Annotated in this window: 52 protein-coding genes and 4 tRNA genes (2 of these 56 cut by a window edge); 25 read left to right on the top strand and 31 right to left on the bottom strand. The window is 65.6% G+C overall.

All coding sequences use genetic code 11. From position 1 onward, the window contains the following. Positions 1–1,005 carry the 3' portion of a glycoside hydrolase family 76 protein gene (locus GOACH_RS02060; protein ID WP_005169742.1) on the top strand. Its footprint begins 195 nt before the window's first position, so only the last 1,005 of its 1,200 coding nucleotides appear in the window; its start codon lies off the left edge, out of view; the stop codon is at positions 1,003–1,005. A 245-nt stretch (positions 1,006–1,250) separates the two neighbouring features. After that, on the top strand, positions 1,251–3,317 hold the full coding sequence (locus GOACH_RS02055) for a CocE/NonD family hydrolase (RefSeq protein ID WP_005169739.1): 2,067 nt from the start codon (positions 1,251–1,253) through the stop codon (positions 3,315–3,317). A 4-nt stretch (positions 3,318–3,321) separates the two neighbouring features. On the opposite strand, the gene GOACH_RS02050 is transcribed toward GOACH_RS02055, so the two are convergent. Continuing rightward, complete coding sequence (locus tag GOACH_RS02050) at positions 3,322–3,822, bottom strand: TIGR04338 family metallohydrolase (protein ID WP_005169736.1); 501 nt, start codon at positions 3,820–3,822, stop codon at positions 3,322–3,324. A gap of 137 nt (positions 3,823–3,959) precedes the next feature. Between GOACH_RS02050 and GOACH_RS02045 the strand changes: the two genes are divergently transcribed. Continuing rightward, positions 3,960–4,409 (top strand): hypothetical protein, encoded by a 450-nt coding sequence (locus GOACH_RS02045; RefSeq protein ID WP_005169733.1) that lies wholly within the window; start codon positions 3,960–3,962, stop codon positions 4,407–4,409. An 11-nt stretch (positions 4,410–4,420) separates the two neighbouring features. Here GOACH_RS02045 and GOACH_RS02040 read toward each other — a convergent pair whose 3' ends face one another. Further along, complete coding sequence (locus GOACH_RS02040; protein WP_005169731.1) at positions 4,421–5,257, bottom strand: DUF2786 domain-containing protein; 837 nt, start codon at positions 5,255–5,257, stop codon at positions 4,421–4,423. 127 nt (positions 5,258–5,384) lie between these two features. Continuing rightward, entirely contained in the window at positions 5,385–6,341 is a 957-nt protein-coding gene (locus tag GOACH_RS02035; RefSeq protein ID WP_005169728.1) for an L-lactate dehydrogenase, read from the bottom strand. A gap of 265 nt (positions 6,342–6,606) precedes the next feature. Between GOACH_RS02035 and GOACH_RS02030 the strand changes: the two genes are divergently transcribed. Together GOACH_RS02030 and GOACH_RS02025 are read left to right on the top strand one after the other, a co-directional pair. Continuing rightward, the gene (locus tag GOACH_RS02030) at positions 6,607–8,178 is read left to right on the top strand and encodes an amino acid permease (RefSeq protein ID WP_005169725.1); all 1,572 of its coding nucleotides are present in this window, start codon (positions 6,607–6,609) and stop codon (positions 8,176–8,178) included. A gap of 96 nt (positions 8,179–8,274) precedes the next feature. Next, entirely contained in the window at positions 8,275–10,875 is a 2,601-nt protein-coding gene (locus tag GOACH_RS02025) for a sigma factor-like helix-turn-helix DNA-binding protein (protein ID WP_005169720.1), read from the top strand. Positions 10,876–10,964: 89 nt separating this feature from the next. Here the strand turns inward: GOACH_RS02025 and GOACH_RS02020 are convergent, their stop codons facing one another. Further along, on the bottom strand, positions 10,965–11,336 hold the full coding sequence (locus GOACH_RS02020; protein WP_005169716.1) for a PLDc N-terminal domain-containing protein: 372 nt from the start codon (positions 11,334–11,336) through the stop codon (positions 10,965–10,967). 159 nt (positions 11,337–11,495) lie between these two features. Here GOACH_RS02020 and GOACH_RS02015 point away from each other — a divergent pair, with 159 nt between their 5' ends. After that, positions 11,496–12,428, top strand: coding sequence for an alpha/beta fold hydrolase (locus GOACH_RS02015; RefSeq protein ID WP_005169713.1), 933 nt, complete (start codon positions 11,496–11,498; stop codon positions 12,426–12,428). 98 nt (positions 12,429–12,526) lie between these two features. Here the strand turns inward: GOACH_RS02015 and rplA are convergent, their stop codons facing one another. The 5 genes from rplA to GOACH_RS01990 form a co-directional block, all read right to left on the bottom strand. Next, positions 12,527–13,243, bottom strand: coding sequence for a 50S ribosomal protein L1 (rplA, locus tag GOACH_RS02010; RefSeq protein WP_005169710.1), 717 nt, complete (start codon positions 13,241–13,243; stop codon positions 12,527–12,529). 133 nt (positions 13,244–13,376) lie between these two features. Then, positions 13,377–13,811 carry a 50S ribosomal protein L11 gene (rplK, locus tag GOACH_RS02005; RefSeq protein WP_005169707.1) on the bottom strand — a complete coding sequence of 145 codons (435 nt, stop codon included), beginning with the start codon at positions 13,809–13,811 and terminating at the stop codon, positions 13,377–13,379. A 104-nt stretch (positions 13,812–13,915) separates the two neighbouring features. After that, complete coding sequence (nusG, locus tag GOACH_RS02000) at positions 13,916–14,788, bottom strand: transcription termination/antitermination protein NusG (protein WP_005169704.1); 873 nt, start codon at positions 14,786–14,788, stop codon at positions 13,916–13,918. 82 nt (positions 14,789–14,870) lie between these two features. Beyond that, positions 14,871–15,329 carry a preprotein translocase subunit SecE gene (gene secE, locus GOACH_RS01995; RefSeq protein WP_005169703.1) on the bottom strand — a complete coding sequence of 153 codons (459 nt, stop codon included), beginning with the start codon at positions 15,327–15,329 and terminating at the stop codon, positions 14,871–14,873. 38 nt (positions 15,330–15,367) lie between these two features. Continuing rightward, positions 15,368–15,440, bottom strand: a tRNA-Trp gene (locus GOACH_RS01990). 323 nt (positions 15,441–15,763) lie between these two features. On the opposite strand from GOACH_RS01990, the gene GOACH_RS01985 reads away from it, so the two are divergent. Further along, positions 15,764–16,636, top strand: coding sequence for a DUF559 domain-containing protein (locus GOACH_RS01985; protein WP_005169701.1), 873 nt, complete (start codon positions 15,764–15,766; stop codon positions 16,634–16,636). 116 nt (positions 16,637–16,752) lie between these two features. After that, positions 16,753–18,069, top strand: coding sequence for a diacylglycerol/lipid kinase family protein (locus GOACH_RS01980; protein ID WP_005169699.1), 1,317 nt, complete (start codon positions 16,753–16,755; stop codon positions 18,067–18,069). Positions 18,070–18,133: 64 nt separating this feature from the next. On the opposite strand, the gene GOACH_RS01975 is transcribed toward GOACH_RS01980, so the two are convergent. The 5 genes from GOACH_RS01975 to GOACH_RS01955 form a co-directional block, all read right to left on the bottom strand. Next, on the bottom strand, positions 18,134–19,219 hold the full coding sequence (locus GOACH_RS01975) for a fused (3R)-hydroxyacyl-ACP dehydratase subunits HadA/HadB (protein ID WP_005169696.1): 1,086 nt from the start codon (positions 19,217–19,219) through the stop codon (positions 18,134–18,136). A 291-nt stretch (positions 19,220–19,510) separates the two neighbouring features. Then, complete coding sequence (rpmG, locus tag GOACH_RS01970; protein ID WP_003929651.1) at positions 19,511–19,678, bottom strand: 50S ribosomal protein L33; 168 nt, start codon at positions 19,676–19,678, stop codon at positions 19,511–19,513. Positions 19,679–19,766: 88 nt separating this feature from the next. Beyond that, positions 19,767–19,840, bottom strand: a tRNA-Met gene (locus GOACH_RS01965). Between the two features lie 77 nt (positions 19,841–19,917). After that, positions 19,918–19,990, bottom strand: a tRNA-Thr gene (locus tag GOACH_RS01960). A gap of 124 nt (positions 19,991–20,114) precedes the next feature. Continuing rightward, positions 20,115–20,195: transfer RNA gene (locus tag GOACH_RS01955), tRNA-Tyr, on the bottom strand. Positions 20,196–20,433: 238 nt separating this feature from the next. Here GOACH_RS01955 and GOACH_RS01950 point away from each other — a divergent pair. Continuing rightward, positions 20,434–20,925, top strand: a complete 492-nt coding sequence (locus GOACH_RS01950; protein ID WP_005169630.1) for a YajQ family cyclic di-GMP-binding protein — start codon at positions 20,434–20,436, stop codon at positions 20,923–20,925. Between the two features lie 15 nt (positions 20,926–20,940). Here the strand turns inward: GOACH_RS01950 and htpX are convergent, their stop codons facing one another. After that, a complete protein-coding gene (gene htpX / locus GOACH_RS01945) occupies positions 20,941–21,795 on the bottom strand; it encodes a zinc metalloprotease HtpX (protein WP_005169627.1) in 855 nt (284 codons plus the stop codon). A gap of 97 nt (positions 21,796–21,892) precedes the next feature. Beyond that, positions 21,893–22,906 (bottom strand): polyprenyl synthetase family protein, encoded by a 1,014-nt coding sequence (locus GOACH_RS01940; protein WP_005169624.1) that lies wholly within the window; start codon positions 22,904–22,906, stop codon positions 21,893–21,895. A gap of 62 nt (positions 22,907–22,968) precedes the next feature. Between GOACH_RS01940 and GOACH_RS01935 the strand changes: the two genes are divergently transcribed. Both GOACH_RS01935 and GOACH_RS01930 read left to right on the top strand, forming a co-directional pair. Continuing rightward, positions 22,969–24,324, top strand: a complete 1,356-nt coding sequence (locus GOACH_RS01935) for an FAD-dependent monooxygenase (protein ID WP_005169622.1) — start codon at positions 22,969–22,971, stop codon at positions 24,322–24,324. 109 nt (positions 24,325–24,433) lie between these two features. Further along, positions 24,434–25,375 (top strand): oxygenase MpaB family protein, encoded by a 942-nt coding sequence (locus tag GOACH_RS01930; protein ID WP_005169620.1) that lies wholly within the window; start codon positions 24,434–24,436, stop codon positions 25,373–25,375. 137 nt (positions 25,376–25,512) lie between these two features. Here the strand turns inward: GOACH_RS01930 and GOACH_RS01925 are convergent, their stop codons facing one another. The 4 genes from GOACH_RS01925 to menD are packed head-to-tail and all read right to left on the bottom strand — an operon-like array spanning position 25,513 to position 29,761. Beyond that, on the bottom strand, positions 25,513–26,208 hold the full coding sequence (locus GOACH_RS01925) for a demethylmenaquinone methyltransferase (RefSeq protein ID WP_040517626.1): 696 nt from the start codon (positions 26,206–26,208) through the stop codon (positions 25,513–25,515). A gap of 13 nt (positions 26,209–26,221) precedes the next feature. Further along, positions 26,222–27,379, bottom strand: a complete 1,158-nt coding sequence (locus tag GOACH_RS01920) for a glycosyltransferase family 4 protein (RefSeq protein WP_005169616.1) — start codon at positions 27,377–27,379, stop codon at positions 26,222–26,224. 10 nt (positions 27,380–27,389) lie between these two features. Then, positions 27,390–28,022: a DUF3592 domain-containing protein gene (locus GOACH_RS01915; protein ID WP_005169614.1), complete on the bottom strand. Its 633-nt coding sequence runs from the start codon at positions 28,020–28,022 to the stop codon at positions 27,390–27,392. A gap of 32 nt (positions 28,023–28,054) precedes the next feature. Further along, complete coding sequence (gene menD / locus GOACH_RS01910; protein WP_040517463.1) at positions 28,055–29,761, bottom strand: 2-succinyl-5-enolpyruvyl-6-hydroxy-3-cyclohexene-1-carboxylic-acid synthase; 1,707 nt, start codon at positions 29,759–29,761, stop codon at positions 28,055–28,057. Positions 29,762–29,866: 105 nt separating this feature from the next. Here menD and GOACH_RS01905 point away from each other — a divergent pair, with 105 nt between their 5' ends. Both GOACH_RS01905 and GOACH_RS01900 read left to right on the top strand, forming a co-directional pair. After that, complete coding sequence (locus tag GOACH_RS01905; protein WP_040517623.1) at positions 29,867–30,949, top strand: AbrB family transcriptional regulator; 1,083 nt, start codon at positions 29,867–29,869, stop codon at positions 30,947–30,949. 60 nt (positions 30,950–31,009) lie between these two features. Next, positions 31,010–32,341, top strand: coding sequence for a saccharopine dehydrogenase family protein (locus GOACH_RS01900; RefSeq protein WP_005169611.1), 1,332 nt, complete (start codon positions 31,010–31,012; stop codon positions 32,339–32,341). Between the two features lie 25 nt (positions 32,342–32,366). Here GOACH_RS01900 and GOACH_RS01895 read toward each other — a convergent pair whose 3' ends face one another. The 3 genes from GOACH_RS01895 to GOACH_RS23930 are packed head-to-tail and all read right to left on the bottom strand — an operon-like array spanning position 32,367 to position 34,255. Continuing rightward, positions 32,367–33,356, bottom strand: coding sequence for a GGDEF domain-containing protein (locus GOACH_RS01895; RefSeq protein ID WP_005169610.1), 990 nt, complete (start codon positions 33,354–33,356; stop codon positions 32,367–32,369). A 59-nt stretch (positions 33,357–33,415) separates the two neighbouring features. Continuing rightward, the gene (locus GOACH_RS01890) at positions 33,416–34,072 is read right to left on the bottom strand and encodes a PaaI family thioesterase (RefSeq protein ID WP_005169609.1); all 657 of its coding nucleotides are present in this window, start codon (positions 34,070–34,072) and stop codon (positions 33,416–33,418) included. A 21-nt stretch (positions 34,073–34,093) separates the two neighbouring features. Further along, positions 34,094–34,255 carry a hypothetical protein gene (locus tag GOACH_RS23930; protein ID WP_169330846.1) on the bottom strand — a complete coding sequence of 54 codons (162 nt, stop codon included), beginning with the start codon at positions 34,253–34,255 and terminating at the stop codon, positions 34,094–34,096. A gap of 62 nt (positions 34,256–34,317) precedes the next feature. On the opposite strand from GOACH_RS23930, the gene GOACH_RS01885 reads away from it, so the two are divergent. Then, positions 34,318–35,289, top strand: a complete 972-nt coding sequence (locus GOACH_RS01885) for a 1,4-dihydroxy-2-naphthoyl-CoA synthase (protein ID WP_040517462.1) — start codon at positions 34,318–34,320, stop codon at positions 35,287–35,289. Between the two features lie 31 nt (positions 35,290–35,320). Here the strand turns inward: GOACH_RS01885 and GOACH_RS01880 are convergent, their stop codons facing one another. Beyond that, on the bottom strand, positions 35,321–36,526 hold the full coding sequence (locus GOACH_RS01880) for an EAL domain-containing protein (RefSeq protein WP_005169604.1): 1,206 nt from the start codon (positions 36,524–36,526) through the stop codon (positions 35,321–35,323). A 356-nt stretch (positions 36,527–36,882) separates the two neighbouring features. Here GOACH_RS01880 and GOACH_RS01875 point away from each other — a divergent pair, with 356 nt between their 5' ends. Then, positions 36,883–37,440, top strand: a complete 558-nt coding sequence (locus tag GOACH_RS01875) for a YdcF family protein (protein ID WP_005169601.1) — start codon at positions 36,883–36,885, stop codon at positions 37,438–37,440. 59 nt (positions 37,441–37,499) lie between these two features. Here GOACH_RS01875 and GOACH_RS01870 read toward each other — a convergent pair whose 3' ends face one another. Continuing rightward, on the bottom strand, positions 37,500–38,570 hold the full coding sequence (locus GOACH_RS01870) for an LLM class F420-dependent oxidoreductase (RefSeq protein ID WP_040517620.1): 1,071 nt from the start codon (positions 38,568–38,570) through the stop codon (positions 37,500–37,502). Between the two features lie 272 nt (positions 38,571–38,842). On the opposite strand from GOACH_RS01870, the gene GOACH_RS01865 reads away from it, so the two are divergent. The 5 genes from GOACH_RS01865 to menE all read left to right on the top strand — a co-directional run bounded on the left by GOACH_RS01865 (position 38,843) and on the right by menE (position 42,433). Next, complete coding sequence (locus tag GOACH_RS01865; protein WP_040517618.1) at positions 38,843–40,075, top strand: inorganic phosphate transporter; 1,233 nt, start codon at positions 38,843–38,845, stop codon at positions 40,073–40,075. A gap of 41 nt (positions 40,076–40,116) precedes the next feature. Next, positions 40,117–40,401, top strand: coding sequence for a hypothetical protein (locus tag GOACH_RS01860; RefSeq protein ID WP_005169592.1), 285 nt, complete (start codon positions 40,117–40,119; stop codon positions 40,399–40,401). Between the two features lie 43 nt (positions 40,402–40,444). Continuing rightward, complete coding sequence (locus GOACH_RS01855) at positions 40,445–40,774, top strand: DUF3349 domain-containing protein (protein ID WP_005169589.1); 330 nt, start codon at positions 40,445–40,447, stop codon at positions 40,772–40,774. 116 nt (positions 40,775–40,890) lie between these two features. Continuing rightward, positions 40,891–41,235 carry a DUF3349 domain-containing protein gene (locus GOACH_RS01850; protein ID WP_005169585.1) on the top strand — a complete coding sequence of 115 codons (345 nt, stop codon included), beginning with the start codon at positions 40,891–40,893 and terminating at the stop codon, positions 41,233–41,235. A 10-nt stretch (positions 41,236–41,245) separates the two neighbouring features. After that, positions 41,246–42,433 (top strand): o-succinylbenzoate--CoA ligase, encoded by a 1,188-nt coding sequence (gene menE / locus GOACH_RS01845; protein WP_005169582.1) that lies wholly within the window; start codon positions 41,246–41,248, stop codon positions 42,431–42,433. 1 nt (position 42,434) lies between these two features. Here menE and GOACH_RS01840 read toward each other — a convergent pair whose 3' ends face one another. Beyond that, positions 42,435–43,889: a sugar transferase gene (locus GOACH_RS01840; RefSeq protein WP_005169579.1), complete on the bottom strand. Its 1,455-nt coding sequence runs from the start codon at positions 43,887–43,889 to the stop codon at positions 42,435–42,437. A gap of 614 nt (positions 43,890–44,503) precedes the next feature. Here GOACH_RS01840 and GOACH_RS01835 point away from each other — a divergent pair. The 3 genes from GOACH_RS01835 to GOACH_RS01825 are packed head-to-tail and all read left to right on the top strand — an operon-like array spanning position 44,504 to position 48,297. After that, a complete protein-coding gene (locus tag GOACH_RS01835) occupies positions 44,504–44,749 on the top strand; it encodes an acyl carrier protein (protein WP_005169577.1) in 246 nt (81 codons plus the stop codon). After that, positions 44,746–45,735, top strand: a complete 990-nt coding sequence (locus GOACH_RS01830) for a DUF1839 family protein (RefSeq protein WP_005169574.1) — start codon at positions 44,746–44,748, stop codon at positions 45,733–45,735. The genes GOACH_RS01835 and GOACH_RS01830 overlap by 4 nt, the downstream gene beginning before the upstream one ends. Beyond that, positions 45,736–48,297 (top strand): glycoside hydrolase family 2 protein, encoded by a 2,562-nt coding sequence (locus GOACH_RS01825; protein WP_005169572.1) that lies wholly within the window; start codon positions 45,736–45,738, stop codon positions 48,295–48,297. A gap of 52 nt (positions 48,298–48,349) precedes the next feature. Here GOACH_RS01825 and GOACH_RS01820 read toward each other — a convergent pair whose 3' ends face one another. The 4 genes from GOACH_RS01820 to GOACH_RS01805 are packed head-to-tail and all read right to left on the bottom strand — an operon-like array spanning position 48,350 to position 54,160. Beyond that, entirely contained in the window at positions 48,350–49,369 is a 1,020-nt protein-coding gene (locus GOACH_RS01820; RefSeq protein ID WP_052003879.1) for a glycoside hydrolase family 6 protein, read from the bottom strand. Between the two features lie 2 nt (positions 49,370–49,371). After that, on the bottom strand, positions 49,372–50,391 hold the full coding sequence (locus GOACH_RS01815) for a glycosyltransferase (protein ID WP_005169567.1): 1,020 nt from the start codon (positions 50,389–50,391) through the stop codon (positions 49,372–49,374). A gap of 23 nt (positions 50,392–50,414) precedes the next feature. Next, the gene (locus GOACH_RS01810) at positions 50,415–52,397 is read right to left on the bottom strand and encodes a glycosyltransferase (RefSeq protein WP_005169564.1); all 1,983 of its coding nucleotides are present in this window, start codon (positions 52,395–52,397) and stop codon (positions 50,415–50,417) included. Next, positions 52,394–54,160, bottom strand: a complete 1,767-nt coding sequence (locus tag GOACH_RS01805; RefSeq protein WP_005169562.1) for a flippase — start codon at positions 54,158–54,160, stop codon at positions 52,394–52,396. Before GOACH_RS01805 ends, GOACH_RS01810 begins: the two co-directional genes overlap by 4 nt. Positions 54,161–54,629: 469 nt before the next feature. On the opposite strand from GOACH_RS01805, the gene GOACH_RS01800 reads away from it, so the two are divergent. Both GOACH_RS01800 and GOACH_RS01795 read left to right on the top strand, forming a co-directional pair. Next, positions 54,630–55,712 (top strand): YveK family protein, encoded by a 1,083-nt coding sequence (locus tag GOACH_RS01800; protein ID WP_005169560.1) that lies wholly within the window; start codon positions 54,630–54,632, stop codon positions 55,710–55,712. Further along, positions 55,709–57,130 (top strand): O-antigen ligase family protein, encoded by a 1,422-nt coding sequence (locus GOACH_RS01795; protein ID WP_005169558.1) that lies wholly within the window; start codon positions 55,709–55,711, stop codon positions 57,128–57,130. The genes GOACH_RS01800 and GOACH_RS01795 overlap by 4 nt, the downstream gene beginning before the upstream one ends. 50 nt (positions 57,131–57,180) lie before the next feature. On the opposite strand, the gene GOACH_RS01790 is transcribed toward GOACH_RS01795, so the two are convergent. After that, positions 57,181–57,671, bottom strand: the end of a protein-coding gene (locus GOACH_RS01790; protein WP_040517459.1) for an alpha/beta hydrolase. The gene runs 1,399 nt beyond the window's last position; only the last 491 of its 1,890 coding nucleotides appear in the window; its start codon lies off the right edge, out of view; it ends in the stop codon at positions 57,181–57,183.

Genomic DNA, 57,671 nt, shown 5'->3' with positions numbered 1-57,671 from the left:
TACTGGTGGCACGCACATCTCCTCGACCTCGTCGTCGACGCCGCGATCCATCGCCCCACCGACGACATGGCCTATGACCCGGCCCTCGCCGATGTCGCCAACCGACTGCTGCGCGGCATCCGACTGCGCAATCTCGGCCGCTGGACCAACAACTACTACGACGACATGGCCTGGCTGGGGCTGGCCATCGAACGCGCCGACCGTCATCTCGAACTCCAGCACCGACGGGCGCTGCACACCCTGAGCAAGCGCATGTACGACGCCTGGGAGCCCGACCGTGGCGGTGGAATCCCGTGGCGAACCATCGACACCTTCTTCAATGCGCCCGCCAACGGCCCGGCGACCATCCTGCTCGCGCGGACCGGACAGTCCGACCGCGCGCTGGCCATGTGCGACTGGATGGACGCAACCCTCGTCGACCCCGACTCCCATCTCGTCATCGACGGCATCAAGCCCCAGGGAGACGGCTTCGAACGCGTCACCGCCATCTACACCTACTGTCAGGGCGTCGTACTCGGGTCGGAGGTCGAGGCCGCTCGGCTCACCCGCGAACCCATCCACCTCGAACGCATCGATCGTCTACTCACCGCTGTCGAAGCCCACGAATGCCCCGATGGCATCATCCGCGGAGCCGGTGGTGGCGACGGTGGCCTCTTCATGGGCGTTCTCGCGCGTTATCTGGCCCTCGTCGCGACCGATCTGCCTGCAGATCTCCCCAACGCCGACGAGTTGCGTCGACGCAGCGCCGCGCTCGTACGGTCCAGCGCCGAGGCCGCGTGGGACACACGTGCAGAAGTCGACGACACCGTGGTGTTCAGCGCCGATTGGCACCGTCCGGCAGCACGCCCGACCCGAGGCGGCACCGACGCCGCGTTCGTCGCGGGAGCGGTCAACTCGTCGTCGGTTCCCGAGCGCGATCTGTCGGTTCAACTGTCGGGCTGGATGGTTCTCGAGGCCGCTGCCGCAATAGATCTCGGACTATCCGAACAAAATGTTCGCCCGTGACCTGCAGTTATGGCACTGAGGGTCAGATTGACGCCCCCCAGTTAGCGTTCTGAGACACATCATGCACTAGGGTCGAAAGTCGGAAGTGATGTGGACCACACCTGGGTGGGGTTGCGGGTATACCGCAGCGCGGTTCGCGTCTCTTTTACCGACACGATGAAGTGACGGCATCCGCGGCAGCACGCCCACCGGATCGACAACCGGCTGACGCAGGTGCAGTGACCTCAAAGGCAGGCTGATGCACCATGGCGTTTCAGTTGGGACCGACGGAACTCGAAGACACTCCGACCGACCGCGCTGCGCACAACACGGCTCGGGTTGAGCCGTTCCCCCGTGACCCCGAGACGCTGCGTCGATCCGAGACCCCCGTATTCGGCACGCTTCCCCTCGGGGACCCCACCGGCGGCGCCAGTGCGATGCGCTGGAGAGAACAGGTCGACGGCCCGCAGGTCTACCCCCGTGTCTCGATCGATCGAGACGTCACGCTGACCATGAGTGACGGGGTCGAACTGCGCGCAACGGTGGTTCGACCAGCGACGCGGTTCGGCGAGGTCGTCACGACGCCCTACCCGGCGATCATCAACATCAATCCCTACAACCGCGCTGCCATCGACTTCATCGACACCACGATGCACGCACCGGTCCTCGGAAGCGCCGTGCGCGCGGCGGCCCGTTCGGTCGACGCGTCGGGCACTGCCCTCGAAGGACTCACCACCCTGACGCAGACCCTGGCGGGTGGCGTCATCGATGTCTTCGGCATCAATCGCAACCTGGTGCGCAGCGGCTACGCGCAGGTGATCGTCGACGTTCGCGGAACCGGGGCCAGCCACGGCAAGTGGGAGATCCTCGGTCCGCGTGAGCAACAGGACTCCGTCGAAATCATCGACTGGGTCTGTGAGCAGTCCTGGTGCAACGGCCGCGTCGGGCTCGCGGGGTGGTCGTACTCTGCGATCAACTCGCTGCAGGCCGCCGACAAACGGCCCCCTCAACTCGGTGCGGTGTTCGCGGTCGAGGGCTGCGACGACATCGTGCGCGACATCTACATCACCGGCGGAATGCCGTCGGCTTTCATCCCGGCATGGCTGTCGGTGGTGAATATCCTCAAGTGGGTGCCGAATCCCTCGACGATGCTGCGAGATATAGTGCGCGGCAACCACTTCCGGTGGCTGCGCGACCGTGTCGCATCACCTGCCACCGAGATCCCCTCGCTGCTCTGGGGCTTCCTGACCGCCCGCGACGACCGAATCTTCGACGACCCGTACTTCGACGCCCGCGACCCCAGGATCGACCAGATCGAGGCGCCGACGCTGACCGTCGGGGCATGGCATGACCTCTTCGGACGCAGCGCCACCGGGATCTACGAGCGCCTCAACCTCGACCCCGGCCGCAAGCAGTTGATCGTCGGCGATGGCTACCACTTCGACGTCGGGTCGGGTTACGGAGGAAAGTTCGCGCCACCGCGTCTCGACGTCCTCGAGCGCGCGTGGTTCGACCGTTGGCTCAAGGGGCACGCGAACGGCGTCGAGCACTATGGGCCCGTGACGCTGCGTCAGCAGGGTGGTACCTGGACCGCGGGGCACTCGTTCCCGCGTTCCGGGGTGACACCGCGTCGGCTCTACCTGTCGAGTGAATGTTCTTCGAGCGCAACGCATTGCGTCCACGATGGCAGTCTGCAGCCGTCCCCGTGCACCGAGTACTCGTCGCTGCACGTCCGCGCGGATGTTCGCGGGATCGTCTCGCGCGACATGACACAGGTGACCGCGGGCGCGACGATGGCGCTGGGTAAGCACTTCACCGCCGATGCCCGGTTCCAGGAACGCGGCGCGCTCTCGTTCACCAGCGCTCCGGTCACACAGCCGACGCCGATCAGCGGATCGATGAACCTCCGGTTGAACGTCGCGACCACCGCCCACGAGGCCATCTGGGCGATCACCGTGAACGATGTCGCACCTGACGGAACGTCGAAGGTGCTCACGAACGGCGCGCTGTCGGCGTCGAATCGGGCTCTCGATCCGAGTCAGTCGACGTACGCGTCCGACGGCAGCCTGCTCGGCGCGCACCATTTCCTGTCGCGCAAACGTAAGCTGCCGGTGCCGCCCGACGCACCGGTGCGCATCGACGTCGATCTCGTCCCCACCGACGCCGTCCTCGAACCCGGCCACCGCCTGCGGGTCGACGTGTATGCGGCCAGCTTCCCCCGCTACCTCACCGTCGTGCCGGATCTGGTGAAGGCACGGGGCCGCAAGCAGCGTCTGGTCCTCGACCCCGACCACCCGAGCTACCTGACCTTCCTTGCGGGTGAAGGGATCTGACGGCTCATACCCCCGAGTCCGCGAGAACCACCCGGTACACGAACTCTGCCTCGGGACCCATCACCAGGCCGACGAGTTCGGTCAGTGTCTGCGTGAATCCCCGACCGTGCGCCGGACCGCCGGACTCGTCGAGGTGATGCGAGATCTCGTGCAGGACGACGAGCTCGCGCAGTGCCCAGCGACCGTCCGCGCTGTCGGGGATGGCGATCTCGCGCGCATCGGAATCCAGGCTGCGTGAGTAGTGCGCTGACCTGTGGCCGCGTCGTGCCCGCACTGCCACCGGGGTTGATGCGGCGTCGAACCGCGCGGTGACAGACGGCATCGTCAGCACGCGTCCGACGTATTCGCGGACCGAGTCGATCGAGCCGAACTGCGCCTCGACCGGGAGCGTCAGCTCAGTGCCCGCGAGGTGGACCGACCGGTGGTCGCCTGAGCGCTCGAACAGCTTTCGGATCAGTCGTTCCGCTTCATAGAACCGCTCGCGTCCGGTGTCACGTGGCGTCATGACACGTCTTCGACGCCGCGCGGACCGCAACCGTGCTCGCGACCCCGCAGGCAGGGACCGGACTCAGGCCCCCGCCGGCCGGGACTAGGCTCGAAACTGCCACGATCTCGACCAACGACGGACAGGGAGTTCACGCGATGCCGCTGCGACCGCACACCACAGGACGACGACTCGCTGTCGGACTCGTCGGAGTAGCTGCGGTCCTCGTCATCGGTCTCAGCGGATGCAGTTCGTCTGCCGGCGAGGTCACCACCGTGACACCGGCGTCGTCGACGTCGTATGTCGACAATCCCGTCGATCCCGCCGAGCTCGACCAGTTGCTCGACCGCATCGCGGGCACCGGCCTGCCGGTGACCAACCGGCACGACGCAACGCAAACTCTGTGCCCATCTGCCGGATGCACCGTGGCGGTCGAAGCAGACCAGGTGATCCTCATGAAGTTCCCCACCACCGGCCGCGCCGAACTCTACAACGGGGCACATCCCGGCAACTACCAGGTGGTCGACATCGTGATGTCGTTCCCCAGCGGAACCGACCCCGCGCAGAATCAGCGCTACACCACCGCCTTGCAGGGCATGATCCGCTGAGATTCGATGCACTAGGCCTCCAATGCCCCACGCGGAGCACCGAATTCGCGGTCGGCACCGATCTTCGCGCGACGGCCCGCGCGGTCGCCCGCCTGACGGGCACCCTCCGAATAGCCCGACGACGCGCTCGTCGGCCGCCAGGTCCCGCGCGCCGTCGACTCACTCTTGTAGAAGTTGCTGACCTCGATTTCCTTGTCACGCAAGGCAATTGCGGTAGACGTCGAGCCGGACGGAAGCTCCCTCGACTCGTCACGCTCCATCGCCTCCCGACGTGCCGCATCGCGGGCCTCGGTCAGCCGCAGACCGATTCGCTCGGCGAATGCTGACTGGAAGTTCAACCGGGCGGTGATCGGCGCCACCGGTTTACGTTCGACGACCCTGCGCGACCGCCAGCCCGATCCTCTGCGCACCACCCGCGCCGACATCTCACCCTTGTAGTCCCCCGACCTCAGATACGCGTCACTCGCTGCGACCATCTGGATCAGCAGCGAGGTGTACAGGGCCACGCACGTATCGATGTCGGCGGAGTAGCCGTAGGCCAGCACGAACGTGGAGTTGCCCGCGACGTCGACCGTCACGTCATTGGCTCGTGCGATGGCGACGAAGAGCTGCACGTAGGTCTTCAATCCGCGTTTGCCGGTCTCGCCGATCGCGATCTGCCTGGTGATGGGCGTGGTGCTGCGCCGTGCTGCGGGATCATGGGCCCGCGCGACCGCCAGGTCGATCGACGCCGACGTAGCCAACCGCTGCGCGGCCTGCATGAACGTCTCGGCCTCGTGTTCGTTATCGGTGTTCTCGGCTTGGCGCAGCAGCGCCGCGATACGAGTCAGGAGCTTGTCGTCGCGCATACAGATCAGACTAGATCGACGCCCGAAAGGTTCCATCCGGCGTCGAAGTGGTGTCCGGGCGTCGAAGTGGACCTGGGCGTCGAAGTGGACCTGGGCGCCGACGTGAAGCCTGAACGCCAGCGAATGATTACAGCCCGAACTTGGCCTGCATCTCCCGCAGTGTCTCGGCCGACTTCATCAGGCCGTCGCGCTCGGCGTCGGACATCTTGATCTCGAGGCGGCTCCCCGCGCCGTTGCGATCGACCAGCGTGGGTAGTGACAGGCACACGTCGTCGAGCCCCTCGTATCCGCCGGTGAGCGTCGAGATCGGCAGAACGCGGTGTTCGTCGTTCAGCACCGCCTCGACGATGCGCGTGGTCGCGAGTCCGATGGCGTAGTTCGTCGCACCCTTACCCTCGATGATCTTGTATGCCGCGTGCACCACCTCGTGCTGAATGCGCTCGCGCGCCGGGGCGTCGATGGCCTGTCCGCCGGGGAGCGGCTTCCACTCCAGCAGCGGCACACCGCCGATCGACGCCGAACTCCACAACGGGATCTCGGAGTCGCCGTGCTCGCCGACGATGTAGCCGTGCACGTTCTGCACCGCTACGCCACAGTGCTGCGCGATGAGGAATCGCAGTCGTGACGAGTCGAGCACCGTCCCCGAACCGAACAGTTGATTGCCAGGCAGTCCGCTGTACCTCAGCGCCGCGTACGTGACGATGTCGACGGGATTGGTGACCATGATGTAGATCGCGTTCGGCGCGACCTCGATCACTCCGGGCAGGATGTTCTTGGTCAGATTGATTGTGGCTTCGGCCAATTCGAGCCTGGACTGTCCCGGTTTCTGTTTGGCTCCCGCGGTGAACACCACGACGTCGGCGTCGGCGCAGACCGCGACATCGTCGTCGCCGATGATGTCGGCGCGGGGTACGAACTCGAGACCGTGCGACAGGTCGAGAACTTCTGCGGTCACCTTCGACGTGTTGATGTCCATCAGCGCAATGGTGCGCGCCACGCCGCGGATCAGCGATGCGTATGCGATCGCGGTACCCACAGCACCTGCGCCGATGATGGCCAGTTTGCTCGGTCGGGCTTGTCTCACGTTCACCGCCTGTGTCTCGTGCTGCCCCGGAATCCTCCCCGTACAGGTGATTATCGTCGGCTCGCGGCACGTCCGCAGCATGATGGCCGATCCGTTCACCCATCGGCCATTCATCCATTTCGCGATGAGAACAACCTTCGCGCTCACGAATTCGTCGTGATGTCCGTTTCTGGCATGCGGAATCGTCGCGAAGAGCTTATGTTCTCCCAAGTCTTGCGCATCGCAACGCCGCGTCGCACCACTCACTCACCGCGGGAGCACACCCATGCCCGAAGGCCATGACACCCTTGCCGAGGACCTCTCCGACGACGAGGCCCACCTCGCGCGACTCGGTTACACACAGGAACTGCACCGCTCCTGGTCGGGATTCTCCAATTTCGCCATCTCGTTCTCGATCATCTCGATCCTCTCCGGCTGCTTCACATCGTTCGGCCTCGGCTGGAACAACGGCGGTCCGGCGGCGATCGCATGGGGCTGGCCGATCGTCTCGATCTTCATCCTGCTGATCGGCTTCTGCATGGCAGAGCTCGTCTCCGCCTATCCGACATCCGGTGGAATCTATTGGTGGGCGGCAAAACTCGGCGGCGCCAAGGCCGGCTTCTACACCGGGTGGCTCAATCTCATCGGCCTCATCGCGATCCTGGCCTCGGTGGCGTACGGCGCGGCGACCTTCCTCGACCTGACCATCGGCACCTTCAGCCAGTCATGGCTCGACGGCTACAGCCTCACACGTGTCTTCGTCATCTTCCTGATCATCCTGGCGTGCGCCGCGCTGATCAACATCTTCTCCGGGCACCTGCTGTCGATGATCAACAACATCTCCGTCTGGTGGCATGTATTCGGCGCTGCCGCAGTCATTCTCATACTGTTCCTCCTTCCCGACCAGCACGCGTCGTTCTCCGATGTCTTCGCCAAGACCATCAACAACAGCGGCATCTTCGACGGCAAGACGTCGGGCTTCGGCTTCGTCCTCTTCGTCCTGCCCATCTCGGCGATCCTCACGCAGTACACGATCACCGGATACGACGCGTCTGCCCATCTCTCCGAGGAGACCAAGGGGGCAGCGAACGCTGCGGCACAGGGCATTTGGCGTTCCATCGCGTACTCCGCGGTCGGCGGGTGGGTGTTGCTGCTCAGCTTCTTGTTCGCCGTGCAGGACGCCGACGGCGTCTCGAAGAGCGGCGGCGCCGTGGCGACCATCTTCACGCAGGCGCTCACCTCCAAGTGGGCAGGCGTCGTACTGATCATCTCGACTGCGGGCCAGCTCTTCTGCACGGCCGCGTGCCAGACGAGTGCGTCGCGCATGATGTTCGCGTTCAGCCGCGACGGTGCCGTCCCCGGCCACAAGCTGTGGTCGCGGGTCCGCTCCAACGGCATGCCCGCCAATGCCGTTGTCGCGACGGCCACCATCGCCGCGATCATCACCCTGCCCGCCCTCGTCTCGGTCGACATCAACGGCGCCCCCGTTCCGGTCGCGTTCTACGCGGTCGTCTCCATCGGCGTCGTCGGCCTCTACCTGTGTTTCGCCGTGCCGATCTATTACCGCTGGAAGGCCGGCGACTCGTTCGAGGCGGGTTCGTGGACCCTCGGCGCGAAGTACAAGTGGATCGCACCGCTCGCACTCATCGAGATCGCACTGACCTCGCTGGTCGCCATGTTTCCGACGTCGCTCGGCGGCATGCCGTGGGACCCGAGCTTCGAGTGGAAGTACGTCAACTACACGCCGCTGCTCGTCGGCGGCGCACTGATCCTGCTCTACGCCTACTGGCACGCGTCGGTGAAGAAGTGGTTCACCGGACCGATCAAGCAGGTCGACGCCGCGGCCGTCGACGCCTGACGGCCCGCGGAGCCGGTGTGGCCCATGTGTGCCGCCCACATCGGACAATCCCCGTACGGACTCACATCGGCGGTGGCTCTGCCTTAAGGTCTCCGCATGAGCGACCGCTGGCCGTGGTCGGCACGAGCCGCTGAGGTAGCACGGATCAGAACCGAACTGGCAACCCCGTCCGGCGGCTTTCTGCTGCTCCGCGGTCCGGCAGGGTGTGGCAAGACCCGACTGGTACGCGAGTCCGTGGCTGGCCTGCCCGACCGGGTGCAGTGGATCTCCGGCACCACTGCGAGTCGACAGGTGCCGTTGAGTGCGTTCGCCGCATGGATCGACTACGAGGTGACCGACCCACTGCGGCGGATCTCCGATCTGGTCGCCAAGCTCTCCGCCGACCCCGGCGTTGGCGCGCCACACTCTGGGCAGATCATCGTCATCGACGACATCGACCGCCTCGATGAGCAGTCGATGCTCGTGGTCAACCGACTGCGCAGCAGGCCGTCGGTGAAGATTGTCGCCGTGCTGCGCGACGACGCGCCACCGACCACGGCCGTCACCGACCTGCTGCGCGACCGCACCATCCCGGTGATGACGGTGCCGCCGCTGACCGCCGAGGAGACCGCGGAGTTCCTTCGGGGCGGATTGCGGGGACGGGTATCCGCGCCGTTGGCCGCACGTCTGTGGGCACTCACCCGCGGAAATCCGCTCTATCTCATCGCGCTGTGCGAAGCCAATGTCGAGCAGGGCGCCATCGCACGGCGTGGCGACGTCTGGGTCATCGATTCCGAACTGCGCGTACCTGATTCGTTGTCGACCACCATCGAGGCCGAGTTGGCGGGCGCGTCGGATTCGGTCCTCGAGGTGGTCGACTCCGTCGCCCTCGCCGAACCACTCGCTCTATCGGTACTCGAGCAACTGTGCGCGCTCGACCACATCGAGGACGCCGAGACGGCGGGCTACATCGTCATCGACGACACGGACCCGTTCGACGGCGACCCGCACGTCCGAATCGGGCATCCCCTGTATGCGGAGGTGAGGTTGGCGCGAGCCGGTGTTGCGCGACTCCGACGACTGCGGGCGCGCGTGGTCGAGCGGATCACCGCCGACAACACCACCGACAGCACCGCTTCGATTCGTCGAGCACTACTCGCAGTCGACGCCGACATCGACCGCGCGAGGAGGGATTCACTCATCCTCGACGGCGCTAGCGCAGCCCTGCACCAGCTGCAACTGACACTCGCGCGCGAACTCAGCGCGAAGGCGCTCGACGGTCCGTCCGCAATCCCCGCAGCAATACTGCACGGATATTCGCTCTCGGTGTCGGGGATGGGTGATGCGGCCGAGGCGACACTGGCGCCCCTCGCAACCACCGACGACGCCGAAACCCGCGACACCGTCGCGTTTCTGCGTGCGGCCAACCGCTTCTGGGTCTTCGACGATGCCGCGGGCGCCCGGTCGATCGTCGTCGACGACAGCGTGGGCGTCGCGACACGCTCCATGATCGACTTCCTCTGCGCCGCGGTCTCGGGTGAGCCCGGTCGTGCGCTGCGGCTCGCTTCCTCCTTCCCGAGCATCGATGCCCTGCCGCCTCTGTTCGGCACATTCGTGGGATGGGGCGCAATCGCCGCGCTCGGCAGCCTCGGGCGGGTACAGGAGATGAACGACACCGCCAAGGCGGCCTATCGGATTGCCGATTCCAATCGCGCCGCCGCATACCACCGCGCCGAACTCGGGTACATGCACGCATACTTCTGCGCTCTCACCGGCGATCTCGGCACCGTCAACATGATCGCCTCCGACGTCGCCACGATCACCGAGGACGTGGGAGGCATCGCCGTGTACTGGGCATGGGGCATTCGTGGTCTCGCCGCGGTTGCGCACGGCGACGCCCGCGACGCCGCGCTCAGTCTCGACGCGACTCTCCGAGACATGCTGGCCTGTGGCGGCCCTGACTTCATGCAGTTGCCCTTCTACATCGAGCGCGCATACGCCGCCGCGCTGGCGGGCGATCGTGCGGCGCTCGACGAATGCATCGAGCGTCTACCGGATCCACCGTCCGGCGCGCTCGGCTACGGTCGCGACCGGATTGATCTCCTCGGCTGCTGGCGCTCGGCTCTCGACGGCGTGATCTCCGAGGCAATCGCAGGTGCGGTCGGGATTGCGCAGCGCGCACGTGAGGCGGGACAGCTCGCATCAGAACTGTTCGCCCTCCACACCGCTCTTCGCTGGGGCGACTGCGATCATGCGCGACGGCTCGTCGACCTTGCAGAGGAACTCTCCGACGTTCCGCGCGCCCGGCCCGCCGCCGACCACGCCGTCGCCCTCGCGGCGGCCGACGGCGATGCACTGTGCCGCGCCGCGGCGTCGTATCGCAGTATCGGAATGCTCGACGCCGCCGCCGACGCCTACGGCCACGCAGCCACGGCATATGTCGCAGCCAACCGTCACGGCGCACGTCTGTCGGCCCTGGAACAACTCGGGGAGCTCCGCGTACGTCTGGGGCTGGACACCCCGGCGATCATCGCCGCGACATCCGACGCCCCCATGCCGACCCGACAGCAGGAAATCGTCACCCTCGCACGCCGCGGGTTGTCCAACAAGGCCATCGCAGAACGACTTTCGCTGTCGGTCCGCACTGTCGAAGGCCACATCTATCGGGCGGGCCTGCGTCTGGGTGAACCAATTCGACGACGCGACGACACCGACTGACACCTTGCCATGCGGCGTCGGCCACGAGACCGGACCGGTCACGCAGGCGCCGAGGCATCCGCACAACCGGGTCCCGGGTTCGGACGGCGCTAGGACGCGGAGTCGTCGTCCTGGCGGCGTCGCGCCTGTTCGCGCGCGATGCGCCGCTGTTCCTCGGCCCGCGCACGCACCGCGGCGAGAAACTCGCGATCAGCCTCGGGGTCCTCGGGAATGTAGCGCCCTGGACGGTCGTATTCCGGGAACTCCGCGGCGACCGACCCCGGCGCGGGGCGGCGCGGACGATCATCGGCCGTCGGACGTCCGAGTGCCAGCCACAGCAGCGCGCCGATGAGCGGCAGCAGGACGACGAGAAGAATCCAGACGATCTTCGGCATCCCGCGCACGAGAGCGTCGTCGGTGTTGATGATGTCGATCAGGGCTATCACCAAGATCGCGACGTAGATCAGTCCGAGATACGGCATGTATCGGCTCCCGAGTTCGTACGAGTGGATTCTTCGCAACAGAAAACAACCGATTGATTCTGGCATATCTGACACGCGCCCGCCAGGAGAAATCGGGTCTAACCTCGGTAACCGACCCCACCCATGCCGCGCTTGCGGCCCGTCGAAAGAGGGACAACGTTGTCACTGCACGAGATCGAGTTCACGTCGGCCAACGGTCGCGACACCATCTTCGGCTGGGTCTACGAACCGGCAAGCGAGACGCGCGGCATCATCCACGTGATCCACGGACTCGGTGAACACTCGCGGCGCTACCTCAGGTTGATCAACCGGCTACTCGACGCCGGCTTCGTCGTCGTTGCCGACGATCACGCCGGGCACGGCAAGACAGCCATGACGTCGGGAATCTGGGGAGATGCAGGCGACGACTCCGACCGCGTCGTCGTGGACGACGAACGCACACTGCGCGACAAGGTGCGCGACCTGCACCCCAACCTCCCCTACGTCGTCTTCGGACACTCGTGGGGATCGATGATCGCGCGCGGGCTGGCGGCCGGTGACAGCGAGTGGCTCGACGGCCTCGTCCTGTGCGGGATCGCGGCCCAGATCCACGGCATCGACGAGGTCCTCGACCGCGACGCACTCGCCGCCGAAGCCGACCCGACGTCGACAGCAACGGAGGCCTACGCGGCCCAGATGTTCGACGGCTTCACCTCGCGCTACGGAACGGATGCCTTCCCCACCGCATGGGTCGCACGCGATCCCGGTGTGGTCCGCGACCACGCCCGCGATCCGTTCAACAACTTCGGGGCACCGATGTCGGTTCGGTTCATCCGCGGGTTCGTCGACCTCTACGACGCCGTCAACGCCGACGGCTGGTATCCGACTGTGCGTACCGATCTCCCGGTCCTCATCCTCGCGGGCGACGCCGACCCGGTCGGCAACTACGGCGAGGGCGCCTACCACGTCGGCAACAGCCTTGCCGCGAGCGGACATCACGACGTGCGCACCCGCATCTACACCGGCTTCCGCCACGAGGTGCACAACGAGCCCGAGATCCGCGACGAGGTGGCCGACGAGATCATCACCTTCGCTCAACGCTGCGTCGGATAGTCGCTCGCAGCCACCACCGAGCGCAATAGCAGAAGCCCCCGAGCACCAATGGCGCTCGGGGGCTTCGAAGCTGTTGGGTTACAACAGATTACGCTCTATCAGGCCTGCGGGGCCTCGGCGAAGTTGCGGGTGACCTGGGGGTCGACCGGGATACCAGGGCCCGACGTCGTCGACACGGTCACCTTCTTGATGTAGCGACCCTTCGCTGCCGACGGCTTCGCGCGCATGATCTCGTCGTACGCCGCGCCGTAGTTCTCCGCGAGCGCGCTCGGATCGAACGACGCCTTGCCGATGACGAAGTGCAGGTTGGCTGCCTTGTCGACGCGGAAGTTGATCTTGCCGCCCTTGATGTCGTTGACGGCCTTGGTCACGTCGGTGGTGACGGTGCCCGTCTTCGGGTTCGGCATCAGGCCACGCGGTCCGAGAACACGCGCGATACGACCGACCTTGGCCATCTGATCGGGGGTGGCGATCGCGGCGTCGAAGTCGAGCCAGCCGCCCTGGATCTTCTCGATCAGGTCCTCGGCGCCGACCTCGTCGGCACCGGCTGCGACGGCCTCGGCGGCCTTGTCGCCCGCGGCGAACACGATCACGCGGGCGGTCTTACCCGTTCCGTGAGGCAGGTTGACGGTGCCTCGAACCATCTGGTCTGCCTTACGCGGGTCGACGCCCAGCCGGATCGCGACCTCGACGGTCGAATCGGTGTTCTTCGACGACGTCTCCTTGGCCAGCTCGACAGCCTCCAGCGGACTGTAGAGCTTGCTCTTGTCGACCTTTTCGGCCGCGGCCTTGTAGGCCTTGCTGCTCTTGCTCATTGCTCTGTTCTTTCTCCGTGTTGATGATTCGGGTTGGTGGTGTCCGGGCCGAGCCGGCCCTCCCACTCACTTGTCGCTGGTCGCACCGGGCGCGCGCGAAGCGAACACCCATCGTGTGACCACGCCGGGGGAATCAGCCCTCGACGGTGATACCCATCGACCGAGCGGTGCCGGCGATGATCTTCGCGGCCTGGTCGACGTCGGTGGCGTTGAGATCTTCAGCCTTGGTCTTGGCGATCTCGCGGACCTGGTCCATCGACACCTTGCCGACCTTCTTGCTGTGCGGCTCACCCGACCCCTTCTGCAGACCGGCAGCCTTGAGCAGCAGCTTCGCTGCGGGCGGGGTCTTCAGCTTGAAGTCGAACGAGCGATCTTCGTACACGAAGATCTCGACGGGCACGACGTTGCCACGCTGCGACTCGGTCGCCGCGTTGTACGCCTTGCAGAATTCCATGATGTTCACGCCGTGCTGACCGAGCGCCGGACCCACGGGCGGGGCCGGGTTCGCCTGGCCTGCCTGGATCTGGAGCTTGATGATCCCGGCGAGCTTCTTCTTCTTGGGAGGCATCCTTGTTCCTTGTTTGTTTCTTGCTGATCCACGTCCGCTGGAGGCGTGGAAGTTCGTGTCCCGCTCTGGTGGGAGCGAGCGTGCGAGCGACCTTGACGGCCGCCCTAGATCTTCTCGACCTGGTTGAAGCCGAGTTCGACCGGCGTCTCACGACCGAAGATCGAGACGAGCACCTTGACCTTGCGCTGCTCTGCGTTGACCTCACTGATCGACGCGGGCAGCGTCGCGAACGGGCCGTCCATGACGGTGACCGACTCGCCGACCTCGAAGTCGACCTCGACAACCGACGTCGCTGCGGCGGCGGCCTGCTCGACGGTCTCGGCGCCCTTGGCGGCGGCCTTCTTGGCCGGAGTGCGCGGCAGCAGGAACTGCAGCACCTCGTTGAGGCTCAACGGCGACGGCTTGCTGGTCATTCCGACGAAGCCGGTGACACCGGGGGTGTTGCGCACCGCGCCCCACGACTCGTCGTTGAGGTCCATGCGCACCAGGATGTAACCGGGCAGCACCTTGCGGTTGACCTTCTTCTGCTGACCGTTCTTGATCTCGGTGACCTCTTCGGTCGGAACCTCGACCTGGAAGATGTAGTCGCCGACGTCGAGGTTCTGCACGCGGGTCTCGAGGTTGGTCTTCACCTTGTTCTCGTACCCGGCATAGCTGTGGATCACGTACCACTCACCGGGCGCGCGGCGCAGTTGCTTGCGCAGTTCCTCGGCCGGGTCGACCTCTTCCTCCGCGTCGGATCCTTCTGCGTCGGATCCTTCTGCGTCGGATCCTTCTGCGCCGGACTCTGCGGCAGCGTCCTCGGCGGCTTCAGCCTGCTCGACGGCGTCCTCGCCACCATCGACGGCCGCAGCGTCGTCCTGGGCAGCCTCGACCTGCGCTTCAGTGCCCGGATCGTCGGTCTCGTCGACGGTCGCGTCAGCGTCGACCGTGTCGGCGACGTCGGTCGGTTCGAACTCGTTATCCGGGGTGCTCACTGCAGCCCACGCTCCTCTTTCATGAAGTTGGTCGTCCGTCGGATGACCCGGTCGGGAGTGGGCTCACCTGAGTGAACCCGAATCAGCCGAGTATCCAGAGAACTAGCTTGGCGAAGCCGAGGTCGATCCCGAAGATGAACGCGGTCATCACCACCACGAACACGAGCACGATGATCGTGTACAAGATCGTCTCGCGCCGCGTCGGCCAGATGACCTTCTTCATCTCCGAGACGACCTGCTGCATGAACACCCAGATCCGCACAAACGGATTGCTGCTCTGCTCGGACGCCTTCTTTACCTTGCGTTCCTTGACCGCGACCGCGGATCCGCCGTCGGATTCCGAGTCGCCGTCTTTCGTGTCGACGGCACTCGCCGACGAACGACGACCACGGCCCGAACGCTTGCCCGTCGGACGCAATTCGTCCGACGCATCCGCGGCTTCGACGGTGTCGTCGCGGCTCTCGAGCTCCTCCGCTGCCGAATCGGCGGCGGTGGACTGCCCGTCGTTTTTGGCGCGGGCCGCTCGATCTCGCTTGCTCACCTTCGAGGTCCTCTCGTCAACGTGTGCCCTCTCCAGGGCAGGGGCGACAGGACTTGAACCTGCAACCTGCGGTTTTGGAGACCGCTGCTCTGCCAGTTGAGCTACGCCCCTTTGCGACTGCGTCAGCCCTCGCGAGCTCGGCAGTTGCCGGTCATGGTCGACCTGCCGGAACCAGCCTACCGATCCGGGGATCAGCAAACCGTCGCCGACAAAACCAACGCGCCACCCTATGGGCGGCGCGCAAGTCAAGGGTAAACCTGACACTTCAGTGTAGAACACCCGGGCCACTTAACCCAAAACACTCCAGGTCGACGCCCCTCCCGACGGCCGCCGGAGTTCCGGTTGCCCAGACGCTCGGATTCCGCACGTCTGCGCAACCGCAAGATTCTCATCTCGAGTGGAACCGCCTCACGACTCCTTGCGTCCTACAACACATGACCACGCTCGCACACCACCTGTCGAGTCACGACGGCGTCATCACCCTCGCACAGGCGCGCGCCCTCGGCCTCAGCAGGCATTCCGTGCAGCGTCGGCTCTCCGCCGGCACGTGGGTGCGCGAGGCGGAGGGCACCTTCCGCGCCGTCGACCATCCGCGCACCCCGCGTGTACGAGTCCGGATCGCGGTCGCATCGGTCGGCAAATCCGCAGTGCTCGTCGTGTCGTCTGCCGCATGGTGGCACGGCATCACCAGTGCTTTTCCGCCCAAGATCACGGTCGCCACACAGGCCAAGGGTCGCCACGCAGGTGCATCGGCAGGCGTACTCGTCACGCATCGGCGCTTGCTCGATGCAGACGTCGTCGTGATCGACGGGCTCCGCGTCGCCTCCATCGCGGCGACCCTCCTCGACGTCGCGGCTGACGGCGACACCTCGACCGTCGACACTGCGTTGCTCACCCAACGTGTCACGATCACCGAACTCGACGACGCCGTGCGTCGCTATCCGCGTCGTCGTGGCGCGCCCACGGCCCGACGCCTCTTCGCTGCGCTTGAGTCGGGCGCACGATCCGAGGCCGAGCGGTTGACCGTCGCCCTGTTCGACGCACACGGCATCACCGGCTGGACCGCGAACACCGAGGTGCTCGGATACCTCCTCGACTTCGTCTTCGACGGTGCGCGACTCGTCGTCGAGATCGACGGATTCGCCTTTCACCGAGACGCCGCCACCTTCCAGCGCGACCGCGCCAAGCGCAACGCCCTACTCGCGGACGGTTGGCGGGTCCTCAACTTCACCTGGGACGACATCACCCGACGCGCAGACGCCACCGCGCGTCAGGTCATTGCAGCCCTTGGTGCGTCGGCAGCCTAGGTGCAACCCGCCCCGGAGGTTCCGGTTGCCCACGCGCGCGGATTCCGCACCTCCGGGCAACCGTAAGCCGCGCGGATGTCCCACGTCACGGCAGGTCGCATGCGTATCGTGGGCGAATGACCAGATCTGCGGGACAACGACGCGGTGCTGCCATCCTCTCCCTTCTCGCCGGCGCTCTCGGGGTGGTGCTCGCCGTGATTTCGGCCGCAGCCCAGTTCCCGGTCGGGCTCATCTCGCTGGTGCTCCTGCTCGTCGCGGCGGGGCTGGCCGTCGACGGACTGTTCAACATCGGGACCCGACGCCTCGCCGAGCTGATCGTCGCGGTGATCCTGGCGGTCGTCGCAATCGTGGTGGTGGTGATGCGCAGCTGGTGGCTGCTCGTCGGCACGCTCGTGGTGATCGCTCTCTTCGCGCTCGCGATCGCAGCGGCGACACGCGCGTTCCGAATCTCGGTACCGCTCCCGGTCGTCACTCCCCCGGCCAACCCTGTTCTCATTTACAACCGACGCTCCGGCGACGGCAAGGCCGACCGGCTCCACCTCGCCGACGAAGCGGAACGTCGAGGCTATCGGACCGTCGAACTGGTCAAGGGCGACGATCTGCGAGCCCTCGCCGAGGGTGCTGTCGCCGACGGCGCCGACGGACTCGCGATGGCCGGGGGCGACGGCTCGCAGGCCGTGGTCGCCGACGTCGCGGCGTCGCACGATCTGCCGTACGCGTGCATCCCGTCGGGCACGCGCAACCACTTCGCCCTCGACCTCGGCGTCGACCGCGACGACGCCGTCGGAGCGCTCGACTCCTTCGTCGAGGGTGGTGAACGCCGCGTCGATTTCGGCGTCGTCAACGGACAGGTTTTCGTCAACAACGTGTCACTCGGCGTCTACGGCGAGGCGGTCCAGCGCGAGAGCTACCGCAACGCGAAAGCCAAAACCCTGCTCGACGTCGCGTCGCAGGTGCTTGGCCCCAACTCCGATCAGCCCTCGGTCTCCTGGCACGACCCGCACGGCACAGCGCACGAGTCCGTCGCGGCGATCATGGTGTCCAACAACCAGTACCGTCTCGGACACATCATCGGGTCGGGCACCAGACCCAGCATCGAAGACGGGCTGCTCGGCGTCGCCGTCATCGCTGATCCGACGTCGCGGCCGGGTTCCGAACGCCTCCAACACCTATGGAGTGAGTGGGTCGCCCCGACGTTCGAGATCGAGTCGGACACCGACCTCAACGCCGGCATCGACGGCGAGGCCGCAACGCTCACGGCGCCGGTGCGTTTCGAGATCCGTCATCGGGTACTGCGAGCCCGAATCGCTCGGCAGCATCCCGGTGCATCACCGTCGGCAGACGTTCCTGACGGCGCCGTCGACTCGGTCCGCGCACTCTTCCGTATCGCACTCGGGCGACCGGTGCACACAGCGCCGCACTCCGCCGTCTGACCCCGCTGCCGCCTGTGCCCCGCTGGCCGACTGACCCCGCTGGCCGCCTGACCCACGGCCCCCGTCAGCCGAACTGAACGTGAGCCTGGGCGCGTCCGAAGATCTTGCGGTCACCCTGCTTGGCGACGATGCTGATCACGCCGCGTCGGGTCTCCGGGTCGAGTGACTTGATCTTGCCGGTGAAGTCCACGTTCGCGTAGGTGTCCGGGTACACGTACACCGGGCTCGTGAACCGCACGTTGTACTCGAAGATCGCAGCCGGGTCGCCGACGAACTCGGTGATGAAACTCGCGCCGAGCCCCATCGTCTGCATCCCGTGCGCGACAACGGTCTCGAGACCGATGACCTTTGCCATCTCGTCGGAGAAGTGGATCGGGTTCGGATCGCCCGCGACGCCGGCATAGTTCACCAGATTGCCGCGCGTGAGGGTCTTCGTCATCGGCGGCAACTCCTGGCCGACTTCGAGGCCGTCAAAACTGATGGCCGAGTACGGCTTCGGCGCGACCACCGGATCCGGGTCGTTGTAGCGGTCGAACGGTCCGTGCACGCTGTGCGGGAGCGTCGGCTCCTTGTCGACCTTCATCATGACGTGCTCGAGCTCGTCGAGAACCTCGGGATCAGCGTCGACAGCCGCCCGCGCGACGAGGCTGGTGAACGTGGTCATGACCGGCTCGTCGTGCTGGTTCCAGATGATGTTCTTGGTGACCATCACGTCCGCGCCGCCCATCTGCCGGAAGGACTCGAGCGAGACGTCGCAGATCAGCCGGTCGCCGACCTTGATGGGCTGGTGGAAGATCAGACGCTGGTCGGTCTGCATGATCTGCCACAGGTCGTAACCGGTGACGATGTCCTCGAACAGCCTGCGCTGGGCGATGATCCCGAGCACCGAGACGAACGTCGGCGCAGCGATCAGGGTGTCGTGCCCCATCTCCTTGGCCGCATCCTCGTCCCAGTGGACGGGATGTGCGTCCTGCACCGCGCGGGCGTGCTTCCGGATCTCTTCGCGTCCGACCTCGTAGTAGTCGTCGACGGTGTAGTTGAATCCGACCATCGATGTGGTGTGTGCAGCAATCTCTTCCGGGGTCAGCTTCACACCGCTCTTCAACGCTTCGATCCGATCCTGGATCTCATTGTCGGTGATCTGTGACATCGGCTGTACTCCTCACACTGCATTCGCCTGCGGTCGCGACGGGCTGGGGCTGACCGCTCATCGTCGCGACATACTCGCTGGCAACTGTACTGAATTACTTCATCTGAACGACAACTGCGGGCTGCCTCATGTGAGACAGCCCGCAGTCGTACAACGTGTTAGATGCGCATCTCGCGACGACGCACTGTGCCGAGTTCAGCGGACCGCCCTCGACGGTTCGGACCCGGCCGAGACCACCTCCCGAACGCGGTCGTTCGACGACGGCCCGGGGCCACCGGCCTCAGAAAGAGATCAGCGCGATTCCTTGTGCGCCTGGTGCTTGCCGCAGTTCGGGCAGAACTTCTTGATCTCGAGACGATCGGGATCGTTGCGACGGTTCTTCTTGGTGATGTAGTTGCGGTGCTTGCACACCTCGCAGGCCAAGGTGATCTTGGGCCGCACGTCAGTTGAGGAAGCCACTGGGTTCGCCTTCTTTCGGGTGGGTCTGTGTCGTCGGAGCACTAGGCGCCGCCTCGCCCGACCCGGGCCGCGCGACAAGCCTTACGTGTAGCGGTGGAGGGACTCGATCCCTCGACCTCACGATTATGAGTCGTGCGCTCTAACCAGCTGAGCTACACCGCCATGGTGACTCTGAACTCCGTCAGCGTGGACGCAGTCCTTGCGGTGGCGCTGCGGCGTCGGGCGTTCAAGTCCTACCGAGCCCCCTGACGGAATCGAACCGTCGACCTTTTCCTTACCATGGAAACGCTCTGCCGACTGAGCTAAGGGGGCGTTTCCGGCAGCCCGTGCGGGCGTCCGGAGAGCCTTAACGAGGTTACACACCGAGGCGACGGCTCACCAAATCGCTGCTCTACCAGCGCTTCGATGGACCGCCGACCACACGTTCACCTCGTCGTGGCAGGTATAGGATTCGAACCTATGTAGCTTGCGCGACGGATTTACAGTCCGCTCCCTTTGGCCGCTCGGGCAACCTGCCGTGCTGCTCTACAGCGAACCCCGCGAGGCCGCACGAACAACGCCGAGAAGAATACAACGAACCCCGGCATCCGACGCAAACGCCCTGGTCAGCCCGACGCTGTGCCAGGACTGTCGAGGCCTGCGGAACCTGGACGACCGCATCTGACCCGTCACCGGATCGCTCTGAGACAAGCCAGCCCATCGGGACCACCCCCACCACCCCGGAACCAGACACGCGCCGGGCTACGCTGTGATCCATGGCTGATTCATCGTTCGACGTGGTGAGCAAGATCGACCGCCAGGAGGTCGACAACGCCCTCAACCAAGCCGCGAAGGAACTCTCGCAGCGCTACGACTTCCGCGGCACCAACACCGGCATCGACTGGTCCGGCGAGGAGACGATCGTCATCACCTCCGACGCCGAGGAACGCGCCCAGGCAGGCCTCGAGGTGTTCAAGGAAAAGCTGATCCGCCGCGACATCTCACTGAAGGCGTTCGACGCCGGCGAGGTGCAGGCGTCGGGCAAGACCTACAAGATCTCCGGCAACCTCGTGCAGGGCATCGACTCCGAGCACGCCAAGAAGATCTCCAAGAAGATCCGCGACGAGGGCCCGAAGGGCGTCAAGGCGCAGATCCAGGGCGACGAACTGCGCGTCTCGAGCAAGAAGCGCGACGACCTGCAGGCCGTGATCGCGCTCCTCAAGGGCGAGGACTTCGGCATCGCCCTGCAGTTCGTCAACTACCGCTGAGTTACCGCGCGGGCCCTACACCCCCCGCCGCGCCATCTCCTGCAGCCGCCTGATGCGCTCCTCGGTCGGCGGGTGCGTCGAGAACAGCTTGGCCATGCGGTCGGTGGCACGGAACGGGCTCTCGATCATCGCGTGACTCTGTGCGGCGATGTCGGGCTGAGGCGGCAGCGGCGCCACCTGGATGCCGCCGGAGATCTTCGCCAGCGCCGACGCGAGGGCGAGCGGATCGTTGGTCAGCGCCGCACCGGACTTGTCGGCCTGGTACTCCCGCGACCGCGACACCGCGAGCTTGATGAGCGTCGCCGCGAACGGTCCGAGCAGTGAGATGAGGATCAGCGCTATCGGGTTGGGCCCGTTGTTCCGATTCCCCGACATCCCGAAGAACATCGCGAAATTCGCCAGCCCACTGATGATCGCGGCCATCGCGCCCGCGACCGAACTGATCAGGATGTCTCGGTTGTAGACGTGCGACAGCTCATGCCCGAGCACGGCGCGTAGTTCACGTTCGTCGAGCAGCCGCAAAATGCCCGCGGTGCAGCACACGGCAGCGTTCTTCGGATTGCGGCCGGTGGCGAACGCATTGGGCGACTCCGTCGGACTGATGTACAGCGCGGGCATCGGCTGGCGCGCTTGCGTCGCGAGTTCACGAACGATCCGGTACAGCACCGGAGCCTCGACTTCAGTCACGGGCTGCGCGTGCATCGCCTTCAGCGACATCTTCGCGCTGTTGAAGTACACATACGCATTCACGGCGACCGCGACGATCACCGACCCCCACAGGATCACCGGACTCCGAAAACAGGCGCCGATGGCGACGATCAACGCCGACATCGTGCCGAGTAGAAGTGCGGTCTTCACACCGTTGCGCATCAGGTCCTCGTTCGGTCTCGCCTCCGACGCCATGCCGGGGCTCTCAGTCTCCCAAACGATCCAGGGTCCGGTTCGGTTTCCGTGCGGCGTGGGCGCGTTAACCCGTGCGCGCGATCGTGTAGTCCACGAGCGATGTGAGCGCCGCATGAGCCGGCCCGTCGGGTAGGGCGCCGAGAACCTGGCTCGCCTCGTCGGCGTAGCCGCGCAGCGTCGCGTTCGCCTGCGCCATCCCCCGCGACTCGACGAGCAGGGCGAGCGCCTCCGCGACCTCGGCGTCGTCGGTCAGTGCCCGGGCCGCGCCATCGTCGCCGACGAGAAGCTGCCGCAGTCTGCTCGACGACGCGTCGTCGTCTGCGAGTGCGTAGAGGACCGGCAGGGTGTGTACGCCCTCACGTAGATCGGTTCCGGGTGTTTTGCCCGAATCTCCTGTGGCGGAACTGATGTCGATGATGTCGTCGGAGAGCTGGAACGCCGTGCCGACGATGTCGCCGAGACGCGAGAGCCGCTCGACGTCGTCGGGCGTCGCGCCGGAGGTCATCGCGCCGAATCGACCGGCAGCGGCGATCAGCGAACCGGTCTTCTCCCACACCACCTTCAGGTAGTGCTCGATGGGGTCGACGTCACCGGCGCCGATGGTCTCACGCATCTGGCCCGTGACCAGTTCGGCGAACGTCTCGGCGATGATGCGCACCGATTCGGGTCCAAGCGTCGACACCAGTCGTGAGGCGCGGGCGAACAAGAAGTCTCCGGAGAGGATCGCGATGCTGTTGGACCACCGCGCGTTGGCGCTCTGAGCGCCGCGTCGCATCGGGGCCTCGTCCATCACGTCGTCGTGGTAGAGCGTCGCCAGGTGGATCATCTCGACGACGGTCGCCGCCGTGATCACCTCCCGAGCGTCCGGCCGTGGACCGAACTGGGCGGCGAGGATCGCGAACATCGGCCGAAACCGCTTGCCACCAGCCTTCGCCAGATGGCTGGCGGCTTCGGTCATCACGTCGTCGCCCGACGCCAGCTCGGCCAGCAACAACTCTTCTACCTGGGCCAACGACGTCCGCACCGTGCCCGCGAACTCTTCGGACCCCAGATCCAGACCCGCGAAAGTCGACTTCACTCCGCCGAGCCTAGTCGGTGGGCGCGTGCGGTGAGCGTGCCGGGAGGCCACATACTGGTCGGGTGACGAGCCAGATTCCCGACAGCGCCGACGTCCTCGTCGTCGGCGCGGGACCGGGCGGCTCTGCTGCCGCCGCCCACGCCGCCGCTGCCGGACACGACGTCGTACTCCTCGACGCCGCGGTCTTCCCCCGCGACAAGACGTGCGGCGACGGCCTGACGCCCCGCGCGACCGCCGAACTGATCGACCTCGGATTCGCCGACCGCCTCGCCGCCAGCCCGCGCGTCGACGGACTCGAGTTGCACGGCTGGGGCGCTTGCCAGCGAGTGCCGTGGCCCGCCGGGCGCTTCCCCACGTACGGCAGCGCCATCACGCGGATGGAGCTCGACGACGAGCTGCGTGCACTCGCCGTGACACGCGGTGCCCGTATGTGTCAGGGCGCCAAGGCCGTCGACGTCGAGATGACGGATGACCGGATCAGCGCGGTCACGGTCAACGGCCCCGACGGACCGCACGTGATCCGCGTGCGCGAGGTGATCGTCGCCGACGGCGTGCGCTCGACGCTCGGTAAGCGCCTCGGCCGAGAATGGCACCGCGACACCGCTTTCGGGGTCGCTGCGCGCGCATACGTACCGTCGACCCGCGGCAACGACAACTGGATGGGCTCACATCTGGAACTGCGCGGCCCCGACGGCGGGTTGCTGCCGGGCTACGGATGGCTCTTCCCGCTCGGCGGCGCCGGGAGCGCAGCGAGCGGGCCGAACACCAACAGCGCAGCGAGCGGGCCGAATGGTCACGGCGCCGGGAGCGCAGCGAACGGGCCGAACACCAACAGCGCCGGGAGCGCAGCGAGCGGGTTGCTGAATGTCGGGGTCGGGGCGCTGGCGACGTCGAAGCGTCCGGCGCACATGGCTTTACGGCCGATACTCGACCACTACGTGCGCATGGTCGGCGATGAGTGGCAGATCGCTGGTGACCCTGTCCGCGTGACGTCGGCGCTCCTACCGATGGGTGGTGCGGTCTCGGGTGTAGCCGGACCGAACTGGATGCTCATCGGTGACGCCGCCGCGTGTGTCAATCCGCTCAATGGCGAGGGCATCGACTACGCCCTCGAGACCGGCCGCCTGGCCGCGGAGCGTCTCGGTGCCGCCGACCACACCGTCGAATGGCAGCAGACCCTCGTCGAGCATTACGGTCTGGCATTCTCCGCTGCTCGACGCCTCGCCGGAGTGCTCACGGTACCCAGAGCGGTACCGCTGCTCGGCCGTCCGGGTATCCGATCGGCAACGTTGATGTCGCTGGTCGTGCGGGTGATGGGAAACCTCATCACCGAGGACGACGCCGATCTCATCGCCCGTGCCTGGCGCGCCGCCGGGCATGTCTCGACGCGCATCGACAAGCGTCCGCCCTTCGTCTGAGCGCAACGCGCTGCTCCTCCGACCTCTCCGACCTTTGTTGTGAGACGTTCTGCGTGATACGTTTCATCACACACTGTGTCCGAGGACACATGTCGGTTAGGAGCCACTCATGCCTGTGCGGACACTGCCGTCGCGGCTTCTCGACACGATCTCCGCGCGTCGACGCGAACGCTTCCGCCGCCGCGACGAACTCGCCGCCGTCGACCCTGCCGAGGAACCGCGTACATACGCGCTCGAACTGTCGACCAAGGAGTTCGTCTGGGGCACCACCCAGGCACTGAGCTTTGCGCTGTTCCGCACCTACGCGGTCGCGTCGATCGGCGAATTGCTCTATGAGACCTCGCAATTCACCGACGAGGTACAGCAGCGCTACGACGACACCGCTCTGCTGCTGTCCGCGCCCGTCGAACACGGCTTCGAGCCGGGTGGGCAGGGACACGCAGCCATTCGTCGAATCAATCAGATGCACGGCCGCTACGACATCTCCAACGACGACATGCTGTACGTGCTCGCCACCTTCGTCGTCTGCCCACCGCGCTGGATCAACGCCTACGAGTGGCGTTCGCTCACCCAGCGTGAGATCGACGGCCTCACCAACTACTACCGCACGCTCGGAAAGTACATGGGAATCAAGGACATTCCCGAGACCTTCGCCGAGTTCGAAACCCTGATGGACACCTACGAACGCGAGAACTTCGCCTTTCGCGAAGGCTCACGCGCAGTGGCGGATTCGACCCTCGAGCTGCTCACCACCTTCATGCCGTACAAGCTCCTCCCTGCGTCGCTGGTCAAGCGTCTCGCCCGCGCGCTCATGGACGAGCCGCTTCTCGATGCCTTCGGCTACCCGCATCCCACCCGCGCCGAGCGCGTCCTCGTAGCCGCGGGTCTCAAAGCACGCGGCCTGGCGATCCGCTACTTCGCCACCCCGCGCACCGAATCGGTCTTCGCCATCGACACCGCCGAGGTCCGCGGGTACCCGAACGGGTACCGCGTCGAGGATCTCGGCACCTTCCCCACCGGATGCCCTGTGGCGCACAAGTCGTCGGCGTAGCGGCATCCTCCGGACACCGCCCGCCTGCGTACACAATCCGGTCCACAGCGGACCGCCACGACAATAATCTCCGCCGCGCTCCGCTCACGTCACGATCGTGTACGCACCCTGGCCCGTAGCTCAGCCCCGGGCTCGCCCTACGCCTTGCGGCCGGTGTGCACGGCGGCGATCCCGCCGGTCAGGTTCTGCCAGCGCACGTCGGTGAAGCCCGCGTCGCGGATCAGGTCGCCCAGGCCGAACTGATCAGGCCACGCCCGAATCGACTCCGCCAGGTACACATACGCCGCGGGATTGCTCGACACCTTGGTCGCCACCGCGGGCAGCGCCTTCATCAGGTACTCCATGTACACGGTGCGGAACGGACCGAAGGTCGGCGTCGAGAACTCGCAGATCGCCAGTCGCCCACCGGGTCTGAGCACACGGTTGAGCTCACCCAGCGCGACCGCCACGTCGTTGACGTTGCGTAGTCCGAACGAGATGGTCGCGGCGTCGAACGATCCGTCGGCAAACGGCAGCGCAAGCGCGTCGGCAGCGACCTTCGGCACCGCACGATCGGCACCGGCCTTCAGCATCCCCAGCGAGAAGTCGGCGGCGATGCACGTCGCCCCCGACGCCGACAGTTCGACGGTCGACACCGCGGTACCGGCCGCGAGATCCAACACCACGTCCGACGGCCCGAGCGCCAACGCCTTGCGAGTGGCCTTGCGCCACCGACGGTCCTGCGCGAAGGAGAGCACCGTGTTCGTGATGTCGTAGCGCTTCGCGACGCCGTCGAACATGGCGGCGACCTCGGCAGGCGCCTTGTCGAGACCTGCGCGGTCGGTGATGGCCATGCCGACCACGCTACTACCCGGCCAGCAGCACCGATTCGCTCAGTCCGCCCTGCCCGTCGATGACCGCTCGGTAGTGCCCGACCAACTGCTCGCAGATCGCAGGCCAGCTCCGATCACGCACCGCGGCCAGCCCTGCCCGACCCATCGCGGCGCGATGCGCGTCGTCGCGCAGCACGTCGATCACCTCGGGCAGCTTCGTCGAATACGACGCCGGATCGAGCAGATATCCCGTCCGCCACGCCGACACCAGATCGCGCGGGCCACCGGCGTCGGGTCCGACGACCGGCAGGCCCGACGCCATCGCCTCCTGGATGGCTTGGCAGAAGGTCTCGTGCTCGCCGGCGTGCGCGAAGACGTCCAGACTGGCGTACGCGCGGGCCAGTTCCGCACCCCGGAGCTCCCCGGTGAACACCGCGTTCGGCAACAGTCGTGTCAATCGTGCCCGTTCGGGGCCGTCGCCGACGATCACCACCCGCACCGAGTCGTCGTGCGCCAACGATGCCAACCGCTCCACGTGCTTCTCCGGCGCCAACCGTCCGACGAATCCGACGACCAGCCGCTCCCGCTCCCCCATCCACTCACGACGCAGGGTCTCGTCGCGTCGGGTCGGATTGAACAACTGCGTGTCGACGCCCCTGCCCCACCGGTACAGTCGCGGAACCCCGTTCGCTGCAAGGGATTCCAAAGTTGCACTGGAGGGCACGAGGGTTCGGTCGCACATCTCGTGCAGGCGCCTGGTGTATCGCCACGCTGCCCGCGAGGCCACCCCGAGACGATACGCGTCGGCGAAGCCCGCGACGTCGGTCTGGAACACCGCGACCGAGGGAATCTCGAGGCATCGAGCGACCATCGCCGCCGCCCCACCCACCACGAACGGTGACGCGAGATGCACGACATCGGGTTCGAAATCGCGCAGTGTCCGGTACAGCACGGGCGCGGGGACGCCCACCGGCAACGACGACACCCGCGGCACCTTCACCGACGGCAGCAGGTGCACCGGGGTGCGTCGACCCACCATCCGCGGACCGCGCTCGACGCCGCGCGCCGAGTCGGGAGCGATCACCACGGCCTCGTGGCCGGTGCGTTCGAGGTGGTCGATGACCCGGAGAACGGAGTTCACGACCCCGTTGACCTGCGGAAGAAAACTCTCGGCGGCGATTGCGACGCGCATGCCGCAAGAATCAGCGAGTGAGGTTTCCGGCAACCTCGGCCGACGTGTCAGGTCTCGGAACTCCGGGTGAAGTCTGGGCAGCAGTGCCCTCGTCCCCGGAGTGGTCGGTGGCGCTCTCGCCCGACGAGACGTCGGATCCTGCGGTTCGCGGACCACTACCGGTGCGCCCGCCGACTCCCGAATCGTCCAGGTCGTCTCTGGCTGCCCTCATCGCCTCGCGGCGTCGACCCCAGCGCCGGGACAACTCGGCAAGGCCCAGCATCAACGCAGCCACGACGATCCACCCCAGTACGGCCACCGAGACCGCGGGCACGATCGAGAGCACAGCACTGCGGCCTGTCGGCTTGGCGAGGTCGGGGTTGGCGGTGCTGTAGTCGACACGAATCCGCTGGCCCGCGGTCAACTCCGTCGGATACAGCAGGCCGAGTCGTGGACTGTGCACCGAGCCGTCGGGCGTCTGGAAGTACACGTTGGCGTGCAGCCGATCGGCGTAGACGACGTCGGCGGTCACGGTGGCCTTGTGTGCCTCGATCTGTGCGTCGTTGCGGAAACACGCCACGATCAGCACCAGGCACATCACCGTCACGACCAGCCCGAGCGTGAGCAGTACCTTCTGCACACGTCGCAGGATGGTCGGATTCATGGCTGCCAGGATAACCGTCGACGCCGACAGCCCTACTTCTGTGCGACCCGAGCCGAGATCTCCGCGTGCACCTCCCGCAGGCGCGAGCGGTCGGTGACCACCTCGACCACCTCGATGCCCCCGGCCTCAGCGGCCAGTTCCTCACCGAGCACCCCCGACAACTCACCCAGCGACACCCGCCGATGCGCCACCCGCATCCCGGCGCACAACGCGCCCAGATCCGTCCGGTGCGGCGTCCCGAAGACCCGCTCGTACGCCCCCGACAGTGCGCCGGAGTCCAGCCCCGGATCGCCCTGCTCGAGCAGCCCGAAGATTCCTCCACCATCGTCATTCGCGACGACGATCCGCAGCGACGACGGTCGCGGCTCCCCCGGCCCGATGATCAGCCCGGTCGAGTCATGGATGAACGTCAGGTCGCCCATCAGGGCAACGGTCCGCGCCGACCCACCGGCCAGCGCGGCACCTATCGCCGTCGAATTCGTGCCGTCGATTCCCGCGACACCACGATTCGACAGCACCCGCACCCCCTCCGACACCCGACCCGCCAGCGCGACGTCGCGGATCGGGTTACTTGCCCCGACAACGAATTGGTCCCCGTCGGACAGCGCAGCGCTCACCACCCGCGCCACGTGCAGCCCGGTCGGCGGCCCCGACTCGTCGAGCACCGCGTCGACAGCCCCCAGCACGCGCTGCTCCAACGCCGCGCACTCCTTCAGCCAGTCCTCGCGTGGCTCGCCGATCACCTCAGCGCGCGTCCCGGTGGCATACACGTTGCCCGACACGTCCGGCCAGCGCGGCCCGGTGGTCAGCGCGTAGACCCGCACGTCGGGATCGGCCAGCAACCTCGACACCCCGCGATGCAGCGTCGGACGCCCACAGATGATGGCCTGCTGCGGCTTGATCGAGCCGAGCGCGAGCGGGTGCAGCGGGGTCGCGGCATGCGGCGCTGTCGGCTCGGCGACTGTCGGCACCCCCGACAGCTCGGGGTGCACACCCGACCCGTGTCCGGAGACCACCACCGTGTCCAGCGAGAGGTCGATCGGCAGCGGGACATCGAGTTTCGCGACCGGCGCCTGCGTCCACGGCACCCCGCCCGGCCTACCCGCGAAGGCACCGAGATCGTCCTCCGACGACGCGACGTCGGGCACCAGTGGTTCGCGCAGCGGTATGTCGAACTGCACCGGGCCAGGGTTGCCGGTCCGCGCACCGCGCGCCGACGCCAGCACACGCCCGACGGCCGACCGCCACTGGCTGTTGGTATCGAGTCCCTCCTCGGCCAGTCCGATGCTGATCGCGGCCCGCACCTGCGTGCCGAAGATCCCGAATTGCTCGACGGTCTGATTCGCTCCCGACCCCAGGAGCTCATAGGGCCGGTTGGCGCTGACAACCACCAGCGGCACCCGCGCATAGTTCGCCTCGAATACCGCGGGTCCCATGTTCGCGACGGCCGTACCGCTCGTCATCACGATCGGCACCGGCTGGCCCGACGACACCGCCAGCCCCAACGCCAGAAAACCCGCCGAACGCTCGTCGATACGCACGTGTAACCGCAGCCGACCTTCCCGATCCGCCAGGTACAGCGCATACGCCAGCGGCGCATTGCGCGATCCCGGACACAGCACGGCCTCCCGCACGCCACCGCGGATCATCTCGTCGACGATCACCCGCGCCTGCAGCGTCGAGGGATTGGGCCCCTGCGCACCTCGCCCACCGGGACGTGACGTTGTCGAGGAATTCATGAGCTCCAGCCTATGTCCGACGCCGAGGGCACCGAGATCCGCGCCGACGGCGCCGCGCCTTCCACCGACGGCGCCCGGCCCCGACCCCTCGCTAGGCTCGACCGGGTGTCCCGCTGGTTCCTGCTCGCCGCACTCACCGTCGGCGTCAGCATCCTGCTGGACCTGATCGACGTCGACGCCGCGCCCCTCTTCGCGGGACTCCTGGTGGCTGCGCTCCTCGCGATCGCCGGCCTCGCCCCGCGCCCGCGGCCGAACACCAGCACCGCTCCCAGCAGCCCCGACCCGCCCATGGTCCCCCGCGCGGCGATGCTCGCGGCCCAGGGCACGGTCGGCGTCTACATCGGCACCATGGCCGACCCGACGACGGTCTCGGGCCTCGGTTCGGCGTGGCTGCCCGTCCTCGTCGTCGGACTCTGCACGCTCGCGCTGTCGGTGGCGGGCGGTGCACTCCTCGGTCTCCACAGAGACGTCGATACCATGACCGGTTCGCTTGCCCTGGTCGCAGGCGGGGCGTCTGGGCTCGTGGCACTGACCCGCGATCTCGGTGGCGATGAGCGCGTCGTCGCGGTCGTCCAGTACGTCCGGGTCGCGCTCGTGACCAGCACCATCCCGCTGGTGGCGTCGCTGGTCTTCCACGCCTCGTCGTCGAAGGTCGAGGTCGCGGGCCCGAGCTGGACAGCCCAGGCGGCCGGAGTCCTGCTCCTCGCGGTCTGCATCGGCGTGGGCTACCCGCTCGGCCGACTCATCCATCTGCCCGCAGCGGGGCTTCTCGCACCGATGGCCCTGGCCACCGCAGCCGAGCTCACCGGGATCGCAGGCGACGCCGCCGTCCCGTCGGTACTGCTCGCGATCGCATACGCGGCAATCGGCTGGCAGGCGGGACTCGGGTTCACGCTTCCGCGACTGCGGGCTATCGGCCGCATCCTTCCAGCGGCGATCGTCCTGATCCTCGCGATCGGCGTCGGCTGCGCGCTACTCGGAGTGCTGCTGTCGTGGTGGACCGGGGAGTCGATGTTCGATTGCTATCTGGCCACCACTCCCGGCGGGATCTACGCGGTGCTCGCCGCCGCGACCGCCGCGGGGTCGAATGTCGCGTTCGTGGTCGCCGCGCAGATCCTGCGTGTGCTGCTGATGCTGTTCGTCGCACCATTCGCCGCACGTGCCGCGGCCCGCCGACGCCCATCCTGACCAGCGCGAGCACCCGACACCCATTGTTACTGTGACCCGAGTCGCATATACATTGAACCCATGACCGGTGAGAGCCAACCCGAAACACCCACACCGCAGAGCACCCCGACGGCGCCGAAATCCGCCCCGACGGCACCCGACGATTCGCCGCGCGAGTTCGACGTCGTCGTCTTCGGCGCCACCGGATTCGTCGGCGAACTCACGGCGCGCTACCTCGCGGAGCACGCACCCGCCGGAACCCGTGTCGCGCTCGCCGGTCGGTCGGAGACCAAACTCGCCGACACCCGACGACGCCTTCCCGCTGCGGCTCACGAATGGCCGCTCATCGTCGCCGACTCATCCTCACCCGCATCGCTCGATGCCATGGTGGCCCGCACCCGCGTCGTCTGCACCACCGTCGGGCCGTACCTCCGTTACGGCGAAGCACTCGTGGTCGCGGCAGCCACCGCGGGCACCGACTACGTCGACCTCACCGGCGAGGTCCCCTTCGTCCACTACTCCATCCAGAAGGCTCACGAGGTGGCCGAGTCGACCGGTGCACGCATCGTCCACTCGTGCGGATTCGATTCCGTCCCTTCCGATCTCGCCACCTACGAGCTCTACCGCGGTGTCACCGACGCCGACGCGGGCGAGATGACCGACACCACGATGGTCGTCGCGGCGATGCGCGGCGGGGTCTCGGGCGGCACCATCGATTCGATGCGCGTCATCGCCGAGCAGGCAAAGGACTCAAGCGTTCGACGCCTCCTCCTCAACCCGCAGGCGCTGTCCGGCACACCCTCGCAGACCCCGCGCGCAGAGCTCTCCTCGGAACCCAGCGACATCGGAATCATCAACGCACGCAAGGTCGATCCGTCGCTGCGGGGAACCCTCGCCCCGTTCTTCATGGCGTCGCACAACACACGCATTGTTCGACGCTCCAACGCACTGCTCGACGGCGCGTACGGCTCCGACTTCCACTACGCGGAGACGATGGCCGTCGGCGGGGTCCCGGCAGTGTCGACGGTTGTCGCGGGCGCGGTCGGCATCGGCTACGGCGCGTTCCTCGGTGCGATGTCGTTCGCACCCACGCGCGCCGTCCTCGACCGCGTGCTCCCCAAGCCGGGTTCTGGCCCCAGCGAGAAATCGCAGGAGAAGGGCTACTTCGCCGTCCGCACCTACACCCGCACCACGACAGGTCGCCGATTCCGCTCGACGTTCTCGATGAAGGGCGACCCCGGGTACAAGGCGACGGCGGTCATGCTCGGCGAGAGCGCACTGACACTGGCCGTCAACCGCAGCCAACTACCCTCCCGCGCAGGCGTTCTCACTCCCGCGGTGGCCATGGGCGACGCCCTCATCGACCGCCTGCGCACGGCGGGCGCGACCATCGAGGTCACCGAGTTGTACTGAACGGCCCACCACACCCTGCGTGTCTCTACCCCGAACGACGGATCCGCATCATCGCGCGATCGCTCTCGTCGAGCAGAGACTCCAGACTCGCCGGTGAATTCGGCTCGCGCACTGCCCAACCCACAGTCGCCGACTGCGCCGACATCGCGCCGTCCATCCGTGCGCGCACGCCGGGAACCGACTCGTGGCCGTCGACGCGGATCAGTACTGCGAACTCGTCTCCGCCCACGCGCGCGGCGATGTCCCCGGCATCGAGTAGTGGCCGCAAAGTGCGGCCGATCCCGGCCAGCAGATCATCACCCGCGGCGTGGCCCGACGAGTCGTTGGTCTTCTTGAGGCCCTCGACATCGATGAACCCGAAAAGCACCAGACGTCCGTTCGCGTCGGCCGACCGCAACAACTGGGGCGCCCGTTCGGCCAGGCCGCGCCGGTTGAGCAGTCCGGTCAACTCGTCCGAGATCGAGATCTCGACTATGGTCTGATTCGCGCGACGCAGCCTGGCCTCGGTCCGACGCCACGTCAGCGCGATGATCAACGCCACCGCGTCGGCCTTCAACAGTTGCAGCACAACAGATCCCACCGTCGCCGACTGCGGATACGCGATCGCGAAGACGACAGCGATGACGTTCAGCGTGAGGATCAACCCGATCGCGAGTGCCGGGTAGGGAACAAGCGCTCCGATCGCCACGATGACGAGCAGAGTTCCGATCGCCGGGTAGGCGATCTGGGTCGCGACGATGTACGCGATCGGATTCGCTGCCACCACGATCGCGAGTGAGGCGACGGCGATCGGCGCGACGCGGTCGGTGATGACGTCAGGACGCCGTCGCAGTATCACCGCTGTCGCCGCCAGGACAGCCGCAGTCGCGAGCGCGACCCCCGAGGCGACGGACGAACCCGGTGTCGGGTCGGCGACCAACTGCCCGACACCCACGACCACGAACAGCGCGGCACTGATCGCCACACTGAGTGTCAACCGGTCATCGACCAGTCCCTGGGGTTTCCACGTCCTCATCGATGCGGATTCTAACGATTCACGGGCGCGGGCGGGTGCGGTCTCCGTTGTGCACGGGGTTAGGGCTGCCCCGGCTTCAGCTCGATGAACAGGGCGTCGAGCTCGGCGCAGAGTCGGTCGCCGTCGTGCAGCGTCCCCTTGACGAAGGCCTTCCGCCCGTCCCGCTTGTCGACCCACGTGCGGCAGGTCAGCGGCGTCGACAACGGTGTCAGCGAGCGGTACTGGACCGTCAGATACGCGGTACGGGTGACGCCGTTGACCGCGAGCGCCGACGCCATGCCGCCGAGGTCGTCGAAGGCGACGCCGACCTGGCCGCCGTGCGCAGCATTGTTGCCGCCGAGGTGGAAAGGCCGGAAGGTGACCTCCGCGGTGACGCCCTCGGCACTCGCTGTGGTGATCACGTACGGCGGAAGGGTGATGTTGCCGCGGGCGGGCAGGTCGATGCGCGTACCCGCGGGCGTGTGCCACTCGTCCACCTGGACCTTCTCAAGTTGCTCGTTGAGCGCGGTGACCTGCTCGAGCAGCGCATCGGTCTCATCGGGTTCCGGACACGCGTAGCGGGCGAGATCCATGAGTCGTCGGATCTGCTCGTTGAGTTCGCCGTAATGTGGTCCGCCCCGATCGGTCGTGACCTCGATCCTGGCTCGGAAGCCGCCCTCGTGCGGCGACTCGTCCTCGGAGCGGATATCCCAACCGTCACGCGTGTCAGATGCCATCTGACCACCGTATCGGGCGTGTCAGACCTCGCGCCTGTCGGTTTCGGATTCGCTCGCGACGTGGCGCTTGCGGGGCGCTTCGTGCCGGTCACGCTGTCGGATCACGGCGCCGACCACCAGGGCGACCACCACGGAGAGCGTCACCCAGACCACGATCACGATCGCGATCACCTCGAATGACATACACCCAGAGTGCCACGCACGGCTGCTCACAAGCCAGCTAACGGGCACTAATGTCGATGTTCATGACATCCGGTGACACACCCAGCACCCCCGCCCAGCCGTTCGATCCCTCCCAGTGGCGCCCCGTCGACGGCTTCGACGACCTCACCGACATCACCTACCACCGCCATGTCGGCGCAGCCAGAGCCGACGGCATCGTGCGCATCGCGTTCAACAGGCCCGAGATCCGCAACGCGTTCCGCCCGCACACCGTCGATGAGCTGTATCGCACCCTCGACCACGCACGACGCTCCCCCGACATCGGCACCATCCTGCTCACCGGCAACGGGCCGAGCCCCAAGGACGGCGGCTGGGCGTTCTGTTCCGGCGGCGACCAGCGCATCCGTGGCCGCTCGGGCTACCAGTACGCGACCAGCCACGATTCCGACGTCGCGCACGCCGATGCCACCGGCGTCGATGAAGCGCGCGCAAAGGCCGAGGGCGGCCGACTGCACATCCTCGAGGTCCAGCGCCTCATCCGCACGATGCCCAAGGTGGTGATCGCCGTGGTCAACGGCTGGGCCGCCGGTGGCGGGCACTCGCTGCACGTCGTCTGCGACCTCACCCTCGCCTCCCGCGAGCACGCCCGTTTCAAGCAGACCGACGCCGACGTCGGCTCGTTCGACGCCGGCTACGGCAGCGCCTACCTGGCCAAGCAGGTCGGCCAGAAGTTCGCGCGCGAGATCTTCTTCCTCGGCGAGGCGTACGACGCCGAGACCATGCACCAGATGGGCGCGGTCAACCGCGTCGTCGACCATGCCGATCTCGAGCGCACCGCCATCGAGTGGGCCCGGGCGATCAACGGCAAATCGCCGACGGCCCAGCGGATGTTGAAGTTCGCGTTCAACCTCACCGACGACGGTCTGATGGGCCAGCAGGTGTTCGCAGGCGAGGCCACCCGCCTGGCATACATGACCGACGAGGCCGTCGAGGGTCGGGATGCGTTCCTGGAGAAGCGCTCTCCGGAGTGGGACGCCTTCCCGTACTACTACTGAGGGCGACTACCGCCGGCCGAGAGGTCGGCGTTCAGTCTCTCGGCGCGAACGGTGCGGGCGCGCCGAAGTAGATGCCCTGTGCGTACTGGAACCCGAGTTCTTCGACGCCGCTGAAGTCGATGGACAGTTCCACGCCCTCGGCGACGGTAGCGATATCCATCGTCTGCGCCATCTCACAGATCGCGCGCACCACTGCGCGGTCGGACGGACTGTCCGGCATCGCCGAGATGAGTGCACGGTCGACCTTCAAGACGTCGACCGGCAGGTCGCGCACGTACCGTAGTGCCGAGAAACCCGACCCGAGGTCGTCGATGGAGATCGTGCACCCGCTGTCGTGCAGCCGCTCGACGGCCCGCTGGGCATCGGTGTCGAAGCCGATGACCTCGTTCTCCTGCACCTCGATCCAGATCTGCCCCGGCCCCACGCCGTACCTGTCGATCTCCGCGACCACATGGTCGACGATGGTGTCGTCGACGAGCTGCTGACGCGAGAGGTTGATGCTGACAAAGGCGTCCGGCCCGTAGCGCGGTTCGATCGAGTCGCGCAGTGCCCGCACCGCCTGGGTGACCCCGTTGCGGCCGATCGGCACAATCGTCGACGTGTGCTCCGCGACAGCGAGGAAGTCGCCGGGCAGCAGTACGCCATCGGCCGTGATCCACCGCAGCAAGGACTCGAACCCGACCGTCACACCGTCTGCCATCCGCACGATCGGTTGGTAGAACTGCTGAAAATCCATGCCCGACGACGTCGTCAGCCGCACAGCGAGATCGAGCGATTCCTCGAGACGCGCGTACGTGTCGGTCTGGGCGATGGCCATCCGCCGCTGCGTTTCCAGCGCAAGGCTCAGCGCCGCATCCGCCGAACGCACGACCGCGCCGGCATCGGTCCCGCGATCCTCTGACGTAGCCGACACATCACCCGACACTCCGTAGGCAAAGTCGACGAAGACGCGCGTTGCGTCGATGACCGACGCTGAGGCGGCGAGTCCCCGGTCGAGCACCGCCAGAATGCGCTCGACGTCCTGAGGTATCCAGAGCACCCACTCAAGAGGCGCTCGTTGGTCTGACAGCACTCCCGGCCCGAGAGCCTCGACGACTTCGGCGACGACTCCCAGCGCGGCGGCCACGGTCTTCCGATGGCCATAGACCGCGCACGCGCGACGCTGCGGATCGGCCAGAGTGGAGACGACGACATCGGGCAGTGCGCCTGACCCCTCGTCGTCCGATGCCCTCTCCACGCGAGCAGTTTACGATCAACGCGGTCGTTAGGTGTGAGTTGGATCCAAGTACCCCAATTCAAGTTCCATTGATTGGTTCTTCGTGTTACCAAAGAACCGCTCAGACAGGCTTTTTCGTCCTCTGAACGGCATGGATTTAGCTCTTTTTTCAATCCGCGGATGAGTACACCGGTCGTCGTACGAAGAGTCCCGAGCGCAGCAGGGGTTCTCCGTCGGCCCCGCCCCGACGAACCCGAAAACGAGGCTCTATTGCCGGCCGGAGGACTTGCCCAGTGACGACCGCTCCGACGTCACGCGCTGACAGTTCACCCCGACGTCGACGATTCGTCAGGCCCCGCCGCCCCAGACTCCGCACCGTGCTCTCGCTTGTCGTGGCGCTCGTGGTGTTCATCGCCGCCTACGCGGGCGTCGGCTATCAACTCTTCTACCGTGAGCACTCCGACGCACTGCGCAAGGTCGACGCCATCGTCGTACTCGGCGGCGAGCACGACGGGCGGGAAGACTACGGCCTGCAACTCGCCCGCGAGGGTTACGCGAAGACGGTCCTCATCTCAGACCCGTACATCAACGGCGGGTATCACCACGGCGGCCAATCGCTGATGCAACGGGTCTGTTCATCGGGCACCGCCGACATCGAAGTCATCTGCTTTTCGCCCGACCCATCGACCACACGCGGCGAGGCGATGTTCGCCCAGCGGATGGCGAAGCAGCGCAACTGGCACTCGGTGATCGTGATCAGCTGGCGATACCACTTGGTGCGCGCCCGCTACATTTTCGGCCAGTGCTTCGACGGCGACGTCGTGATGCGCCCGGTGCCGCGTAACTACCCGTCGTCGACGATGTTCTGGGCGTACACATTCGCCTACCAGTACGCCGGACTCACCAAGGCCGCGATCCTCGGATGCGATAGGTAAGGGTGCAGCGGGCCGACCCACGCAGTCGGCCACGCAGGCCCCCGTTACCGCTCCCGCGGCTACCCCGCGAAGATCTCGGCGAGCTGGCCCATCTCCTGCACCCGCTCCTTGTGCGTCGGCGCGGCGGGGGCCGCGAGGATGCACGTGACGCCCGCGGCGCGGAAGGCCTCGGCCCGCTCGGCCACCAGCGAGCGCGGGCCGATCAGGCTCATCGCCGCAACAAGTTCCGCGGGCACCGCGGCAGCTGCCTCGGCCTTCTTGCCGTCGAGATAGAGATCCTGGATCTCCTTGGCCGCGTCGGCATAGCCGTAGCGGACGGTCAGCTGGTTGTAGAAGTTCTTGCCACGCGCGCCCATGCCGCCGATGTAGAGGGCAGCCTGGTGCCGCACCATCTGCGACGCGTTCTCGATCTGCTCGGGGTCCTCGGTCACCCGCGCGGTCGCCTGCACCACGATGCCGAGTTCCGGCAGCGACGGATCACGTTTGGCCTTGCCTGCTGCCAACGGCTCACCGAATGCGACGTCGACGTACTCGGGATGGAACAGGAACGGCTGGAACTCCTCGAACATCTCGGCCGCCAGCTCGGTGTTCTTGGGGCCGATCGCAGCGAGCAGCATCGGAATGCGTTCGCGCACAGGGTGATTGATGATCTTGAGCGGCTTACCCAAGCCGGTTCCGCCGTCTTCCTTGGTGAACGGCAACGTGTAGTGCTTGCCGCGGTACTCCGTCTTCTCCCGGCGCCAGATCAACCGGCAGATGTCGGCATTCTCGCGGGCACGGCCCACCGGGTAGTCGTACTTCACGCCGTGGAAGCCCTCGATGACCTGCGGCCCCGACGCCCCGATCCCCAGCACGAACCTTCCGCCGCTGATGAAGTCGAGGCCTGCCGCCGTCATAGCCAGGTTCGACGGCGTCCGCGAGTACATCGGCAGGATGCCCGACTGCAGTTCCATCTTCTCGGTGCGCGCCGCGATGTAGCCGAGCTGGCTCACCGCATCGAAGCTGTACGCCTCGGGCACAGCGATTCGCGCGACACCCGCCGCCTCGAAGTCGACGAGGTTGTCGATGGTCTCGCGGAAGTCCCCCGCGTAGTTGATGGGCATACCGAGCTTGATGGCAGATGCGGTCATGCTCTCGGATTCTTCCACAGCGGTTCGACGTCCCGATAGGCCCGCCCGAGCGTTCGCTCGCCACAGCGCGCCGGCCACCGCGGTCGTGTCGTCGGCAGAGATGGCGCTCACACCCGAGCGGTCGTTCGCCCCGCAAATGGTGTCCACCCACGGTCCAGTTGGTGAACACTAGATGAACAGCATGTGCAGATAGGCAAACCCGCAGGTCACGAACATACGGCGGTCGAACGTAATTTAGGCGAAACCTTAAGCGGGGCCGCATGATATTGCGCATGAGCGGAGAGATGCTTGTCCTGGTGCTACTGGTCATCACAGCACTGGGATTCGACTTCACCAACGGATTTCATGACACCGGAAACGCCATGGCGACATCCATCGCCACGGGCGCACTCAAGCCAAAGGTCGCGGTGACAATCGCGGCTATCCTCAACCTGGTCGGCGCGTTCCTCTCGGTCGAGGTGGCCGCGACGATCACCAAGAACATCCTTCACCTGCAGAACAAGTCCGGAGACCTCATCTCCGGCATCGATGCCAACGAGGCCCTGCTCATCATCTTCGCTGGACTCGTCGGCGGCATCCTCTGGAACCTCTTCACCTGGCTCTTCGGTCTGCCGTCGAGCTCGAGCCACGCGCTCTTCGGTGGCCTGATCGGCTCGGGTATCGCCGCGCTGGGTGCCAGCGGCATCGACTGGCACGGCGTGCTGTCGAAGGTCATCATCCCCGCGCTGGCATCGCCGTTCATCGCCTGTGCGGTGGCAGCGGTCGGCACCTGGCTGATCTACCGGATCACCGCCAGCGTCCTCGACTCCCGCAAGGAGAAGGGCTTCCGCTCAGGTCAGATCGTCACCGCCTCGCTCGTCTCCCTCGCCCACGGCACGGGTGACGCGCAGAAGACGATGGGTGTCATCGCCCTCGCCCTGATCTCCACCGGCCACCTCAGCTCGTCGTCGGTCAAGCACGGCCTGCCGATCTGGGTGGTCTTCAGCTGCGCCGCGGCCATCGCACTGGGCACCTACCTCGGCGGATGGCGCATCATCCGCACACTGGGCAAGGGTCTCGTCGAGATCAACTCGCCGCAGGGCATGGCCGCTGAGGCCAGCTCGGCCGCGATCATCCTGACCAGCTCCGCTGCAGGCATGGCGCTGTCGACGACGCAGGTCGCCACCGGCTCGATCCTCGGTTCGGGCGTCGGCAAGAAGGGCGCGCAGGTCCGCTGGGCTGTCGCGGGCCGCATGGTGATCGCCTGGGTCACCACGCTTCCGGCCGCGGGCATCGTCGGCGCGATCTGCTACGGCCTCGGCCACCTGCTCGGTGATGTCACCGGCGCGATCGTCATCTTCGTTCTCCTCTGCGCGGCGTCGGGCTACATGTACTGGCGCGCACAGCAGAACAAGGTCGATTCCAACAACGTCAACGACGAGTGGGACGACGAGACCAACTCGATCATCCCGCCGAGCGCACAGGACGGCCCGCGCCAGGTTCCCGACCCCACGGCGATGACCTAGTCCGCCGAGACACAGACGACTGAAGGAACAGCTGAACTCTCATGGACATCGTCGAATCAATTCTCAAGGTCTTCGCGATCGGTCTCGTACTCGGTGCGGGTCTGCCCGCACTGTTCGCGATCGGCATGCTCTTCGAAGCACGCGGCGAGGGCGGCACCAATGCCGACGGCACCACGTCGGCACCCAACCCCGCGCTGCGGATCGTCGGCTACATCCTCTTCGCGATCGTGGCAGCCGTGATCGTCGTCGGCCTGCTGTGGATCTGCCGTCAGACCCTCAACTACTACTTCGACATCAAGCTCTTCCCCGAGTGGGCGTACAAGTAGCACCTGCGCAACCCCCGCTCGACGCTTCGAACCGAAAGGCATCATGGCCAACGCATCGTTGTTCGAATCCGCGATCAACTGGATTCGCAAGGGATACCCCGAGGGAATCCCGCCCACGGACTTTCCGCCGCTGCTCGCCCTGCTGACCAAGGTGCTCGACGAGGATCAGATCATGCGCGTGTGCATGGAACTGGCCGCCGAGCAGGGAATCGGTACTCCGCTCACCGAAGAACAGATCCGCAACGCCATCGCCAAGGTCTCCGACCAACCGCCCGGCGACTACGAGGTCAACCAGGTCGCGTCGCGTCTCGCAGCAGTCGGGTGGCCCCTGGCGGCAGACTCCGACGATCGAGAACAGAGCAACGTGAACTGAACCGACGTTCGACGTGCACGATCAACCCGGTCCGCGCCTGCCACGAGCAGGCGCGGACCGCTTAGAATCGCAGACCAGAGCCATGAACGTTCTGTGTGTGCGAGAGGGGGAACGGCGTGGCCGACCGGCCGCAGTTTTTGAAGAAGATCATCGACTGGTTGCGCGCGGGATATCCCGACGGCGTACCCACCGATGACTACATCCCTCTCGTCGCCCTCCTGCGACGCCAACTGAGTGAAGATGAGGTCGACGAGGTCTCGGGCGAGCTCATCCGCGAATCAGCACCACCCCCCGAGCCGATCTCCAAGATCGACGCGGGCGTCAAGATCTCCAAGGTCACCCACGAACTCCCCCACGAGGCCGACATCGAGCGTGTCCGCGCCTATCTCGAGTCACGCGGCTGGCCGTTCAACGACCACCCCCTCGATCCGCCTCCGGGCGGCAACGGCGAGCCGGAGTAGCTTTTCCACGGTGACCCGCATCCTGCGACCGCTGCCCCTGCCCGCTGATGAGACGGTCCTACAGCTGCGCGAGCAACTACTGCGCATCGTCGACGCCGCTTCCCCGGCAGCAGAACGCACCGCGGCGCTGCCGGTCCCCGCGGCCGACCCGGCCCACGCCGCGCACCTCGCCGACGCCCTCGGCGCCGATTCACCGATCGACGACGACGTCTCGCTCGTCATCTCCACGTCGGGCACCACCGGCATCCCCAAGGGCGCGCAGCACACCCCGGAGACCCTGACAGCGTCGGCGAACGCCACGCACGCCCGTCTCGGCGGTCCTGGCAACTGGCTGCTCGCGCTCGCTCCGCACCACATCGCGGGCCTCCAGGTCCTCCTCAGGGCGCTCGCTGCGGGTGTCACACCAGGAGTCCTCGACGTCTCCTCCGGGTTCGATCCCGACGTCTTCGCCGATGCACTCGACGCTCTGGACGGCCCGCGCCGCTACACCTCACTGGTGCCGACGCAGCTGATCAAGGTACTCGACTCCCCACGCGCCACCGCCTCGCTCCGCGAAGCGGACTCCCTGCTCGTCGGTGGTGCCGCAACCCCGGCGCCGCTGCTGCGCCGAGCGCTCGACGCCGGGCTCCCAATCGTGCGCACCTATGGCATGAGCGAGACCGGCGGAGGCTGTGTCTACGATGGTGTCCCACTCGACGGCGTGACCATCACGCTCATCGACCCGAACCCCGAAGGCGTTGGGCGCGTAGCACTCTCGGGCCCGATGGTGGCCCACGGCTACCGCAACCTGCCAGACCACCCGGCGTTCGCGCTGACGTCGGATGCCAAGACGTTCCTCACCGACGACCTCGGCCGCGTCGACGACGGCGTCCTGAGCATCATCGGCCGTGCCGACGAGGCCGTCACCACCGGTGGACTCACCGTCGTGCCGCAGGTCGTCGAGGCCGTCATCCTCGACGACGAGTCGATCGCCGAGTGCGCGGTGGTCGGACTGCCCGACGAGAAGCTCGGCGAGAAGGTCGTCGCGTTCGTGGTCACCTCGGGCACAGCCGGATTCGACGCCGAGCGCGTTCGTGGAGCTGTTGCCGAGCGACTTGATCGCTACGCCGCGCCGCGCGAGGTCATCGAAATCGACGCGCTCCCGCTGCGCGGGCCGGGCAAAGTCGATCGGCGCGCGCTGCGCCAGAGGTATCGCTGACTCAGTACGCGCCGTCTTTCGACACAACTGCCCGCAACGTGCGCCACATGATCACAAGATCGTGTGTGGCAGACCAGTTCTCGACGTACGAAAGGTCAAGCCGGACAGTCTCTTCCCAGGAGAGGTCAGAGCGACCCGAGACCTGCCAGAGTCCGGTCATACCCGGCTTCACCAGCATCCGACGAGCGACCCGCCCGTCGTACTTGTCCACTTCTTCGGGCAGCGGCGGTCGAGGGCCCACCAGACTCATCGATCCCGTTAGCACATTGAATAGCTGGGGAACCTCGTCGATGCTGTACCGACGAAGGAATTTTCCGACCCGTGTCACCCTGGGATCGTCGCGGATCTTGAAGAGCACGCCCGACCCCTCGTTCTGCTCATGCAGTTCGGTACGCAACGAGTCGGCGTCGGGAATCATCGAACGGAACTTCCACATCCGAAATGGCTGGTTGTGAAGTCCGACTCGCGTGGCGCGGTAGAAAACTGGCCCATCCGAATCCAGCTTGATGGCAATCGCGACGAGCATGAGGACCGGCGCGGCGCACAAGATGATCAACGCAGCGCCAACACGGTCGACGAATGCCTTCCGGAACTTGTTGGCGCCCTCGTACTGAGGCTTGTCGATATGCAGTAGCGGTAGACCAGCAACCGGGCGAACCATCACTCGAGGTCCTGCGACATCGGCGACCCCCGGGGCAACCATCATGTCGACCTCCATGCCCTGCAGGCTCCACGAGAGGTCTTGCATGGCCTCGTGGCCGAGTGCCTCGGCAGACATCACGGCGACGGACGTAGCTCCGGAGGCCGAAACTGCATGTGCGACATCATCGAAGTCGCCGTAGATGCGGACCGACTCACCGTCGACGGTCAGTTCTGATTTTGCACGCGCGGAGGCAACCGGCAGACAAACGCCAATGACCGCAAAGCCCAGTTCGGGAGATTGGCGCAGGCGACGGATGAGATGCGAAGCACTGTGCATTTCGCCGACGACGAGCACGCGGTCCAGCTTCTTTCCGCGACGACGCTCTGCAGAGAGTGCCCGCCGCCAGATCCAGCGAGATGCCAAGAGCCCGAACGTGCCCAGGGGAAGCGCTAGAGCGAAGTATCCGCGCGAGACCTCTAGCTGCGTGACCATCACCACGATGCCCAAGGCACCGAATACCGAGAAGCAAGCCGTGAGCACGCGGCTGTACTCGACGCTGCCGGAACCGATGATCCGACGGTCCATACATTGGAAGGCTCGCAGCGCAAGCGTCCATGCGACGATCAGGAACAGCGAAACCAGTGAAGCCGGCCGACCGCTGACTCCACCGAAGTAGTCGAGACCGCCACCCGTGCCGAATCGCAACCATTGTGCCGCGAAGACCGCGGCGGTGATCACGACAACATCGGTGACCGCTATTTTCCTCAGATACGTTCTAGCCCAAGGTGATTCAGTCACCTGGACGGCCGCCATAAGCTGGCGACCGCGCCGCCCGATCCGTTCGAACTCGTCGAGTTCAACACGATCGTGCGTCGTGTTCGTTCGTGCGCCCAACTGTGCCCCCCACAAGAATTTGCACTGAATTTCAGCGTCAAACGAGCTCACAACAACTCACCGAGCAATGGCACCCACACGGCCCGCAACCAAGCTCACCCCAACGAGCCTGGTTGCGTCGGTTGTTCCCCCGGAACTCGTCCAACCCCCTGTAACAATTCACTATAATACACCAACGGTCAATGAGTGCGCAGCCAGTGCTCGCCCTCCGCATTCACATGTATATCGACTGACCGACCCCAAACGTTTCGTGACTAGCACGAACGGTTGATTATCTATCTTCTGCAGCCGAACTTCGGCCGAATTTGACCCTCTGCACACCATCGGGCCGTATTTTCTACGTTTAGCGCAGATGATCTGGGTCTCGTTTCTGCCCCAATCGTGGTGTATGTTCCATTTGCGTTAGCAGAGCCAACGGCGAGTCGACACAACGAGTATGACAATCTCCCCGGCGTGCACATCCCACCTCGGAGCGGTGACCCAGTCGGCGAGCACCGTCGTGTTGTCTCACAACTGATAGGAATCCAGCCATCATGGAAACAAAGATCCGCGAAATCCTCGCAGCTCAAGGAAAACTGACCGTCGACCCGTACACGCTCGGCGTTCACGATGATCTGTTCGCGGTAGGACTCACGTCACATGCGAGCGTCAATGTGATGCTGGCACTTGAAGACGAGTTCGACATCGAGTTCCCCGACGAGGCCCTCAAGCGCGCAACCTTCTCGTCTATACAATCGATGGCCGAGGTTGTCGGCAAGCTGGTCGACGAAGCAGCATGACAAGCAACGCGCGCGTCATCGACAGACGCATTCCCAAAAACCATGTCCCCCATTCGACCCACAGCACCAGTCGCATTTGGCCTGAGACGAATTGCTATCTGGATCTCTGTATCGAACTGGTTCACATTTTGGGGTTCGACCCGACACCGATGTTCGCGTGCGCTCTGTCCACCGATCACGACCATGATCAATGGACGTTCATCAAACCCGAGCAGAACGACCTACGTGAACTCTACGGAATCGAGATCACTGAGGAGAACGTCTGGCGCCCCGTACTCGAGACCGTCGAGAGTGGACCTCAGCGCAATATTCTGCACACCGTTGAGGTCGACAGCTGGTGGCTGCCGGACACATCGGGTACCGACTACCGGTCGGCGCACGTCAAGACAACGATCGTTCCGCTTCGTGTGGACCGAAGTGCCCAGCGGATGACCTACCTGCACAACGCAGGCGTGCACGAACTCTCCGGCGACGACTTTGTCGGGGTATTCAATCTGGGCGAGGTGCCTGATGCTGTATTGCCACCCTATGTCGAGCAGATCCGCCTCGTCGAGCGGCACACCTCACTGGCTCACGTGCTCGTCGTCGCGCGTCGACATCTCGACCGAAGGCCGGACTCCAATCCGATCGATCGGATGTCCGCCTCCGTCCACCGAGCACTCGAGTGGCTCCCTGCGGCCGGTACCGGTGTCTTCCATCTCTGCTCGTTCGCCACTCTTCGCCAATGCGGAGCGACTGCCGAGATCGCAGCCGACCTCAGTTCTTATCTGGAGCGGAACGGCGCGCCTGGAGCGGGAAGGGCAGCGACTCATTTCCGCTCGGTCGCAGAACTTGCGAAATCAGTGCAGTTCAAGGTGGCGCGTGCCGCGCGCGGGCGAAGCGTCGTCGTCGACGATCTGCTGGAGACGATGGCAGCGGATTGGGCATCGGCGATCGGAATCCTTGACGACGCGGTGCCGGCGATTCCGGCAGCCGCGCTTGTCTGAATGAGTCAGTCGCTCGCAGGCGACGGCAGCGCGCACTTGTCGTACGCCGATCTGGAGTGGCGGGTGATTCGCACGGCGGCGGGCGAATTCGACGCACCGCCGTCGCCGTGGCCGCAACATCTGCGCGAGTTGGGATTTCACGGCCAGTGCACCATCGCCGACGTGGTCGCAGGCACCGAGGCCGAGCCCGACACTCCCGACGGCTACGACGCTGCCGACTGGTGGCTCGTGGCCACCACGACGTGCGCAGCAGAAGCTGTACTCGACTTCTCCGGTGTGTCCTGGCCGGCGCAGGTGTTCATCGACGGCTCCCGGGTCGCCGACGCGACGTCGATGTTCCTGCCGATACGGTGCCCGCTGGACTCCGGTACGCACGAGGTCGCCGTGCGATGCGGCTCGCTGACCGCGTGGTTGTCGCGTAGGAGGCCACGGGGGCGGTGGCGGTCGACGCTGGTTGCCGAACAGCGACTGCGGTGGTCGCGTACGTCGCTGATCGGCCGAGCCCCGGTATTCGGTGGTGTGCCACCGGTGATCGGGCTGTGGCAACCCGCAGTGCTCCGCACCGGTCCATGGATTGAGACGTTACGTGTCGAGGCGGACGCCGAATCGGGCGTCCTTCGCGTCGACGGACGTCTCGCTCAACCGGGCTCCTCTCATGACGCGGCCGTCGATCCCGACGCTCACCTCGAGCTCCGCAGCCCGACAGAAGCGGTGGTGGCGACGGCACCGCTGCTATTCCATGACATGGACACCTGTGACAACGTCACGCTCCACCGCTTCACCGGCGAGGCGCGCGTCGTCGACCCCGAACTCTGGTGGCCGCACGGGTACGGCGAGCCGAATCTCTACCGGCTAACTCTGCGCGTATCCACCACTCATCTCGAACGTGAGATCGGGTTCAGATCGATTGTCGCCGACCACTCCGACCACGGATTCGCACTGTCGGTGAACGGACAACCCGTGTTCTGCCGCGGCGCGGTATGGGTTCCCCCGTCGCCCGGCCACGCTGCCACCGACGACGCGATCGCGCGCCAACTCGCCGCGCTGCGCGATGTCGGTGCCACCATGGTCCGGGTGGTCGGCGGACTGGGCTACGAGCGACCTGAGTTCTTCTCGCTTTGCGCGCGGTACGGACTCCTCGTGTGGCAGGACGCGATGCTGTCCACGTTCGATCCGCCGACCGAACTCGACCCCATCGTCAGCGCCGAACTCGCCCACATGCTCGATTCTGTCTCGGGATCGCCGGCCCTGGCGGTGGTCAGCGGAGGCAGCGAGACGCTGCAACAACCCGAAATGCTCGGTGTCCCTGCGCACTCGCGCGAGATCCCTCTGGTTGACAGCCTTCTCCGAACGGTGGCAAAAGAACACACCGACGTACCGTACGTGCCCTCGAGCCCATCGTCGGGTACCTCCGCCGACTCCGCTGACGGTGGTGCGCTGGCGGTCCGGAACGACCGTGGAGTAGCTCACTGGTTCGGCGTCGGGGGGTACCTGCGCCCGTTGAGCGATGTACAGAACGCGGGGGTGCGTTTCGCAGCTGAGTGCCTTGCCTTCTCCATTCCGCCATCCGACGACGTGATTGAGAAGTACTTCGGATCGACGAGGGTAGCGGGCCATGATCCCCGGTGGAAACAGGGGGTGCCCCGCGACCGAACCGCCGCATGGGATTTCGAAGACGTTCGCGACTTCTACGTGACCGAATTGTTCGGCGTCAATCCGATGCAAGTCCGCCGTGTAGACCCGAGCCGCTACCTGCAACTCGGCCGGATCGCCGTGGCCGAGGCAATGGCAGAGTGCTACGCGTACTGGCGACGGGCCCCCGAGTGCGCGGGGGCGCTCGTGCTCAGTGCCCGCGACCTCCGTCCCGGCGCGGGATGGGGATTGTACGACTCGGACGGGCGCGCCAAGCTGCCGGTCGCAATGCTCAGACGGGTATGGGCACCGGTAGCCCTGGTCCTCTCTGACGGAGGCCTCGCGGGCCTGCGCATCGACCTCCATAACGACACCGCTCGGCAGGTGTCGGGAAACCTGTCGCTCGTCGCCGTCGATCCAGCCGGTAACAGGGTGATCAACGCGCACAAGCGGATCGACGTGCCAGCCGCCGGATCGGTGTCCCTGGTCGACGCCGACCTAGTGGGGTCGTTCACAGATCTGACAAACGCATACCGTTTTGGTGCACCTGCCGCGGACGCCGCCGAGGTCGAGTTCGTGACCGATGACGGGCAGGTGCTGCGTGACGTTCACGTCATCTGCCCTTCTGCGCAGCCAGTCGTCGCGGACATCTCTGCATCACTTGAAGCAACCGCCGATCCCGAGTTGTGGGCGCTCACCCTCACCTCGCGGAGAACGATCAGATATGTGTGCATTGACGCCCCGGGCTGGACTGTCTCCGACCAGTGCTTCGCGCTCGCGGCCGCAAGCCCGTACCGCGTCGAACTCGTGCCCGATCCCACTGGTACCCATGCTGCGCCTCCCGTTCCGCGCGGTCGGGTGACCTCCGCGGACGCTCTCGATTCGGCGACCTTCGCACCAGCAACGCCATCGACGCACGGGGCACAATGAAGCAGCCGACAGCCGTCCCACTCCCGAGTTCGGACTCGGCTGCAATGGTTCGTCAGTTAATCATGCCGAACGCGACGCCCGGCATGAAATCGCCTCCGCGCGTTCCCGGTCCGGTACCGCAGTTGCCGTCCGACGTACCCGGCGCCTTGACCCAGAGATTCACGTCAAGGCCTGGTGCCTCGCCGGTAATCGTTCCCGGTTGCGCACCGACCTTGCGGCCAGGCGGATTACACCAGGTGTTGTCCCACGATTGATTGCCGTTGCGGCTCGTATCTACGACGTAGTGCGCCGACACCTTCACCGACTCCCAGAGGTGTCCGCGGATGGCGTTCGCGTAGGCGGTGATCGCTGCGGTCGGAGCGAACGAGCTCACGTTGACGGCGAAACCCACCTGCGGTGTCGTACCCGCAGCCATTACCAGCAACTGTGCCATACGCGCGGCACTCACCGATCCCGATGACGTACCTGCATCAAGATAGACCGACCTGCCGGTTGTCGACGCCATCCGCGACACCGCGTATCTCAAGTCAGCGATTCGGTCGGCGAAACCGGCCTTGTCACTTGCGAATTGACGATCAGCGAGCCAGAGAGCGTCGGGCTCGACGACGACCAGGGCGCGTGTTTTACCGAGTGTCGCAGCGACTGAATCCACCCAGCGCCGATAGTCGGCAGACCGTACTTCGTGCTGCGGACCGGAGATCCCGTCGTTGCGTCCGGGAATGTTGTAAAGCACGATGACCGGAGTCGAGCTAGTTCTTCTGGCAGCGGCAACGTACGTCCGGAGATTGCCGAGATCACCAGAGCTCCCCGCGAGCCAAAGCGCCGTCGGACGTCCGCCGAGAGCGCCCCGCAACGCAGGTGTTCGTCGATCGCTGGGATGCTGCCTGAGCCACAGCTCGGTTTGCGAATCAGGGAACACCGCCAAAGGGCCGCCGCCGAACACCGGCGCCGACGTCGGCACACTCACATCAGCGGACGACGACGGGGCTTTCGACATCGACCCGGCACAACCGCTCGCGAGGAGTACGCACACGATCAGCGCCCACTGCCAGCGCATTGTGTGACCGAGCACTTTCATCGAACCCTGGCTGTGCGATTCGAGGACATCAGACCGAGAAGGACCTTGTCGAGCTCCGCAGCGGCGACCGGTGCCGAGAAGGTGTCCCGATAGTGCGCCCGGGCCCTGCGACCGGCCTCGGCAGCCGCCGAGGGATCGGCCAACTCCCCGAGGGCCTTCGCAAGACCCGCAATGTCGTCACGGTCGATGGCGGGCGCGCCGGGCGGCTGGAACTCTGGGAGCGCCCCCTCGGTGGACACGATCGGCATGACGCCCGCCTGCATCGACAGCACCTGCACTCCGCTCTGTGTGGCGACGCGATAGTGGGCGATCGAACCCTTCGCGCGAGCCAGCACGGGAATTACATCGGCATGGTCGTAGCTGCCTCCGTTCCACCAGACGTCGGCGGGCAGTTGGGGTGCACGCTCAGCGGCGCCGTAGAGACGCAGCGTGTCGCCGCGATACGCGGAAGAGTGGCGGTGCTGCTCCCAGGCGCGCAACACCACGTCGATGTTCTTGTAGCCGTTGAGCCTGCCGAGCATCACAAAGTCACGCCGCTCCTGCTCGGGTATCAGCTCGCCGAACATCGAGTCCGGGACGTCGCTGGCCAGCGGTATCACCGTCGCCTCGCGAGAGGTCGACAACGATGTCGCCACATGCTCGCTGAAACATATGGTCGCCGCGGCCCGCTGATTCCACGCACCGAACACAGCGCGCTCCCATGCCGGTCGCAGCTCGCCCGAATCGTGCGGCCGGTCGTCATGCACCACGTCGATGCGCGGCACAGAGCCCGCGTACAGCATCCACCGCGGATCCCGGACCAGCTCCGTCACGACCGCATCCGCCCCGAATCGGCGAATCTCCTGGAGCGCCGCTGCATGTGCGGGCCATGTCGCGGGATTCTTGGGTCGCGGGTCCAACACACGTTCCCACTCGATGCGCTCGAGCGACTGTGGGTGCTGGTTCGACGTCACCAGCAGCACGTCGTGGCCGAGTGCGCGCAACTCTCCGGCGTATTCGCGAGCCAGAGTGCGCATCCATGGACTGAGCCACAGAACTCTCACGACGTCGCCCGCTCGAGCAGCCCGGTGATGGCCTCCTCGTAGGCGTCAGCCATCGCGTCGACGGTGTAGTTCGCGAGACATCGCTTGAATCCGTTGGCGCTCAACGTCGTCAACTGGGAGGGATCCTCGAATATCCGGCGCAGGACAGATCGCCACGCATCCACTGTGGGCTCCGGAACCAACACGCCGGCATCGCCCTCGTCGAGCATGTCTCCCACCGCACATACATCGGTGGCGATCACGGGCAGACTCCGCGCCATCGCCTCGACGATGACCAGTGGGAATGCCTCAGACCCGCTTGGTACGCAGACCACATCGGCGTCGGCGAACGCATGATCGGGTCCGGGCGACCAACCGCGCCAGCGCACGCGGTCGACCAGGTCCGCCGGCGTCAGCGCCTCAAGTCGGTGGCGGTCGGGTCCATCGCCGAAAATATCGAGTTCCCAGTCGAATTCACGTAGTCCGTCCAGTGCCTGGACCAGCACGTGGGGGTTCTTGTGCTCGACGATGCGGGAGAGCATCACCAGTCGCAGAGGTTTGTCGAAAGTCCGCTCGACGACAGGCAGGCGCCGCTGCTGCTGTTCCGACATCACCCCGTTCGGCGCGATGAACACGCGCTCATTGAGGTGTTGGTGGCGTGTCGCCTCGGTCCAGTGCGCAGGAGAGAGCGCAATGAATCCATCGGCCCTGGCCATCGCGCGCGCAAGCGGCGCAGAATACGTGGGCGCGTCCGGCTCCGGCGGAATGTGCGCACCCACCAGCCATCGGCGACGACGCCCTGCTGCCCGCCACAGGGTGGCGAATCCAGTCTCGGTATTGGTGTCGCCAGTGATGAGGACTGAGTCCTCGTATCCCACATCGACCATCGGTAACCACCACGGCTGCCGTATCACCCGCACCGATGCCGGAATCTCGGCGACCAAAGGGCCGAGGCGTTGGATGCACACGATGGTGACGTGATAGCCGCGACGATCGAGTTCGGTGGCCAGGAGTGCGTGCTGCCGTTCAGCCCCGCCGTAACCAAGGGTGTTGGTGGTGATGACCACCGACGGTCGATCTCCGGTCACAGCACGCCGATAGCTCGCCCTGGTGGCACGCACAGATCGCTGCACCCGGTCAAGCAACGAACAACCGGCGATGTAGGTGTCTGCCGCACGTTTGCCCCTCACCTGTTCGACGTTGAGAGCGATGTTGGCGCGCAACAGATCTGCGGACCGGCGTGATGCAGAAGCATCGTCGGCAACCGTGCCGTGACCGGCATGGATGATTCCCGGCTCGTCGGCCAGCCGCAACCGATAACCCGCGTCGACCGCACGCCGTTGCCACTGTTCTTCTTCACCGTAGAGGAAGAATTCTTCGTCGAACTCGCCGACTTCGGCCCACGCTCGCGCGTTGATCGCGAGGCAGGCACCCGTCAGGTAGCCACTCACCTCATCCGGCATCGACGGGTACAGCGAACCGATCACCGTACCGAGTCGTGATGTACGCAGGTCCGGCGCGTAGCCGGATTTGTCCACCCACCGCCCGAATAAACCTGTCGGCCGATGCGCGACATCCCAGCTTCTGATGTTCTCCGATCCACCCGGCTCTCTGATCAATGGTGCAGCCGCCGCGACATCCGATTCGCGAATCAGCTCACGCGTGCGGTGTAGATCGCAGAGCAGAACGGCATCGGGGTTGAGTAGCAGAAAGTTTCGTCCCTCCGTGGTCCGAGCGAGCCGATTGACGGCCGCGGCGAACCCGACGTTCGGCGAGTCCAGGTGCCAATCGACTTCGGCGAAGTCCACGCTCAGGGCACGCACGCGGTCGTATTCCGGGCCCGAGTTGTCCCAGACGGCGATCCTGCTCTCCGGGAGGAAAGTGGCCACCGAGCGCAGACACTCCTCGAGCATGCGCGGGTTCTTGTACGCCACGATCAGCACGTCGAATGCGTCGCTCGGGTCGGACGATATGTGGTCCGATGCAGATTTGTCGCTCATGACATTCTCCCCCCGGCCCCTGCGAAGGCCGATTCCTCTTGTGCCCAGTCGATATTCATCCAGTTGGACTCCACTGTCCGAATGATGGGCATTTCCGTTGTCTCCGCTTCCGAGAACGGCACGAATCGTGGGATCGGCCGCTGCTCCCGCAGACGAACAGTTGCCGACGTCGCACTCACCCCACGACCCGACCCGCCTGCTGTCTCCGACACTCCCGAGGCGCTCCCGCCAACGGCCGAGGACTCGCCCGTCGAAACAACTTCGTCGCCCTCGCCTCGTCCGAGGAACGACTTCAGGTACGCCGGACGCAGTGGGCCCGCGTACATGGCTGCGCCCAGATAGGCAGCTCCCGCGACGATTCCGGCAACTACTGCAGACACATCGCCGATGACCCACGCCAGGGCGCTCCCCAGCGCGAGGGGCGGAACACACCACAATACGAACGTCATCGGCTGAATGTGCAATCCAAGGCGCGCGAGTTGCGCCGTGGTGAGTAACACGCCCAATAGTTCGGTGGTCAGCAGGGCGCCCGCAGCCCCGATCGCGCCGAAATGATGCGCGAGTAACACATTCAGCACGATGTTGACGCATAGATTCACCAGATTGACCCGCATGAGGAAGACCTGCTGATGTGCTGCGAACAGCGCCTGCGAAGCGGCAGCGTTGACAAAGGTCAATCCGGCTGCGGCGAAGAGCACCGCCAACACGGTACCGCCATGACTGAACGCCGCAGATCCGACAAGGGTCATCAATCCAGTCGCGAGGATGCCGCCGATCACGATCAGGGGAAGCGCCAAGAAGTAGATCAGTTCCATGTTTCTTCGACTGAATTCGACGAACCGGCGTCGACTCGACGCAAAGAGTTCGGTGCTCGTCGACAGGGTCGTGTTGAGGAACAGATCCGAGACCATCGACGCGGTGAACGCCAATGTGTAGGCAAGACCGTACAGACCCACCTGCTCGGCGGTCGACACAGTAGAGAGGATCACCCCGTCGATTCGCCAATAGAGCACCGCCACCACGATGATGACGGTCTGGGGCAGGCTTTCACGCACGAGGTCCCACGACGCACGCCACTCATAGACAGGCATCGTCACACCGACTCTGCGCGCCGCGATGGCTTTCACGATCAACGCCGCCGCATACGGAATCACGATGACTGCAGCGAACCAGTACACGTGCACTCCGAGCGCCGCCAACACGATCGTCGCCACCATCGAAAGAAGACGTCCGAGCACGTCAGCCAGCGCGACCGCCTTGAATCGCACACTGACCATGAAGAGCGGGTCGTACGAACTGGCAACAGCATTGAGCAGCAGCATCGCCGAGACCATGCCGATCATCGTCACGACCTGGGGATTGTCGCGATAGATCAACGCTCCACTGGCGAAGGCGACAACAGTGAGCGGAACACTCACCACGGACGACAGACCCAGGTTTGTTCGCACGAACCGCTGAAGTTGTGTATGCGCATCCGCGGCGGAACACTCGATGAGCCCTGTAACCCGTCGCACGATGACCGAGCCGATACCCATTTCTGTGAGGCTCGCCCACAGTGTGACGAACATCAGCGCAGTCTGCAGATGTCCATATGCTTCTGGTCCGAGCGCTCGTGTTGTGACGGCGACCGTGATGAGCGACGCTCCCGTACCCAGAACGCGCGCACCGATCTGCATTGCAGCTGCCGAGGCAATCCGACTACGCGGCGCTTCGTTGAAATTCTCCGCGTCGGTGTCACCGGACGAATTCGAGACCGAATTCAATTGCCCCCCTCCCTATGATTTCCCACCACCAAGGCATGCGGTAGCGCGTTTAACACAGCGCCAACAACGCCCACTCTCGATTCCCCCGAGAGATCGCAATCACACTGGGCCGAGCTGACGGATCATGTCATCCGAACAGTCGAACCACTGTGGTCCGAAGCAGTGAACCTTCCCCCTGCGTCACGTGCGCACCACATCCGTGCAGCACACAGATGTATCAGTTGGGTGGCACATGCGCTGTTTAGTAGAGTACAGAACAAGATGCCTGGGTCACCACCCCGGATGCTCCAGAACACATCTGTCCGCCGTGTCCGTGTGACACGGCTCAGCCCGCACAACACTCCCCATCGGCCATCTGGAGTAACACTGACCGGCCGAATGGAGAAATACCGACTACACTCGTCCGCGAGAATAGTGAGTTTGCGCCAGGGGGGCTGGCCGACAAGAAAACCGACCAGAGAGCCGAACAGTGAAGTTGAAAAGAATTCTCCGTAACCGCGCGACCACCATCGCGGTGATCATCTTCATCCTCTGTGCGGGGGTCGTGGGAGCCCTTGTCGGCAAAGCAAAAGCAAAGATGGTCTACGAATCCAGTGCGGTCGTGATGGTGATACCGCCAGGTGCGGGTAACTCCGACGCAACGATGAACCCCTTCGTCAACCTCGACAGCCGTATCGTGCAACTCGCGCTCGCATTGACCACGTCGTTGAATTCCGCCGCGAACACAGCATCACTGGGGCCGATCGACCCGGCGGTCACAAAGCTGTCGGTCGACACGGTCAAGACGTCGATGGCCAGCGCCGACGCGGGTAACACTGCGCAGATTCAGCTCGTTGCTCAAGCCACCGACCCGACAGTGGCACGCCAATACGCGGACGGTCTGACATCTGCTGCCGGCACACGACTTCATGACATGCAGGCCGCTGCGGGTGTGCGTGGCGCTACTTTTGCGTCATTGGTGGTCGTCTCTCCACCATCGGATGCTCAGCCCATCAGCTCGTCTCAGACGCGATCCATCCTCTCTGCCGCGGTGATCGCCATGGCAGTCGCGGCAGTTCTCGCGTTTCTGGCACTTCTCGGGTGCGACCGGCTACAAGCTCTCCGATCCTCGCGGCGCACAACGGATTCAACGTCCGAGCCCGATTCGTTACCGGGCCCGTCCGAGTCAGCACCCGCTGTTTCCGTCCACTCTACGTCCGAGCGCTCGGCACATCCGACCGCACGCGAGTACTTCGAACATGACTCCGTAGCGAGGGCGTCGGCCGCAACGCTTACATCGACCGAAAACGGCGTCAAGGGCGAGGACACGCCCGCTGGGCCCAGCGCGGGAGACGTCGGACTCCCCATCCGCAAGGACGAGGGATCTGATGGTCATTCGGCGTATCCCGCGGAGGCCGCTGACGACATCTCGGCGGCCGATCTGAGCAACGTGGATGGAGATACGGAGAAGTTGTACTCGCACAACGATTCTCGGCGCGACCCCGTGACGTCTACCCGTCACCGACGCGCCGGACTCGTGACTCGTGGCGAGTTCGTACACCGCTCGTCATGACCACGGCGGAGACACCGCGGACCACCGGCGACCCCGGTAGGTCGGCACGATCGTCCATTGAGACCACGATGGCGGCACTACGCTCCTCCGACCTGCGTCATCCGTCGCGGTGGTGGTCACATCGCCAGGACTCCACGGCGTGGGCGTGGGGCCTCGCGGTCCTGTGTGTCGTGCTCCTCGGCATGCGGCAGAGCTTCCTACTCAGGGGCACCGGCGGTATGTCGCCAACCCAATTCGCGGTGGTGTGCGCGCTGGGGATCGTGGTGTGCGGTGTGCTCTTCCGAGGCGACGTGCTACCACGTCCCCCGGTGGTCTTGGGACTGGTGCTGGTGGTTGTCATTCTCAGCACCCTTGTGACATACGGGGCGGCAACTGCTCGTGGCATCCGAGCTGATGAACTCCTCTACGTCGACCACACGCTTTTCGCCCGGTTCATCGGCATTGCGGTCGTCGTGCTGACCGCCATGCTGATGAGAACCCCTCGCGCAGTGATCATCGTGCTGCGGGGTGCCGTCGTAGCCGGCGCGGTGAGTGCGTGTTATGCGCTGGTGCAGATTGGCGTCGGCTTGGATCTGGCGCCCTACATTCGTATTCCCGGGATACTGAAGGCGGATACGACGACACTCGTCACCGACCTCATGCGGGCGGGCACGGTCCGGCCGCAGGGCGCGGCAGGGCACCCACTGGAGCTGAGCGCAGTCCTCACGGTCTTGGTGCCGATCGCTGCTGGTATTGCACTACACGCATATGCGCGACGCGAGCGCTGGTGGCCCTGGGGGATCGCGTGCCTGACGATCATCGGCGGGGCGCTGAGCACCGTCTCTCGGTCTGCAGTTGTCGGCATCACCATTTCACTCGTTGTTTTCGCGTGCGTGTCGCCCGTCCGACGCACCCTTGCGACCGCCGGAACCCTCGTCATTGTCGTCGGACTTGCGTTGCTATTCCGAGTGCCGATGGTTGATCAGCTTTATCAGGTGATCACCGGCGGCTCGCAAGATAACTCTCTCGGGTCACGCGCGTACGGGGCCGCGTACGTCGGGCAGCATTTCACCGATCACCTATGGTTCGGACAAGGGATTGGAACGTATAACCTCGAGCAGCAACCAGTTCTCGACAACGAATACCTCGGTCGCCTCATGGAGTCCGGCGTCACCGGGTTGGTGGCATTCGCGGCGATACTGATGCTGGGTCTGGTGTCAGCCGCAATCGCTACGATTCGCGCGCTTCGGCGACGCGATAGAGCGCTCACAGACCTCGCAGCGTCGGTGGTCGCGGCGCTGGCGGCGCTGGCGGCTATCTCCTCGATCCTCGACATCAGTGGATTCGCCCAGATATCGACGCTGATGTACATCCTCATCGGCATCAGCGTGGCCATGCTGATGCTATCGCGGGCTGATCCCAGCCTGATGCACGCCTGACCTCTCCTGCTTCCGCACGGCAACGCCCGTGCGGAAGCAGGGGCCACCCCCTACGAGTCGAGCCGCCAGTCGATGGGCGCCCCACCAGGCCCGACCGACTCCTCCGGGACCTCGACTGTTCCATCCGGCACCAGCTCGCAGAGCACGGAAGTGATGAGCGCACGGCGCATGAACCTGTGATATGCGGTGTGGTCGCCGACAGGCGCCACCCACCGTCTGATGGGTTCGGGGTTGCTGCGCAGCGCATCGTCTCCGCCGAAGTTCGAGACGAAGTAGGCGTGGTCACGTGGACTGAACACCATTGCCGCTCGGACATTTTCACGTGCGAGCCCGTTGAACACCACTTCCGGCATCTGGATGAACGGAAGCCTGCCGACGGCCGTGTGCAACCGAGCCGGCAAACGACGTCGGATACGCGGTGCGGCACGGTTACCGTGCCAGCTCAGCTTTCCGATGACCTTGTCTACCAGAGTAGGCTCGCCAAACTGCTCGGGTAACCCACCGATCCCGACGTCGACGCTCGCCGTGTCGCCTCGCTGGG

This window comes from Gordonia aichiensis NBRC 108223 (assembly GCF_000332975.1).
In the GTDB taxonomy this organism is placed as follows: domain Bacteria; phylum Actinomycetota; class Actinomycetes; order Mycobacteriales; family Mycobacteriaceae; genus Gordonia; species Gordonia aichiensis.
The sequence above is the reverse complement of the archived record's forward strand: the minus strand, read 5'-3'. Positions and strand labels throughout refer to the sequence as shown.

Bases quoted from the DNA above. Each gene is read 5' to 3' on its own strand.
- GOACH_RS01980 (WP_005169699.1), top strand. From the start codon at position 16,753: ATGACCAGATCTGCGGGACAACGACGCGGTGCTGCCATCCTCTCCCTT.
- GOACH_RS01900 (WP_005169611.1), top strand. From the start codon at position 31,010: ATGACCGGTGAGAGCCAACCCGAAACACCCACACCGCAGAGCACCCCG.
- GOACH_RS02030 (WP_005169725.1), top strand. From the start codon at position 6,607: ATGCCCGAAGGCCATGACACCCTTGCCGAGGACCTCTCCGACGACGAG.
- GOACH_RS01865 (WP_040517618.1), top strand. From the start codon at position 38,843: ATGAGCGGAGAGATGCTTGTCCTGGTGCTACTGGTCATCACAGCACTG.
- GOACH_RS01840 (WP_005169579.1), bottom strand. From the start codon at position 43,889: ATGGCGGCCGTCCAGGTGACTGAATCACCTTGGGCTAGAACGTATCTG.
- rplK (WP_005169707.1), bottom strand. From the start codon at position 13,811: ATGCCTCCCAAGAAGAAGAAGCTCGCCGGGATCATCAAGCTCCAGATC.
- GOACH_RS01895 (WP_005169610.1), bottom strand. From the start codon at position 33,356: ATGAGGACGTGGAAACCCCAGGGACTGGTCGATGACCGGTTGACACTC.
- GOACH_RS01810 (WP_005169564.1), bottom strand. From the start codon at position 52,397: ATGAGCGACAAATCTGCATCGGACCACATATCGTCCGACCCGAGCGAC.
- menD (WP_040517463.1), bottom strand. From the start codon at position 29,761: ATGAATTCCTCGACAACGTCACGTCCCGGTGGGCGAGGTGCGCAGGGG.
- GOACH_RS02020 (WP_005169716.1), bottom strand. From the start codon at position 11,336: ATGCCGTATCTCGGACTGATCTACGTCGCGATCTTGGTGATAGCCCTG.
- htpX (WP_005169627.1), bottom strand. From the start codon at position 21,795: ATGCGCAACGGTGTGAAGACCGCACTTCTACTCGGCACGATGTCGGCG.
- GOACH_RS01830 (WP_005169574.1), top strand. From the start codon at position 44,746: ATGACAAGCAACGCGCGCGTCATCGACAGACGCATTCCCAAAAACCAT.
- rplA (WP_005169710.1), bottom strand. From the start codon at position 13,243: ATGAGCAAGAGCAGCAAGGCCTACAAGGCCGCGGCCGAAAAGGTCGAC.
- GOACH_RS01860 (WP_005169592.1), top strand. From the start codon at position 40,117: ATGGACATCGTCGAATCAATTCTCAAGGTCTTCGCGATCGGTCTCGTA.
- GOACH_RS02025 (WP_005169720.1), top strand. From the start codon at position 8,275: ATGAGCGACCGCTGGCCGTGGTCGGCACGAGCCGCTGAGGTAGCACGG.
- GOACH_RS02045 (WP_005169733.1), top strand. From the start codon at position 3,960: ATGCCGCTGCGACCGCACACCACAGGACGACGACTCGCTGTCGGACTC.
- GOACH_RS01885 (WP_040517462.1), top strand. From the start codon at position 34,318: ATGACATCCGGTGACACACCCAGCACCCCCGCCCAGCCGTTCGATCCC.
- GOACH_RS01870 (WP_040517620.1), bottom strand. From the start codon at position 38,570: ATGACCGCATCTGCCATCAAGCTCGGTATGCCCATCAACTACGCGGGG.
- GOACH_RS02040 (WP_005169731.1), bottom strand. From the start codon at position 5,257: ATGCGCGACGACAAGCTCCTGACTCGTATCGCGGCGCTGCTGCGCCAA.
- GOACH_RS01920 (WP_005169616.1), bottom strand. From the start codon at position 27,379: ATGCGCGTCGCAATCGCCGCCGAGAGTTTTCTTCCGCAGGTCAACGGG.
- GOACH_RS01930 (WP_005169620.1), top strand. From the start codon at position 24,434: ATGCCTGTGCGGACACTGCCGTCGCGGCTTCTCGACACGATCTCCGCG.
- GOACH_RS01815 (WP_005169567.1), bottom strand. From the start codon at position 50,391: ATGCGCACTCTGGCTCGCGAATACGCCGGAGAGTTGCGCGCACTCGGC.
- GOACH_RS01795 (WP_005169558.1), top strand. From the start codon at position 55,709: ATGACCACGGCGGAGACACCGCGGACCACCGGCGACCCCGGTAGGTCG.
- GOACH_RS02055 (WP_005169739.1), top strand. From the start codon at position 1,251: ATGGCGTTTCAGTTGGGACCGACGGAACTCGAAGACACTCCGACCGAC.
- GOACH_RS01925 (WP_040517626.1), bottom strand. From the start codon at position 26,208: ATGGCCATCACCGACCGCGCAGGTCTCGACAAGGCGCCTGCCGAGGTC.
- GOACH_RS01855 (WP_005169589.1), top strand. From the start codon at position 40,445: ATGGCCAACGCATCGTTGTTCGAATCCGCGATCAACTGGATTCGCAAG.
- GOACH_RS02050 (WP_005169736.1), bottom strand. From the start codon at position 3,822: ATGACGCCACGTGACACCGGACGCGAGCGGTTCTATGAAGCGGAACGA.
- GOACH_RS23930 (WP_169330846.1), bottom strand. From the start codon at position 34,255: ATGTCATTCGAGGTGATCGCGATCGTGATCGTGGTCTGGGTGACGCTC.
- GOACH_RS01985 (WP_005169701.1), top strand. From the start codon at position 15,764: ATGACCACGCTCGCACACCACCTGTCGAGTCACGACGGCGTCATCACC.
- GOACH_RS01915 (WP_005169614.1), bottom strand. From the start codon at position 28,022: ATGAATCCGACCATCCTGCGACGTGTGCAGAAGGTACTGCTCACGCTC.
- GOACH_RS01825 (WP_005169572.1), top strand. From the start codon at position 45,736: ATGAGTCAGTCGCTCGCAGGCGACGGCAGCGCGCACTTGTCGTACGCC.
- GOACH_RS01950 (WP_005169630.1), top strand. From the start codon at position 20,434: ATGGCTGATTCATCGTTCGACGTGGTGAGCAAGATCGACCGCCAGGAG.
- GOACH_RS01835 (WP_005169577.1), top strand. From the start codon at position 44,504: ATGGAAACAAAGATCCGCGAAATCCTCGCAGCTCAAGGAAAACTGACC.
- GOACH_RS01975 (WP_005169696.1), bottom strand. From the start codon at position 19,219: ATGTCACAGATCACCGACAATGAGATCCAGGATCGGATCGAAGCGTTG.
- GOACH_RS01890 (WP_005169609.1), bottom strand. From the start codon at position 34,072: ATGGCATCTGACACGCGTGACGGTTGGGATATCCGCTCCGAGGACGAG.